Consider the following 56,885-nt stretch of genomic DNA (forward strand, 5'->3'; position numbering starts at 1 on the left):
AAGCGCGGCTCGTCACCTGGCTGCTCTTGGTGCCACCAGCCCGCGAGTCCCGTGCGGACCTCGATCCGGCGGCCGACGCAGCCGACCGTCGCGTCGAGCTCGAGGGCGACTCGCTGATGCTCGTTCACGTTGCACCAGACCTCGTGCTTCACCTGGAGAGTCTGTCGGTCGCTGCCGATAGCGTTCTCTGTCATGGTCCTCGCCCTCCCAGGGGTGGGGATCTAGGGCCCGTCGTCGGTTGCACCCGGCGGCGGGCCCGCCTCGTCTCAGCCGAGCGGCGGAGACGTGTCTGTGGGGTCGGGCTCCTCGAGCGGGGGGAGGAGCAGCCGCATGCGGAAGGCGTTCACGAAGTGACGCATCGAGGGGCCGCGCTCGGGGGTCCAGGCGAGCCCAGCTTGCAAGAACGCCTCGGCCTCGCGGTCGGCGACGATCCGCCGCTCGAGCTCGTCGACAGACGGGCCACCCGGCGTGAAGGCGTCTTTGGCCGCCTGGCGAGGCGGCTTCTCATCCTGGGCTTTCACGCCGGCGGCCAGGATGCGTCCAACGTTCCGCAGCCTCGCGGCCTCATCGGCGCTGCGGTCCGGCTGGCGGGTCACCCATTCCGCCCACTCATCCCACCCGGCGACGATCTCGGCGTACTTGGAGTACTCCGGGTAGCCCTCGGGCGTCAGCACCTCTTGCGCTGGCGACCTCCGCTGGGGATGTGCCGCGGGGACACCCTCCTCGGCCCAGATGCTCAGCACCTCGTCGGCGTGGGGCTTGAGGAGGAGTGCCAGGGCTCGGAGTTCGCTCGCGTCCATCGGACGACGGTGCCGGACGTGGGCGGCTCCGCGGAAGACCCGGTGAGCCAGTCGGCGGTGGGCGCACGGTGGGCGCGAACTGGGCAGGAGTGGGGCGAACGGTCCGGTACGGGGAGGCACAGCCTCGCGCAGCTGACCTGCGGTTATGGCACGGGCGCTCACTCGGGATCACTCCCGGGCACGTCCTCGTTCTGACTCGTAATGAGAAGGTCGTCGGTTCGATTCCGACAGGCGGCTCTCCACGCGACGGGCCCGTCCACCAGGACGGGCCCGGCGTCGTTCCCGGCGCAGGGGGGTCAGTCCCCGCCCTGGCGGCGGCGCAGCGCGCGCCGTTCCGTCCGCAAGGACATCGCCGCACCCAGCGCGAGCAGGCCGGTCGTCGTGAACAGGAGCCACTGGCCGAGACCTGCGGCGACGACGGCGCTCAGCACCAGGAACCCGATCCACCACGGCGCGATGCGCAGCTGCCAGGGACGCCACGAGGACACGCGGAGAACCTAGCGGGAGCGGCGTCGCCCACCGGCGTCAGGGAACGACGGACGGCGGCACGTCGTCGAGACGTGCCGCCGTCGGTGCGATCGGCGTCCGGACCCGAGGGGCCGGGGGTCGATCAGTGGTGCGGGGATGCTTCCTTGGCGCGCTCGATCGAGGCCCTGATCTCGGCCTCGGCCTCTTCGCGGCCGACCCACTCGGCACCCTCGACCGACTTGCCCGGCTCGAGGTCCTTGTAGGTCTCGAAGAAGTGCTGGATCTCCAGACGGTCGAACTCCGACACGTCGTGGATCTCCTTGAGGTGGGCCACCCGCGGATCCGTCGCCGGGACGCAGAGGACCTTGTCGTCCCCACCGGCCTCGTCGGTCATGCGGAACATGCCGATGGCCCGGCAGGTCACCAGGCACCCCGGGAACGTCGGCTCCTCGAGGATCACCAGGGCGTCGAGCGGGTCGCCGTCCTGCCCCAGGGTGTTCTCGATGTAGCCGTAGTCCGCCGGATAGCGGGTGGAGGTGAACAGCATCCGGTCCAAGCGGATGCGTCCGGTCTCATGGTCCAGCTCGTACTTGTTCCGCTGGCCCTTCGGGATTTCTACCGTCACGTCGAACTGCACGACCGTAGTCTGGCCCATGGGGGACGACGAGGTCGGCTCAGGTCCCCTCATAGGGGGTGGAGAGCATTTCGTCGGGTGGATCGACGGTCATCACCGCGAACTACGGGCGGTTCCGCCGCCGCATGATCACGGCCGTCGTGACCCTCGTCCTGCTGCTCGTCGGCGGCGGCATCGCACTCGGTGTGACCCTCGGCCGCGACGACGCCTCCGGCACCGACGCCGCGCCGGTCCCCGACGCCCGGCTCCCCGAGCTCGGACCCGTCGACCCGGTCCTCGCGGGGCTGTCCGACGACGCGCCCGTCCCCGACGCCGACGTCCTGGCCACCCGGCTGACCCCGCTGGTCACCGGCTCGGCCCTCGGCTCGGGCGCGACCGCCCAGGTCGTCGACGTCGCCTCCGGCGAGGTGCTGTTCGACCAGCAGTCCGACGCCCCCGTGACACCGGCGTCCACCGCCAAGCTCCTCACCGCCGTCGCAGCGCTCACCACGCTCGACCCGGCTGACACCTTGGCGACCACCGTCGTCAGCGGTGCGGTCCCGGGCGAGGTCGTGCTCGTGGGCGGCGGGGACGTGACGCTCTCGCGCACCAGCCCGTCGCGGACCTACCCGGGCGCCCCCACCGTCGAGGACCTCGCCACCCAGGTCGTCGGGGCCCTGCCGGCCGGCACGGCGGTCACCCGGGTCGTCGTCGACAGCTCGCTCTACACCGGTCCGCTGACCGCCAGCGGCTGGGGTCCGGGCGATGCGCCCTCCAGCTACGCCGCCCCGATCACCGCCACCGCCGTCGACGGCGCCCGGGTGAGCCCCGGCGCGACGGCGCGCAGCGGCCAGCCCGGGCTGGACGCCGGTGCGGCGCTGGCCGACGCGCTCGGCGCCCCGGGCGCCACCGTCGTCCTCGGGCAGGCGCCGGCCGGTGCGAAGACGCTCGGCATCGTGCAGTCGGCCCCGGTCCTGAGGCAGGTGGAGCAGATGCTGTCCCTGTCGGACAACGTGCTCGCCGAGACCCTCGGCCGCCAGGTCGCCATCGCCCGCGACGAGCCGGCCACCTTCGACGGTGCGGCGCAGGCCATCACCGACGCGGTGGAGGAGGCCGGGATCCCCGTCGCCGACGTCACCCTCTCCGACAGCAGCGGGCTGTCCGCCACCAACAGCGTGACCGCGGAGGTGCTCACCGCGATCGTCACCGGTGCGGCCGACGGCAGCCTGGGGAACGCCTCGGGTCTGCTCGCCGGGCTGCCCATCGCCGGCTACGACGGCACCCTCGCCGACCGCGGCGACGACGACCCGGCCACCGCACCCGGCACGGTCCGCGCCAAGACCGGCACCCTGCTCGGGGTGCACGCGCTCGCCGGCACCGCGGTCACCGCCGACGGCAGGCTGCTGGCCTTCGCCGTCGTCGCCGACGACGCCACCGGCGGCGAGGTCGCGGCCGAAGGTGCGCTGGACGAGTTCGCCGCTCAGCTCGCCGCCTGCGGCTGTTAGAAGGACCGCCCTTCCCCCCAGGCCTCGCTCGCTCGGCCCGGGCCCCTGAAGGGCGGCCGTTCCAGTCCGTCACCACGTACGGTGAAGCGATGAGCAGCGCCTCCTCGATGGTCGACTGGGACCTCGCCGGACGCACCGCCCGGCGGTTGGTCAGCCCGGGTCCGCGCACGACGCGGGAGGAGGCCGCCGCTGTCGTCCGCGAGCTGCACGAGGCCGCGGCCACCGCGGTCGCGCACGTGGAGGCCCTCACCGGCCTGAGCCCGGTCCCCGGCGGCGCCGTTCCCGAGGTCGTCGTCGTCGACCGCCCGGCGTGGGCCGACGCCAACGCCCGCGGCATGGCCACCCTGCTCGACCCGCTGGTCGAGAAGCTCGCCGAGCAGCAGGAGAGCCGCCCCGGCGCCCTCGCCACCGCCATCGGCTCCCGGGCCACCGGGCTGCAGGCCGGCGGGCTGCTGGCCTTCCTCGCCAGCCGGGTCCTGGGGCAGTACGAGATCTTCGGCACCGGCGGCCGGCTCCTGCTGGTGGCGCCCAACATCGTGGCCACCGAGCGCAAACTGGGCGTCGACCCGTCGGACTTCCGGCTGTGGGTCTGCCTGCACGAGGTCACCCACCAGCTGCAGTTCACCGGCGTCCCGTGGCTGCACGGCTACCTGGAGACCCAGATCGCGGAGTTCGTCTCCGCCACCGACCTCGCCCCCGACGTGCTCCGCGAGCGCGTGCAGGACGTGTTCCGCAGCATCCTCGACGCCGTCCGCGGCACCGAGCCCGGGCGCGAGCCCGAGGGCCTGATGGCGCTCATCCAGGACCCCCGCCAGCGCGAGGTGCTGGACCGGGTCACCGCGGTGATGAGCCTGGTCGAGGGGCACGCCGAGTACGTGATGGACGGCGTCGGGCCCGACGTGGTGCCGTCGGTGCGCACCCTGCGCAAGCGGTTCGCCCAGCGCCGCAAGGGCCGGGGACCGCTGGACCGCGTGCTGCGCCGGCTGCTCGGACTCGAGCAGAAGATGAAGCAGTACGCCGACGGCCGGGTCTTCGTCGGCGGCGTCGTCGACCTCGCCGGCATGGAGGGCTTCAACCGCGTCTGGGACGGCCCGGAGAACCTGCCGCGCATCGACGAGCTCACCGCCCCGGAGCGGTGGGTGGAGCGGGTGCTCGGCCGCCCGGCCATCCCGGCCTGACCGCCGGGTGAGCGGGCCACCTCCCGCCGTCGCGGTCCTGCGGCACGCCGTCCGGTCCGGGCTGCGCGGCTCGTCGCGCCCGGTGCTCGCCGCCTGCAGCGGGGGAGCGGACTCCGTGGCGCTGGCCGCCGCGCTGGCCTTCGAGGCGCGGCACGCCGGCGTCCGGGTCGGCGCGGTCACCGTGGACCACCGGCTGCAGCCGGGGTCCGGCGACCGGGCGCGGGCGACCGCGGAGCTGCTCGCCGGGCTGGGTCTGGACCCCGTGCTGGTGCTGCCGGTGGACGTCGCCACCGCGGGCGGACCGGAGGGCGCCGCCCGGGAGGCGCGCTACGCGGCGCTGACCCGCGCGGCCGACGAGCACGGCGCCCGCGTCGCGCTCGGCCACACCCTCGACGACCAGGCCGAGACCGTGCTGCTCGGCCTCGGAAGGGGCTCGGGGCCGCGCTCGGTCGCCGGCATGGTCGAGGACCGGCCGCCGTTCTGGCGCCCGCTTCTCGGCGTGCGACGAGCCACCACCCGGCAGGCCTGCGCCGACCAGGGGCTGCCGGTGTGGGACGACCCCTGGAACGACGACCCCGCCTACACGCGGGCCCGGCTGCGGGCCGAGGCGCTGCCGCTGCTGGAGGACGTGCTGGGCGGCGGGGTGGCCCCGGCCCTGGCGCGGACGGCGGAGCTGCTCCGCGAGGACCTCGACGCCCTGGACGGCCTGGCCGCGGCGGAGCTGGCCCGCCTGGGGTCCGGGGACGGGAGCCTGCCGGCCCGCCCGCTGGAGCCGCTGCCGGCGGCGCTGCGCCGGCGGGTGCTGCGCGGCTGGCTGCTCGCCGCCGGGGTCCCCGACCTGCAGGCGGTGCACCTCCGCGCGGTCGAGGCGCTCGTCACACGGTGGCGGGGGCAGGGCCGGATCGACCTACCCGGCGGCGCAGGGGTGCTCCGCACGTCTGGCACTCTGGTGGTCCAGGCGCCGGATCTCCTCGGCGCCGATCCAGGACCCGCAGCCCTCGAGGAGCCCCTTCCGTGACGACGGAGCCCGCCAGCACCCCCGGGGCCCTCGGTCCCGACCACGGCTACGGTCCGGACATCGACCACGTGCTGCTCAGCGAGGAGCAGATCCAGGCGAAGATCGGCGAGCTCGCCGCCCGGATCGCGGCGGACTACGCCGGGCGCGAGGTCCTGCTCGTCGGCGTGCTCAAGGGCGCCGTGCTGTTCATGAGCGACTTCGCCCGGGCTCTGCAGCTGCCCACGCAGATGGAGTTCATGGCCGTCTCCTCCTACGGCTCCTCCACCAGCTCCTCCGGCGTCGTGCGGATCCTCAAGGACCTCGACCGCGACATCACCGACAAGCACGTGCTGGTGCTCGAGGACATCATCGACTCGGGCCTGACCCTGTCCTGGCTGCTGAAGAACCTGGGCGGCCGGTCGCCGGCCTCGCTCGAGGTGTGCGCGCTGCTGCGCAAGCCCGACGCGGTCAAGGTCGAGGTGCCGGTGAAGTACATCGGCTTCGACATCCCGAACGAGTTCGTCGTCGGCTACGGCCTGGACTACGCCGAGCGGTACCGCGACCTGCCCTACATCGGCACGCTCAAGCCCGAGGTCTACTCCAGCTGACCCCGGAGGGTCTCTCCTCCGGGCGGGGGATGCGCGGACCTTCCCAGGTCGCACGCAGGGGATGCCCAGGCTGCCCGGTGTACCGTCGATCGCGACGACGCTGCACCGAGCGCCGGGGTCCCCACCCGGGCCGCCGGCTGCGTCCCGGGCACGTACAGGAGGGTCGACGGGCAGGCCGGTTCCGCCGGCGCCCGGCATCGGTGTATGGAACGTAAGAAGATCTTCCGCTCCGTCTGGTTCTGGATCGTCCTGGTCATCCTCCTGGCCCTGACGGTCTCGACCTTCTTCAGCGGGAACGGCAACCGCCAGGAGATCTCGACCTCGACCGCGCTCGAGCAGATCGAGAGCGGCAACGTCGAGTCCGCGACGCTGAACACCCGCGAGCAGACCCTCGACCTCGACCTCGAGGACGAGGTGCAGGGCAGCACCGAGGTGACCGCCTCGTACCCCAGCGCCTTCGAGGACACGATCGTCGAGCTGCTCCGCGAGGAGCAGGGCGACTCCGAGGGGTTCGACACCAACGTCACCCAGGACAGCCTGCTGGTCAGCCTCCTGGTGAGCTTCCTGCCGTTCCTGATCCTGCTGCTGCTGCTCTTCTGGCTGTTCAACTCCATGCAGGGCGGCGGCCGCGGCGTCATGCAGTTCGGCAAGTCCAAGGCCAAGCAGGTCACCAAGGACACCCCGAAGACGACGTTCGCCGACGTCGCGGGCGCCGACGAGGCCGTCGAGGAACTGCACGAGATCAAGGACTTCCTGCAGAACCCGGTCAAGTTCCAGGCCGTCGGCGCCAAGATCCCCAAGGGCGTGCTGCTCTTCGGCCCGCCCGGGACCGGTAAGACGCTGCTGGCGCGGGCCGTGGCCGGCGAGGCCGGCGTGCCGTTCTACTCGATCTCCGGCTCGGACTTCGTCGAGATGTTCGTCGGTGTCGGCGCCAGCCGTGTCCGCGACCTGTTCTCCCAGGCCAAGGAGAACGCGCCGGCGATCATCTTCATCGACGAGATCGACGCCGTCGGCCGTCACCGCGGCGCCGGCATGGGCGGCGGGCACGACGAGCGCGAGCAGACCCTCAACCAGATGCTGGTCGAGATGGACGGCTTCGACGTCAAGGGCGGCGTCATCCTCATCGCCGCCAGCAACCGGCCCGACATCCTCGACCCGGCGCTGCTGCGCCCGGGCCGTTTCGACCGGCAGATCGCCGTCGACCGTCCCGACCTGCTCGGCCGCAAGGCGATCCTGAGCGTGCACGCCAAGGGCAAGCCGCTCGCCCCCGACGTCGACATCGAGACCGTCGCCCGGCGCACCCCCGGGTTCACCGGCGCCGACCTGGCCAACGTGCTCAACGAGGCCGCGCTGCTCACCGCGCGCGGCAACGGGTCGCTCATCACCGACGAGACCCTCGAGGAGGCGATCGACCGGGTCATCGCCGGCCCCGAGCGCAAGACGCGGGCGATGAGCGAGAAGGAGAAGAAGGTCACCGCCTACCACGAGGGCGGGCACGCCCTGGTGGCGCACGCGCTGCCCAACCTGGACCCGGTGCACAAGGTCACGATCCTGCCGCGCGGCCGCTCGCTCGGGCACACCCTCGTGCTGCCGACCGAGGACAAGTACACCCAGACGCGGTCGGAGATGATCGACACCCTCGCCTACGCCCTCGGTGGCCGGGCGGCGGAGGAGCTCGTCTTCCACGAGCCCACCACGGGTGCCGGCAACGACATCGAGAAGGCCACCGGCATGGCCCGGGCGATGGTCACCCAGTACGGCATGAGCGCCAAGCTGGGTGCGGTCAAGTACGGCAGCACCGAGGGCGAGCCGTTCCTGGGCCGCGACATGGGCAGCCGTCCGGACTACTCCGAGGCGGTCGCCGCCGACATCGACGCCGAGATCCGGGCGCTGATCGAGGCCGCCCACGACGAGGCCTGGGAGATCCTGGTGGAGCACCGCGAGGTCCTCGACCAGCTGGTGCTCGAGCTGATGGAGAAGGAGACCCTCTCCAAGGACGACATGGCCCGCATCTGCGCGCCGGTCACCAAGCGCCCGTCGCTGGCCCCCTACAACGGCTTCGGCAAGCGCACGCCGTCGACGCAGCCGCCGGTGCTCACGCCGTCGGAGCGGGCCGGCCAGAACGGCAGCACGCCGCTGGCGATCGCGCCGGTCGGCGACGACGTCGGGTCCCCCGCGAAGCGATGAGCGAGCTCGCGAGCTCATCCATGGGCAGGGCAGCCTCGCGAGCACGTCCGACGAGCGCCAGCGAGGAGGTCGCGTGAGCGAGATCCCGGCGGAGCCCGAGGACCTGCTGCTCGAGCCGGTCGCCGGCGTCGACCAGGAGCGGGCGGCCGCTGCCGTCCGCGAGCTGCTCATCGCGGTGGGGGAGGACCCCGACCGCCCGGGGCTGCGCGACACCCCGGCGCGGGTCGCCCGCGCCTACGCGGAGACCTTCGCCGGGCTCCAGCAGGACCCCTACGAGGTGCTCGCGACGACGTTCGACGAGGACCACCAGGAGCTCGTGCTGGTCAAGGACATCCCGATGTACTCGACCTGCGAGCACCACCTCGTCCCCTTCCACGGGGTCGCGCACGTGGCCTACATCCCCGGCCACGACGGGCGGGTCACCGGCCTGTCCAAGCTGGCCCGGCTGGTCGAGGTCTACGCCCGCCGCCCGCAGGTGCAGGAGCGGATGACGCGGCAGATCGCCGACGCGCTCGCCGACGCGCTCAAGCCCCGTGGCGTGCTCGTCGTGATCCAGGCCGAGCACCTCTGCATGGCGATGCGCGGCATCCGCAAGCCCGGGTCGTCCACCGTCACCTCCGCCGTCCGCGGCATCTTCCGGGAGAACGCGGCGACCCGCAGCGAGGCGATGAGCCTCGTGCTCGGCCGGTGAGCGGGGCGCACCGATGACCCCGGTCGCGTTGCCGCGGCCGGGTCACTGCGTGGTCATGGGCGTCCTGAACGTCACGCCGGACTCGTTCTCCGACGGCGGTTGCTTCGCCGACACCGCGACCGCCGTCGCGCACGGCCTGGCGATGCACGCCGCCGGCGCGGACTACGTCGACGTGGGCGGGGAGTCCACCCGCCCGGGAGCCGACCGGGTGGGCGCCGACGAGGAGTGCGGCCGGGTCGTGCCGGTCATCCGCGAGCTCGCCGCGGCTGGGGTGCGCACCAGCGTCGACACCACGCGCGCCGAGGTCGCCGAGGCGGCGCTGCACGCGGGCGCGGTGCTGGTCAACGACGTCAGCGGCGGGCTGGCGGACAAGAACATGGCCGACCTCGTGGCCGACGCCGGGGTGCCGTGGGTGCTGATGCACTGGCGCGGGCACAGCCGCGAGATGTACGCGGCGGCGCAGTACGGCGACGTCGTCACCGAGGTCTGCGCCGAGCTGACCGCCCGCGTCGAGGATGTCGTCGCCGCCGGTGTGGCACCCGCGCAGCTCGTGCTCGACCCGGGCCTGGGGTTCGCCAAGCGCGCCGAGCACAACTGGGCGCTCCTGGCCGGCCTCGACCGGCTGATCGGCCTCGGGCTGCCGGTGCTCGTCGGGGCGTCCCGCAAGACCTTCCTGGGGCGGTTGCTGCCGCTGCCCGACGGCTCCCCGCGGCCGGCCGAGCAGCGGGACGCCGCGACCCTGGCGACCACCGTGCTGGCCGCCGAGGCCGGCGCGTGGGGGGTCCGGGTGCACGACGCCGCGGCATCGGTGGACGCCGTCCGTACCGTGGCCGCAGTCCGCGCAGCGAGAGGAGCAGGCCGTGGGTGACCGGACCCCTGACCGGATCGCCGTCCGCGGCATCCGCGCCCACGCCAACCACGGCGTCTACGCGTTCGAGCGCGAGCGCGGCCAGCTGTTCCTCGTCGACGCCGTCCTCGAGCTCGACACCTCCGCCGCCGCGGCCGGCGACGACCTGGCGCGGACGGTCAACTACGCCGAGCTGGCCCAGAAGCTGCAGCGCGTCCTGACCGGCGAGCCGGTGAACCTGCTCGAGACCCTGGCCCAGCAGCTCGCCGACGCCTGCCTGGCCGACGAGCTCGTCGACGCCGTGGAGATCACCGTGCACAAGCCGGAGGCCGAGCTGGGCGTGCCGTTCGCCGACGTGACCGTCAGCATCCGGCGAGAGCGTCGATGACGAGAGCTGTCCTGTCGCTGGGGGCCAACCTCGGCGACCGAGCCGCCGCGCTCCGGGCCGCGCTCACCGCGCTCAAGGACGACGGGGTGCTCGTGGCCCGCTCGACGCTGTACGAGACGCCGCCGTGGGGGCCGGTCGAGCAGCCGCCGTACCTGAACGCCATCGCCGTCGTCCGGGGCGACCGCGACGCCCGGGGCTGGCTGGCCCGGGCGCACGAGCTGGAGCAGGCCGCCGGCCGCACCCGCGAGGTCCGCTGGGGCGCCCGCACCCTCGACGTCGACGTCGTGGCCGTGACCGGGGACGACGGCGCCCCGGTGCTCTCCGACGACCCCGAGCTGACCCTGCCGCACCCCCGGGCGCACGAGCGCGCGTTCGTGCTCGTGCCGTGGGACGTCGTCGAGCCCACCGCCGTCCTCCCGGGGCGGGGTCCGGTCTCCGAGCTGGTCGCCGCGCTCGACCCGGCGGAGGTCGCCGCGGTCCAGCGCTGGGACCACCTGCACTGAGCCGCCCGTGACCCCCGTCCGCCGTCGCGACCTGGTCGCCCTCGCCGCCGGCCTGGCCGTGGCCTCGTGGCTGCTCGTCCGCGCCTGGTACGGGGACCTGCCCGCGCTGCGCTGGTGGCAGCCCACGCCGCTGGCCCTGCTCGCCCTCGCCGAGGCGCTCGGCGCCAGGACGCTCCGGTACCGGCTGACCGCCGAGCGGGAGGCCCGCGCCGGGCGCGGGCCCACGACGGTGGACGGCCGCGCGGCCCTGCTGCGTCCCGTCGAGCCGATGCTCGTGGCCCGGCTGGCCGTCCTGGCCCAGGCCAGCGCGTACCTGGGTGCGGTCCTCGCCGGGATCTGGGGCGGTGTGCTGCTGCACGTCGCGCCGGCCGCCGGGCGGCTCGCGGCGGCCGGTGACGACACGGTGGTCGCGGGGATCGGGCTGGCCTGCTCGGCGGCCCTGGTCGCGGCCGCGCTGCTGCTGGAGGCCGCGTGCCGCGTTCCTCCCACCCCCTCCGACGGCGAGGACCGGCCCGCCCGCTGAGCGGGGCAAGAACGGTCAAGCACTCCGCGGCCGGGGCGCACCAGACTGACCGCATGACCGGACGAGACCGCCTGCGCGAGCTGCTCGACGCGGTGCTCGACGAGGACAACCGCACCCTCTCCGACATGGCCGGCGACGCCTACGCCTCGCCGTTCCACCTCACCCGGGTGCTCACCCGCGACGCGGGCGAGCCGCCGGTGGCCATGCGGCGGCGGGTGATGCTCGAGCGCGCCGCCTGGGAGCTGCGCCGGGGCAGCAGCGTCACCGACGTCGCCTGGACGGCGGGCTACGAGTCCGTCGAGGGGTTCAGCCGCGCGTTCACCCGCGCCTTCGGCCGGGCGCCCAGCACGGTCGACGAGACGACCGGGCACTGGCTCCCGGCGCCCAACGGGATCCACTTCCACCCGCCCACCTCGCTGTGGGTGCAGAGCACGGAGCACGCCATGAACCCGCTCACCGAGCAGCTGGTGGCGCACGGTCTGGACGACGCGCGGCACCTGATCGAGGTCGCGAAGGGGTTGAGCGACGAGGAGTTCCGCGCGACCCGGCTGCCCGGGGCGGTCGTGCTGCCCTGGGACGGGCCCGAGGAGTCGGTGCAGGCGGTGCTCGACCACCTGGTGTCCACCGTCGAGGTCTGGCTCGCCTCGATCGAGGGCCACGACCTCCCGCGGCGCGACGACGACCCCTCACCGGCCCGGCTGCTCGAACGGCACGACGCCGCGGCGCCGCGCTGGCTGGCGGTGGTGCGCGACGTCGACCGGCGCGGCGGCTGGGACGACCGGCTGATCGACGCGCTGTGCGAGCCGCCGGAGAGCTTTGTGCTCAGCAGCGTCGTGGCGCACGTGCTGACGTACTCGGCGCACCGGCGGCAGCTCGTGCGGCACCTGCTCCGCGCCGCCGGTCGCGAGATCGACACCGGCGACCCCATCGACTGGGTCCGCGCCCGCCGCGGCGAGACCACGGGAGGACCACCGTGCTGACCTACTACACCGCCACCACCCTCGACGGGTTCATCGCCGATCCTGACGACTCCCTCGACTGGCTGCTCCGGCAGCCGAACGAGGCGAGCGGGCCGTTCGGTTTCGACGACTTCATGTCCGGCGTCGGGGCGGTCGTGATGGGCTCGACCACCTACGAGTGGGTGCTCGCGCACGAGGACGGGAAATGGCCGTACACCCTGCCGTCGTGGGTGATGACCTCCCGGGAGCTGCCCTCGGCGACGGGCGCGGACGTCCGGTTCGCCTCCGGGGACGTGCGCACGGTGCACGCCGAGATGACCGCCGCCGCCGGCGGCAGGGGCCTGTGGGTGGTCGGCGGGGGAGACCTCGCCGGCCAGTTCGCGGAAGCCGGACTGCTCGACGAGGTGGTCGTCTCGGTCGCCCCGGTCACCCTCGGCGCGGGACGGCCGCTGCTGCCCCGGCGGCTGGACCTGGAGCTGGTCGAGTCGGCCGTGAACGGCGCGTTCGTCTGCGCCCGCTACCGGGTGGCCGGGCCGTTGCTGGAGGACCGCTCCTAGGTGTGCGCGGCGCCGGCGGTCTCGGGCACCGAGCCCTCGACCGACCGGCGCAGGGCGGCGTGCAGCGACTCGGGGGTCAGCACCCCGAGGAACCGGTCCCCGTCCAGGACGGCGACCCAGCCGGCCTCGAGCTGGAGCATGGTCGAGAACGCCGTCTTCAGCGACGCGCCGACCGGCACCCAGGCCTCCATCCGCCGGCAGGCGTCGCGCACCGTGCCGCTGCCCGAGGCGCGCTCCACCGACAGCCACCCGTGCAGGTCCTGCCGGTCGTCGAGGACGACGGCCCAGCGGGCCCCGGCCCGCACCAGGGCGGCCCGTGCCTCGGCCAGCCCGTCGTCCACCCGGACCACCGGCGGGTGCTCGAGGTCGGCGACGTCGATGCCGGTGACGGCGAGCCGCTTGAGGCCCCGGTCGACGCCGACGAAGTCGGCCACGAAGTCGTTGGCCGGCCGGCCCAGCAGCTCGGCGGGGGGCGCGAACTGCTCCACGTGGCCGCCGCTGCTCATCACCGCGATCCGGTCGCCGATGCGCACGGCCTCCTCGATGTCGTGGGTGACGAACACGATGGTCTTGCGCACCGTCTCCTGCAGCCGCAGGAACTCCGTCTGCAGCCGCTCCCGCACGACCGGGTCGACGGCGGAGAACGGCTCGTCCATGAGCAGCACGGGCGGGTCCGCCGCGAGCGCCCGGGCGACGCCGGCCCGCTGGCGCTGGCCGCCGGAGAGCTGGTGCGGGTAGCGGTCGGCGTGGACGTCGGGGTCGAGGCCCACGAGGGCGAGCAGCTCCTGCACGCGGTCGCGGGTGCGCGCCCGGTCCCAGCCGAGCAGTCGCGGCACCGTGCCGATGTTGGCCCGGATCGTCTGGTGCGGGAAGAGGCCGACGTTCTGGATCACGTAGCCGATCCGGCGGCGCAGCTGCACCGGGTCGACCCCGGTGACGTCCTCGCCGCCGAGCAGGATCCGGCCGGTCGTCGGCTCGATGATGCGGTTGACCATCTTCATCGTGGTCGTCTTGCCGCAGCCGGACGGCCCGACCAGCACGGTCAGCTCACCCGCGGTGAAGGTCAGGTCCAGCTCGGCGACGCCCACCGTGCCGTCGGCGTAGACCTTGCTGACGCCCTCCAGCCGGATCTCCTCGGCGGAGGCTGCGGACCGGCCAGGAGAAGCAGTAGCGTCCACGAGGTGGCCTTCCTGGTACGCGCCCCGTGCTGAGCGCGGCGAGCGGCGAGCTGCTCGCGGTCGATGCGGCGCCGAACCCGTGGTTCGACCCGTCCTACGTGACGTCCAACTGGGACACCATCATGGGCTACCTCGGCGAGCACGTCAGGCTGACGGTCGGCGCCGTCGTCCTCGGTGCCCTGCTGGCGCTGCCGCTGGCGGTGCTGGCCCGGCGGAGCCGCTGGCTCGCGGGGCCCGTGCTGGGGCTGTCCACCCTCGTCTACACGATCCCGTCGCTGGCGATGTTCGCCTTCGTCGCGCCGATCACCGGGCTCACCACCACGACGGTCCTCATCGGCCTGGTGCTCTACTCCCTGGTCATCCTGGTGCGCAACTTCCTCGCCGGCCTGCAGGCCGTCCCCGCCGAGGTGCGCGAGGCCGCCCGCGGCATGGGGTACGGGGCCGGCCGGCTCTTCTGGCAGGTCGAGCTGCCCCTGGCGGTGCCGGCGATCATGGCCGGGCTGCGGATCGCCACCGTCTCCACGGTCGCGCTGGCCACCGTGGGTGTGATCGTCGGGCACGGCGGTCTGGGGCAGCTCATCACCGGCGGGTTCAACGCCAACTTCTACCGGGCCCCGATCGTCGTCGGGACGCTGGGCTGCGTGCTGCTGGCACTCCTGGCCGACCTCCTGCTGGCGGGGGCCGAGCGGCTGCTCACGCCGTGGACGCGACGGGCCGCGGCATGAGCCGGGGGGTGGGGGCGTGAACCGCTGGGAGGAGGCGTTCCGCTACCTCAACGACCCGTTCAACTGGTCCCGCCCGGGCGGGATCCTCGACCTGCTCACCGAGCACCTCCGGATCTCCGGGGTCGCGGTGCTCGTGGCGATGCTGATCGCGCTGCCGGTGGGAGCGGTGCTGGGCCACACCGGCCGGGGTGGTGCGTTCACCGTGGCCCTGTCCAACGTCTCGCGGGCAGTGCCCACCCTCGCGCTGCTGACCCTCTTCGCGGTCACCCCGATCGGCTTCGGCCCGACGGCCACCACCATCGCGCTCGCGGTGTTCGCCGTCCCGCCGATCCTGACCAACACCTACGTGGGCTTCCGGTCGGTCGACCCCGACGTCGTCGAGGCGTCCCGGGCGATGGGCATGGGAGGCCGCCAGGTGCTGCTCCGCGCCGAGCTGCCGCTCGCCGCGCCGCTGGTGATGACCGGCGTCCGCACCGCGGCGGTGCAGGTGGTGGCGACGGCCACCCTGGCCGCCCTGGTCGCCGGCGGCGGGCTGGGCCGGATCATCACCCTGGGGTTCGCGCAGCAGAACTACGGGACGGTGCTCGCCGGCGCCGTCCTGGTCGCCGCGCTCGCCGTGCTGACCGAGCTGCTGCTGGTGGCCCTCACCTGGGCGGTCGTCCCCGGGGACAAGCGGCTTCCGTTCCTGCGCGCCCGGCGCGCCACCCCGGTGCCCGAGCCCACGGCCAGCGGCGTCCCGCTCTGAGGTCACGGATCGCTAACGGCCTCCCCGACCGATTGCGCACCACCGATCCGCGGAGTTGCATGGTCGTCGCGGGGTCCACCCGCCAGACACGCGTGGCCGGGATGCGGCCACGGGACACAGAAGGCGGGGTCATGCGCGCGCGCACCCGGTACATCGTTCCTCTCGCCCTGGCCGCCCTGGTCACCACCGCCTGCGGTGAGTCGGGGTCCTCCGGCACCGGCGGGGGTGCCGACACCACCCAGGCCTCCGGCGACGCCTGCGCGCCGGTCCCCGGCGACCAGCTCGTCGTCCTCGCCGACGACGAAGGCCTGCAGAACGCCGACAACCTCATCCCGGCGGTCAACGCCGCCGCCGCCGAGGCCAACCCGGCTCTCGTGCCGGCGCTGGACGCGGTGTCGCAGGCGCTCTCCCTCGAGGAGCTGGGCGCTCTCAACGTCGCCGTCGACGTCGAGCGGCAGAGCCCCGAGGACGCCGCCGCGGCCTGGGTCGAGGAGAACATCGACACCGCGGCCCTGGAGAAGGGCAGCGGCACGATCGTGATCGGCGGCGGCAACTTCTCCGAGCCGACGATCCTGGCCAACATCTACGCCGACGTGCTGGAGGCGGCCGGGTTCACCGCGACCGTGCAGCCCACCGGCAACCGCGAGCTCTACCTCCCCGCCGTGCAGCGCGGTGAGATCCAGGTGCACCCGGACTACCTCGCGACGGTCACCGAGTTCCTCGAGGGTGACGACGCCAACCAGGTGGCGTCCAGCGACGTCGACGAGACGGTGGCGGCCCTGACGCCGCTCGCCGAGGAGGCCGGGCTGGTCTTCGGCGAGCCCTCCGAGGCGGCCAACCAGAACGCCTTCGCCGTCACCCAGGAGTTCGCCGACGAGCTCGGCGTCAGCACCCTGTCGGAGCTGGCCGACGCGTGCGGCGACGGATCGCTCGTGCTCGGCGGTCCGGGTGAGTGCCCGACGCGGCCGTTCTGCCAGCTGGGCCTCGAGGAGACCTACGGTCTGAGCTTCGCGGGCTTCCAGGAGTTCGACGCCGGTGGCCCGCTGACCAAGGCGGCCATCCAGCAGGGCGAGGTCTCCCTCGGTCTGGTCTTCACCACCGACGGATCGGTCCAGCAGGCCGACTGAGCCCGGTCAGTACCAGCCGCCGGGGGGCAGCTGCTCCCCGGCGGCGACCGGCGTCCCCACCCGGTTGCCCTCCGGGGCCAGGGGGCAGGACCACCGCGGGTCGTAGGCGCACGACGGGTGGTAGGCGAAGTTGAGGTCGACGACGAGCCTGCCGTCGTCCCCGCCGAGGTCGGCACCCTTGACGGTGTCGAGCAGGTAGCGCCCGCCGCCGTAGGTCGTCCCGCCGGCGGTGCCGTCGCGCAGCGGCAGGAAGACGCCCCCGCCGTAGAGGGCCACCCACCACACGTCCAGCCGGCCCACGCCGGGCAGCTCCACGGCCCCGATCCGTTCGAGGGGCACGACGCCGTCGGCGGCGGTGGGCACCTCCAGGCGCAGCGGCTCCGCGGCCTCGAGCAGCGCGTCGAAGCGCAGCGCCGGGTCGTAGGGCGCCATCGGCAACCCGGTGAACCCGGCGCGCGCCTGCTCGTCCAGCGGTGACGCCGGATGGGCGGCGAACAGCTCGTCGCGGCCCGCCCGCCACCGCTGCCACCCCTGCTCGGGATCGGCGCAGCTCCGGACGTCGGCGTGCAGCGCGGCGACGCGGCGCCGCCAGTCCAGCAGCGAGAGGTTCACCGGCCCACTGTCGCACCCGGACCGCGACGGCGACTGTGGGCACGGGCGCGGATGCTCCCCGTGAGCGCCGCTCGTCGCTACGCTGGACCCCATGCCCCGCCGCGAGGACGACGACGTCGCCCGCGGACCCGTCCTCCCTGACAGCCGCGTGCTGATGCAGGCCGGTGGCTTCGTGCTCGCCGGCGTGGCCACGCTGGTCGTCTTCCTGACCAGCAACCCGCAGCTGCTGCGGCTCGCCTTCGTGGCCGTGGCCTGGGCGTTCGTCCTCGCCACCTTCGCCGCCGGCCGCCGCGGCGCCGACCGCGTCCGCGCCGCGGCACGCGAGGCGGACCTGCGCCGGGCCTACGAGCTGGAGCTCGACCGCGAGGTCGCCGCCCGCCGTGAGTACGAGCTGGAGCTGGAGAACGAGCTGCGCCGCGAGGCCGAGGACTCGATGCGCGAGGAGCTCGACGCGCTGCGCGGGGAGATCGCCTCGCTGTCCGGGCTGCGCGACGAGGTGGCCCGCGTCTCCGCGCTGCGCGGCGAGCTCGCCTCGCTGTCGGGGCTGCGCGAGGAGATCGCGCGGGTGGCGGCGCTCCGGGACGACGTCGCCGGGCTGGCCTCGCTGCGCGGGGACCTCGGGCAGATCGGGGCGCTGCGCGAGGACATGGGACGGCTGCGCGCCGAGCTCGCCGAGCAGCTGTCCAGCGAGATGCTGGTCGAGCGGATCGTCATGCGCACCCAGGCCAGCAGGCTCCCGGGTGAGGCGCCGCGGATCGACGGCCCGTCGCGCACCCTGGACGGCGCGGCCGGCTGGAGCGACGACACCCCGCCGCGCGAGCTCACCGGGGGATGGCCGGCGATCCGGCTGGACGAGCCGCCGCGCACCCAGCAGTTCGAGCAGGTGCTCGGCGGGCAGTCGTGGGCGTCGTCGTACGAGCCGGTGCCGCCCACCACGTCGTTCCCCGCCGTCCAGCCGACGGCCGCCCCGGCGCCGCCTCCGCCGGTGCCGGCACCTCCGACCGTCGTGCCCTCGCCGCCGCCGGCCCCCGCCCGCCAGCAGCCCCCGGCCTACGAGCCGCTGCCGAGCTACCTGTCCGACGTGCGCTACTCCGCAGAGCCGGCCCGCCCGGCCGAGCCGGTGCGGGACGTCCCCCCGGCGTTCGACCGGCACGCCCGGGCGGCCGCCCACGAGTCCGACCCGTACCTGGGTGCCTGGTCGCCGCGCCCGGTCGAGGACCGGGCGCCGCACACGGTGGCCTCGCCCGTCGTCACGCCGTCACCGGTGATGCCGCACGTCCCGGAGCGGCCGCAGACCCCGGTGGACTGGCTGTCCTCCCGCTCGCTGCTGGACCCGCCGCCGGCTCCGCCCGCGGACGACGTGCTCCGACGGCGGCGCACCGACGAGCCGCCGTCCTGGACGCCCGCCCCGGAGGCCGCGCCCACCACCGAGCGCCCGGCCGCCACGCCGTCCTGGACGCCCACGTCGGCCGGGCCCGACACCTCCGAGGACCTGGCGCGGATCCTGGCCGAGAACGGCGTCACCCCGTCGTCGGGCGGACGTCGCCGTCGCCGCTACCGCGAGGACGGCGAGTCCGACGACGTGCTCGCCCGGGTGCTCGGCCGCGAGTAGTCACCTGGGGCCGCGCGAGAGCCCTCCGCCGTCGATGACCAGGGTCTGGCCGGTGACCCAGCCGGCACCCTCGCCCAGCAGGTAGGCCGCGGCCTCGCCGATGTCCTCCGGCGTCCCCAGCCGTGCCATCGGGTACGCCTGCGCCACCTCGGCCTCGCGGCCCTCGAACAGCGCGCCGGCGAAGCGGGTCTTGACCACCGCCGGGGCGACCGCGTTCACGCGGACCTTCGGGGCCAGCTCCACGGCCAGCTGGGTGGTCAGGTTGATCAGCGCCGCCTTGCTCACGCCGTAGGCGCCGATCTCCTGCGAGGAGCGCAGCCCGGCCACCGAGGCCACGAACAGCACCGAGCCGCCGTGCTCGGCCATCCACGCCCGCCAGGCCTCCTGCACCAGGCCGAGCGCGGAGACCACGTTGGTGTCCAGGATCTTGCGGAAGGCGTCGAGCTCCAGGTCCATGAGCGGCCCGTACGCCGGGTTGATGCCGACGTTGCCCACGAGGACGTCGAGGCTGCCGAAGGTCTCCACCGCGGTGCGCACGGCCTCGGCGCGGTGCTCCGGGTCGCCGGCGTTGCCGGGGACGGCGACCGCGACCTCCGGGCCGCCGAGCTCGGCGACCGCCTCGGCCAGCGCGTCGGGCTTCCGGGCGGTCAGGACCACCCGGGCCCCGCGGTCGACCAGGCTCCTCGCGATACCGAGCCCGATGCCCCGGCTGCCGCCGGTGACCAGGGCGGTGCGTCCCTCGAACGTGCGCACGGTGCCTCCTCAGTCGGTGTCCGGTGGTCACGGTAGGGCGGGCCCCGCGCGGCGGGTGCACCCGGGTGAGCTAAGGCACAGGGCCCAGGCGTTGCGGACGCCGCGGAGCGGTTCCACACTCGCCATCGGCACGCCGCCCGCGTGACACACCGGTTGCAGTGGGCGCCGTTCCGGAGCTCGACCCGCACGACCACCCCGCGGCCACCCGTGGCCGCGACCGACGTCCGGTACCCGAACGGGACTGGAACGAGAGGTGCACCGATGCCTGCTGCCCGCAGGACCCGAGCCCCCGGTCTCGCACCGGCCTCCGACGCACCCGCGCGGCTGCGCGTGGGGATCATCGGCGCCGGCCGCGTCGGCGCCGTCCTCGGTGCCGCTCTCACCGCCGCCGGCCACGACGTCGTCGCTGCCTCCGGCCTCTCCGCCGCCTCCGCGGAGCGCGCCGCCCGGCTCCTGCCCGGCGTCCCCCTCGTGCCCGCCGACGCCGTCGTCGCGGCGTCGGACCTGGTCGTGCTGGCCGTTCCGGACGACACGCTGCCCGGTCTGGTCGCCGGCCTCGCCGAGACCGGTGCCTGGCGCGCCGGCCAGCTGACCTTCCACACCTCCGGGGCGCACGGCCTGGCCGTGCTCGCCCCCGCCGCCGAGGCCGGGGTGCTCACGCTGGCCCTGCACCCAGCCATGACCTTCTCCGGCGCCCCCGAGGACGCCGACCGGCTCGAGGGCGTCCCCTTCGGCGTCACCAGCCGCCCGGAGCACCGGCCGGTCGCCGAGACCCTGGTGCTGGAGATGGGCGGCGAGCCGTTCTTCGTCGACGAGGCCGACCGCGGGCTGTACCACGCGGCACTCGTCACCGGCGCGAACCACCTGGTCACGCTCGTGGCCGAGGCCGCGGACCTGCTCCGCACCGCCGGCGTCGGCGACCCCGCGCGGGTCCTGGCGCCGTTGCTCACCGCCGCCCTCGACAACGGGCTGCGCCGGGGCGACCGCGGGCTCACCGGCCCGGTCAGCCGCGGCGACGTCGGCACCGTCGGCGCCCACCTGGACACCCTGGCCGAGCGGGCGCCCGGAGCGGTCGCGGCCTACGTCGCGATGGCCCGGCGCACCACGGAGCGGGCGCTCGCCTCCGGCAGGCTCAAGCGGCACGAGGGTGCTCCGCTGCTCGACCTGCTCGACGGCTCGCGGACCTCCCCGGCGGACTCGCGGTGAGCACGATGACCCGTCCCGCGGTCGCCGAGTCCGTCGCCGAGCTGCGCCGGCTGGTCGCCGCGCTGCCCGGGCCGGTCGCGCTGGTCCCCACGATGGGGGCGCTGCACGAGGGGCACCGGACGCTGGTCCGGGCCGCCCGCGAGCGCGCCGGCAGCGTCGTCGTGTCGGTCTTCGTCAACCCCACGCAGTTCGGCCCGGGCGAGGACTTCGACCGCTACCCCCGCACCTGGGACGCCGATCTCGCCGCGCTCGCCGAGGAGGGTGCCGACGTCGTCTTCCACCCGCCGGTGGAGGAGGTCTACCCCGACGGCGCGCTGGGCGTCACGGTCGACCCCGGGCCGCTGGGCGCGGTGCTCGAAGGCGCGGTGCGGCCCGGCCACTTCGCCGGCGTGCTCACCGTCGTCGCCAAGCTGTTCGGCCTGGCCCGGCCCGACCTCGCCCTCTTCGGCGAGAAGGACTACCAGCAGCTGACCCTGATCCAGGGCATGGCCCGCGAGCTGGCGCTGGGCGTCGAGGTCGTCGGCGTGCCGACGGTCCGCGAGGACGACGGCATGGCGCTGTCCAGCCGCAACCGCTACCTCTCGCCGGAGCAGCGGGCCACCGCCGCCGCGGTCTCCGCCGCGCTGCGGGCCGGGGCCGCCGCCGGCCCGCACGGGCCCGGCGCCGTCCTCGCGGCGGCGGGTGCGGTGCTCGCCGAGCACCCCGACCTGGTCCAGGACTACCTGGAACTCACCGATACCGACCTGGGGCCGGCGCCCACCGCCGGTCCCGCCCGCCTGCTCGTCGCCGTGCGCGCCGGCAGCACCCGACTCCTCGACAACATCGCGATCCAGCTGGGAGCAGACCGATGATGCGCACGATGCTCAAGTCCAAGATCCACCGCGCCACGGTGACCCAGGCCGACCTGCACTACGTCGGCTCGGTGACCGTCGACGAGGACCTGCTCGACGCCGCCGACCTGATCCCCGGCGAGCAGGTCGCCATCGTCGACATCACCAACGGCGCGCGCCTGGAGACCTACGTGATCCCCGGCGAGCGCGGCAGCGGCGTCATCGGGATCAACGGCGCCGCCGCGCACCTGGTGCACCCCGGCGACATGGTCATCCTCATCAGCTACGGCCTGATGGACGAGACCGAGGCCAAGAGCTACATCCCGAAGGTCGTGCACGTCGACGGCGACAACCGCGTCGTGGAGCTCGGCGGGGACCCGTCGGCCCCGGTGCCCGGCGCTCCCGACCAGCAGCGCAGCGACCTCGGCGTCCCGATCCGGTGACCACCCGGGCCAAAATGGCCATTTTGGCCCGGAGACGGCGGGGTGAGCCGTGCTGCTGACCGTCGACGTCGGCAACAGCCAGACCGTCCTCGCCACCTTCGACGGCGAGCGGCGGGTCGGGTCCTGGCGGGTCACCACCGCGGCCCGCGCCACGGCCGACGAGCTCCGCATGGTCTGGCGCGGCCTGCTGCGCGACACCGAGGTCACCGGCGTCGCGGCCTGCTCGACGGTGCCCGCGCTGCTGCCGTCGCTGCGTCTGCTGCTGGACTCCCTCGACGTCCCGGTGGTGCTCATCGGGCCGGGCGTGCGCACCGGGGTGCCGCTGCACGTGGACAACCCGCGCGAGGTCGGCGCCGACCGCGTCGTCACCGCGCTGGCCGCGCACGAGCTGCACGGCCGCGGCCCCGACGGTCGCGCCCGTCCGGTGGTCGTCGTCGACTTTGGGACCTCCACCAACGTCGACGCCGTCGGGCCCGACGGGCAGTTCCTCGGCGGTGCGCTGGCCCCCGGCGTGGAGGTCAGCCTCGACGCGCTGGCCAGCCGGGCCGCCCAGCTGCGCTCGGTCGAGCTGACCTGCCCGCCGCACGCGATCGGCAAGAACACCGTCGCCGCGCTGCAGTCCGGTCTGGTGCTCGGCTTCGCCGGTCTCGTCGACGGCCTGGTCGCCCGGATCGCCGCCGAGCTGGTCGCCCAGTTCGGATCCGCGCCGGTCGTCGTGGCCACCGGCGGGCTGGCCCCGGTGGTCGTCGACAGCTGCGCGTCGATCGGCGAGCAGGAGCCCGACCTGACCGTGCACGGGCTGCGGCTGGCCTTCCAGCGGCATCGGGCGCAAGCCCCGCGCTGACCCGCCCGTACGCTTTCCCCCCGTGAGCGAAGGACCGAACGGCCCCGTCGACGGCGACGACCTCAGCGAGGAGCTGCCCGAGCAGATGCGCGTCCGCCGCGCGAAGCTCGACCGGCTGCGCGGGTCCGGCACCGACCCGTACCCGGTCTCGGTGCCGCGGACGACGACGCTGGCCGAGGTCCGCGCCGAGCACCCCGACCTCGAGCCGGACACGATGACCGGCCGGCGGGTCGGCGTCACCGGCCGGGTCATCTTCTCCCGCAACACCGGCAAGCTGGCCTTCGCGACGCTGCGCGAGGGCGACGCCGAGCTGCAGGTGATGCTGTCGCGCGACCGCGTCGGCGAGGACGCCCTGGCGGCGTGGAAGGCCGACGTCGACCTCGGTGACCACGTGTTCGTGGAGGGCGAGGTCGGGACGTCGCGCCGCGGCGAGCTCTCGGTCTTCGCCGACTCCTGGCAGCTCGCCGCCAAGTCGCTGCGCCCGCTGCCGGTGGCGCACAAGCCGATGAGCGAGGAGCTGCGGGTCCGGCGGCGCTACGTCGACCTGATCGTCCGCGACGAGGCGCGGAGGACCGTGCGCCAGCGGGCCGCGGTCATGTCGACGCTGCGGGCCGGTCTGGGCCGGCGGGACTTCATCGAGGTCGAGACGCCGATGCTGCAGACGGTGCACGGCGGCGCCGCCGCGCGACCGTTCCGCACGCACATGAATGCGTTCGATCTCGACCTCTACCTGCGCATCGCCCCGGAGTTGTTCCTCAAGCGCTGCATCGTCGGTGGCCTGGACCGGGTGTTCGAGATCAACCGCAACTTCCGCAACGAGGGTGCCGACAGCACGCACTCACCGGAGTTCGCGATGCTGGAGTTCTACGTGGCCTACGCCGATTACTCCGACGTCGCCGTCATCACCCGGGAACTGGTCCAGGAGAGCTGCGCGGCGCTGTTCGGCGACCACGTCGCGCGGCACCACGACGGCACCGAGGTGGACCTTTCCGGCGAATGGCGTCAGGTGAAGCTCTTCGACCTGGTCAGCGAGGCGGTGGGGGAGACCGTGACGCCGCAGACGCCGATCGAGCAGCTGCGCGCGTTCGCCGAGCGGCACGACATCGGCGTCGACCCGGCCTGGATCCACGGCAAGGTGGTCGAGGAGATCTTCGAGGCCCTCGTGCAGCCGTCCCTGCAGGAGCCCACGTTCGTCATGGATTACCCCGTGGACACGTCCCCGCTGACGCGGGCGCACCGCTCCGAGCCCGGTGTGGCGGAGAAGTGGGACCTGTACATCGGCGGGATCGAGCGGGGGACCGGCTACTCCGAGCTCGTCGACCCGGTGGTCCAGCGGGAGCGCTTCACCCAGCAGGCGCTGCTCGCGGCGGCCGGCGACCCCGAGGCGATGGCGCTGGACGAGGACTTCCTCGAGGCGCTGGAGTACGGGATGCCGCCCACCGGTGGCGTCGGTATGGGCATGGACCGGTTGATGATGACGCTGACCGGACTGGGAATCCGCGAGACCATCCTGTTCCCGCTGGTGAGACCAATTAGTTCCTGATCGCTCATCACAAAAGAGCAGAACACCCGGGATGCAATGTCTCGAATGCAACTGACTCGTGCTTTAATCGATTCACACCCGTCGGGTGCGATTGTTCGATCGGCCTCCGGGTCGCTGCGAAAAGCGAGGAACGAATGGCGCGCAAGGTCCAGGTCATCCTGAGCGACGACCTCGACGAGAATCTCCCGGCCGACGAGACCGTCAGCTTCTCGCTGGACGGGACCTCGTACGAGATCGACCTGGCGGAGAAGAACGCCACGGAGATGCGTGACGCCTTCGCCCGTTACGTCTCGGCGGCGCGCAAGGTCGGCCGCGGCAGCGGCAACCGCGCCTCCGGCGGCGGGCGCTCGCGTGCGACCGGCGGTCGCATGGACCGCGAGCAGGCCGGCGCCATCCGCGACTGGGCCCGCAAGAACGGCCACGCGGTGAGCGACCGCGGCCGCATCCCGGCCGGCGTCGTCGAGGCCTACGAGGCCGCGCACTGACGGCCTCGTCCGGAGGCTCGGCCCGAGCTTGCGAGGGCTGAGAGGGACGAGGTCCTTCTGCTCGCCCCCCGGCACTCGCTCCGCTCGCGCCGGGACCCTGCGAGGGGGCCGTTCCAGCACGTTCCGGTGGCCCGGTTCCCTGATGGGAGCCGGGCCTCCGGCGTTCCCGGGGCGGCGCGCCGCGTCCGCTGACGGCGTAACGGGGGTGGAACACCGCTCGGCAGGCGCGAGTTGGAACGAGCAGCCACCCACCGGACCCGCCGCGCAGCGACGGGACGGCGTGGTCCGCGACTACAGTGGAAAGACCGGTGCCCCCGCGCGCCGACGGACGTCGGGTGCCTCTCCCCATCTCCGGGGAGAGCAGTGCCGGACCAGCCGGTCAGAGGAGAAGCAGCAGATGTTCGAACGGTTCACCGACCGAGCCCGTCGAGTCGTCGTCCTGGCCCAAGAAGAGGCCCGGATGCTCAACCACAACTACATCGGCACCGAGCACATCCTCCTGGGCCTGATCCACGAGGGTGAGGGCGTCGCTGCCAAGGCACTGGAGTCCCTCGGCATCTCGCTCGAGGGCGTCCGCCAGCAGGTCGAGGAGATCATCGGGCAGGGCCAGCAGGCGCCGTCCGGTCACATCCCCTTCACCCCGCGGGCGAAGAAGGTCCTCGAGCTGTCGCTGCGCGAGGCGCTGCAGCTCGGCCACAACTACATCGGCACCGAGCACATCCTGCTCGGCCTGATCCGCGAGGGCGAGGGCGTCGCCGCCCAGGTCCTCGTGAAGCTGGGCGCCGACCTCAACCGCGTCCGCCAGCAGGTCATCCAGCTGCTGAGCGGCTACCAGGGCAAGGAGCCGGCCGCTGCCGGCGGCCCGGCCGAGGGCACCCCCTCGACCTCGCTGGTCCTCGACCAGTTCGGCCGCAACCTGACCCAGGCCGCGCGTGACCAGAAGCTCGACCCGGTCATCGGGCGGGCCAAGGAGATCGAGCGGGTCATGCAGGTGCTCTCGCGCCGCACCAAGAACAACCCGGTCCTCATCGGCGAGCCCGGCGTCGGCAAGACCGCCGCCGTCGAGGGGCTGGCGCAGGCCATCGTCAAGGGTGAGGTGCCCGAGACGCTGAAGGACAAGCAGCTCTACACCCTCGACCTGGGCGCCCTCGTCGCCGGTTCCCGCTACCGCGGTGACTTCGAGGAGCGGCTGAAGAAGGTCCTCAAGGAGATCCGCACCCGCGGCGACATCATCCTGTTCATCGACGAGATCCACACCCTCGTCGGGGCGGGTGCCGCCGAGGGCGCGATCGACGCGGCCAGCATCCTCAAGCCGATGCTCGCCCGCGGCGAGCTGCAGACCATCGGCGCCACCACGCTGGACGAGTACCGCAAGCACCTGGAGAAGGACGCCGCGCTCGAGCGCCGCTTCCAGCCCATCCAGGTCAGCGAGCCGACCCTCGCCCACACCGTGGAGATCCTGAAGGGCCTGCGCGACCGCTACGAGGCGCACCACCGGATCAGCATCACCGACGGCGCCCTCGTCGCCGCCGCGACGCTGGCCGACCGGTACATCTCCGACCGCTTCCTGCCGGACAAGGCGATCGACCTGATCGACGAGGCCGGCGCCCGGATGCGGATCAAGCGGATGACCGCGCCGCCGGACCTGCGCGAGTTCGACGACAAGATCGCCGGCGTCCGCCGCGAGAAGGAGTCGGCGATCGACGCCCAGGACTTCGAGAAGGCCGCTGCGCTGCGCGACACCGAGAAGCAGCTGCTGGGCGAGAAGGCCGAGCGCGAGAAGCAGTGGAAGGCCGGCGACATGGACGTCGTCGCCGAGGTGGACGAGGAGCAGATCGCCGAGGTCCTCGCCAACTGGACCGGCATCCCCGTCTTCAAGCTCACCGAGGAGGAGACCTCCCGGCTGCTCCGCATGGAGGACGAGCTCCACAAGCGGATCATCGGCCAGGAAGAGGCCATCAAGAGCGTCAGCCAGGCGATCCGGCGCACGCGGGCGGGCCTCAAGGACCCGCGCCGTCCCGGTGGCTCGTTCATCTTCGCCGGCCCCTCGGGTGTCGGTAAGACCGAGCTGGCCAAGGCGCTCGCGCAGTTCCTCTTCGGTGAGGACGACGCGCTGATCCAGATCGACATGGGCGAGTTCCACGACAAGTTCACCGTGTCGCGCCTGGTCGGTGCCCCTCCCGGCTACGTCGGTTACGACGAGGGTGGCCAGCTCACCGAGAAGGTGCGGCGCAAGCCGTTCTCGGTGGTCCTCTTCGACGAGATCGAGAAGGCGCACGCGGACGTGTTCAACACGCTCCTGCAGGTGCTGGAGGACGGCCGGCTCACCGACGGTCAGGGCCGGATCGTGGACTTCAAGAACACGATCCTGATCCTCACGACCAACCTCGGTACGCGGGACATCTCGAAGGCCGTGGGGCTCGGGTTCCAGGCCGGAAACGACAACACGAGCAACTACGAGCGGATGAAGCTCAAGGTCAACGAGGAGCTGAAGCAGCACTTCCGGCCGGAGTTCCTCAACCGCATCGACGACATCGTCGTGTTCCACCAGCTGACCGAGAACGAGATCATCCACATCGTGGATCTCATGCTGGGTCGCCTCGAGACGCAGCTGAAGAACAAGGACATGGCGATCGAGGTGACCCCGGCGGCGAAGAAGCTGCTGGCGGCCCGCGGCTTCGACCCCGTCCTGGGTGCCCGGCCTCTGCGCCGGACCATCCAGCGCGAGATCGAGGACGCGTTGAGCGAGAAGATCCTCTACGGCGAGCTGACCGGCGGTCAGATCGTTGTCGTGGACGTCGACGACGCCGAGGGTCCCGCGCAGAAGTTCACCTTCCGCGGCGAGGCCAAGCCCCTCGACCTGCCCGACACCCCGCCGGTGGCGCTCTCGGGCGCCGACGGCGAGGAGGGCGAGGGTCCCTCGTTCACCAAGAAGTAAGGGCTCCCAGGCCCTGCGGAGGCCGCTCCACCCGGTTCGGGTGGGGCGGCCTCCGTCGTCTCAGGACGGCAGCCGGAAGCGCCCGTCGGCCGTCTGCTCGACCAGGCCGTCGGTGAGCAGCGAGTCCAGGCAGCGGGAGCGCTGGACGGCGTCGTCCCACGCCGCGTCCAGCGCGGCGGCGTCCACCGGCTCGTGCGCAGCGCGGAGCACGTCGAGCAGCCGGCCGCGCACCTGGCGGTCGGTGCCGGCGAACTTCTGCACCCGGCGCGGCGGGCCGTCGTGCGCGGGGGAGCCGGCCTGCCGCCACGCGCAGCGGTCCCGCACCGGGCAGGCGCCGCACCGGGGCGTCCGGGCGACGCAGACCAGGGCGCCGAGCTCCATCACGGCCACGGAGAACCGCACCGCCCGCTCGTCGTCCTCCGGGGCGAGCGCAGCGATGTCGGAGAGGTCGGAGGCGCGGGCGTTCCCGGCCTCCGCGCGCCCGTGCACCAGCCGCGCCACGACCCGCCGCACGTTGGTGTCGACGACCGGCTGGCGTTGCCCGTAGCCGAAGCAGGCCACCGCGCGGGCGGTGTAGGTCCCGATCCCCGGCAGGGCCTCCAGGGCGGCCACGTCGGCCGGGACGACGCCGTCGTGCCGTTCGGTCACGGCCACGGCCGCCTCCCGCAGCCGCAGCGCCCGTCGCGGGTAGCCGAGCTTGCCCCAGGCGCGGATCACCTCGCCCGGCGGCGTGGCCGCGAGATCGGCCGGGCGGGGCCAGCGGGCCATCCACTCGCGCCAGACCGGCTCGACCCGGGCGACCGGCGTCTGCTGCAGCATCACCTCGCTGACCAGCACGGCCCAGGCGTCCACCCCGGGCGTGCGCCACGGCAGGTCGCGGGCGGCGGTCGCGTACCAGTCGACGATCGCCTCACCGGCGGGTTCGGCAGGGGGCGCGGGCGTCACGGCCACCCAGTCTGCCGTCGGTCCGGTGCGGCGTGCCGAGGGGGACGACGGCGACGCCGCCGATTACCGTTCCGGGCGTGTTGCACCCGGTGGGCCCGCTGCCCGCAGCCGTCTACTGGCGACGGCGGCTGGTCGTGCTGGTGCTCCTGCTCGCGGTCGTCGGCGGGCTGACGTGGGGCACCGTGTGGCTGCTCGACCGGCAGGCCGGCGGCGGCGAGGCGACGGCGACACCCGCCGGCCCCACGGAGCTGCCCGCCCTGGACCGCGTGGTCCCGTCCGTGGCCGCCGTGCGCACCCCGGAGGCGCCCAGCTCGCCCGCAGCGGCCCCCAGCACTCCCGCCGCGGCCGCTCCGCAGGCTCCCCAGGCCGGTGGGCCGTGCGGTGACGACGTCCTGGTGCTCGAGGTGCGCACCCCCGGTCAGGTGGCCGTGGGCAGCAAGCCGACCTTCCAGCTGGCCGTCGGCAACGCAGGCAGCGTCCCGTGCGTCCGGGCCCTGGACAAGGAGCTGCAGGAACTGGTGCTGGTCGGCGCCGGGGGCACCCGGGTGTGGGGGAGCAACGACTGCTTCCCCGAGAGCAGCGACGAGCCGCGCACGCTCGCGCCGGGCGAGGTCGTGGTGATCGACGTCGTCTGGGGTGGCCTGACCAGCGAGCCCACCTGCACCGCACCCCGGGCCGCGCCCGCCCCGGGGAACTACCTGCTGCGCGGCCGGCTGGACACGAAGGTGTCGGCGGACGCCCCGCTCACCCTGCAGCAGGGCTAGCTGTAGCGGTCGAGGATCGAGGTCTCGGCGAGGCGGGACAGGCCCTCGCGGATGCCGCGGGCACGGGCCTCGCCGACGCCCTCGACGGCCAGCAGGTCCTCGATGGTCGCGGCCAGCAGCTTCTGCAGCCCGCCGAAGTGCTCGACGAGGCGGTCGATGATGCCGGCGGGCAGCCGGGGCACCCGGGCCAGCAGGCGGTAGCCACGCGGGCTCACGGGGGAGTCCAGGGCGTCCGGCGACGTCGGCAGCCCGTAGCAGCGGGCGACGGCGGACAGGTCGAGCAGCTCGGTGGCGCTCAGCGCCCGCAGATCGGTGAGGACCTGGTCGATGGTGCGCGGACGGCGGCCGCCGGAGGGCATGTAGTCCTGGACCAGCAGGCCGCGGTCCTCCTCGACGCCGGCCAGCATCTCGTCCAGCTGCAGCGCGAGCAGCCGGCCGTCGGTGCCGAGCTCCACCACGAAGCCCTCGATCTCGTCGGCGATGCGGCGGACCATCTCGAGGCGCTGGCTGACGCTCATGGCGTCGCGGACGGTGACCAGGTCCTCGATCTCCAGGGCGGAGAGCGTGCTGGCCACCTCGTCCAGGCGGAGCTTGTAGCGCTCGAGCGCCGCGAGCGCCTGGTTCGCCCGCGCCAGGATCGTCGTCGGGTGCTCGAGGGTGTACCGGCGGCCGGCCACGTAGACGCTGATGATGTGCATCGACTGGCTGACCGAGATGACCGGGAAGCCGGACTGGATCGCCACCCGCTCGGCGGTGCGGTGCCGGGTGCCGGACTCCTCGGTGGGGACCGTCGGGTCGGGCATCAGGTGGACACCGGCCCGGACGATGCGGGTGCCGTCGTAGGAGACGATCACCGCGCCGTCCATCTTGGCCAGCTCGCGCAGCCGGGTGGCCGAGAGCGCCACGTCCAGGGCGAAGCCGCCGGTGCAGATGGACTCGACCACGCGGTCGTAGCCGAGCACGATCAGCGCGCCGGTCCGACCGGCGAGGATCCGCTCCAGGCCGTCGCGCAGCGCCGTGCCGGGGGCGATGCGCCCCAGGAGTTCGCGCAGGGCGATCTCGGGGTCCACGGCGGCGGGCACGAGCGCTCCTGACGGTCGAGTGGTGCGGCGGCCGAGTCTACGTGCCCGGACCGACGCGAGGATCGCCTCGGGGTGCGACGAGGCGTTGCGAGACCCTACGGGCTCAGAACAGGCGGTGGAAAGCGGCGCCGAGGTCGGGGACCTCGATGAGCCGCATCCCGGCCGGAGCGGAGCCGGCGTCGGGCGGGACCAGCGCGGTGCGGTAGCCCTGGCGGGCGGCCTCGGCCAGCCGGCGGCCGGTTCCGCCGACCCGGCGGATCTCCCCGGACAGGCCCACCTCGCCGAGCGCGACCATGCCGGCCGGGAGCGGGGTGTCCTTGGCCGCCGAGGCGATCGCGAGGGCGAGGGCGAGGTCGGCGGCCGGTTCGGCGATCCGCACCCCGCCCACGGAGGCGGCGAAGACGTCGGCGTCGGCGAGCTTCACCCGGCCGCGGCGCTCCACCACGGCGTTGACCATGGCGACCCGCTGGCCGTCCAGGCCGCTGACCGCCCGGCGCGGCGAACCGCCGCCGCCGGAGCTCGCCACCAGCGCCTGCACCTCGGCCAGCAGCGGGCGGCTGCCTTCGAGGGTGACCGTGACGCAGCTGCCCGGGACGGGGTCGGCGCGGCGGGAGACGAAGAGGGCGGACGGGTCCGGTACCCCGACCACGCCGCGGTCACCGATCTCGAAGCAGCCGATCTCGTCGGCGGGTCCGAAGCGGTTCTTGGTGGCCCGCACCATCCGCAGGGTCGAGTGGCGCTCGCCGTCGAAGGAGATGACGACGTCGACGAGGTGCTCGAGGGTGCGCGGGCCGGCGATGGCGCCGTCCTTCGTCACGTGCCCGACGAGGATGGTGGTCATGCCGCGGCTCTTGGCCACGCCGGTGAGCGCCGACGCCACCGCCCGCACCTGGGTGGACCCGCCGTCGGTGCCCTCGGCGGCGGGGGAGCGCACGGTCTGGACGCTGTCGAGGACCAGGAGGGAGGGCTTGACCGCCTCGACGTGCGCGAGCACGGCCGACAGCTCGGTCTCGGCCGCGAGGTACAGCTGGTCGTGCAGCGCACCGATCCGCTCGGCCCGCAGCCGCACCTGGCCGGCCGACTCCTCGCCGGAGACGACGAGCGCCGGGCCGTTGCTCGCCGCCACCCGCTGGGCCACCTCGAGCAGCAGGGTGGACTTGCCCACGCCGGGCTCGCCGGCGACCAGCAGCACCGCGCCCGGCACGAGCCCACCGCCGAGGACGCGGTCGAACTCCGCGATGCCGGTGGGGACGGCGCGGGCGCCCGCGAGCTCGACCTGGGCGATCGGCAGCGCCGGGGAGGTGACCTGCCCGGCCGACACGGCGCGCAGGCCCGTCGTGGGGGCGCCGGTCTCCTGCAGGGTGCCCCAGGCCTGGCACTCCGGGCAGCGCCCGACCCACTTGGCCGAGGCGTAGCCGCACTCGGTGCAGCGGTGGGCGGGGCGGGCGGACTTCACTCCTGCGGGCGGCACGCCACCGACGCTAACCGGGGCCACCGACAAATCCGGCGGGAACGCGCGAGGGCGGCCCCGTGGCGGGGCCGCCCTCGCGGCGGTGCTCAGGTGGAGCGGCTCAGCGGGAGATCACTCCCCGCCCTCGTGGTGCTCGTCCTCTGCGCCCTCTTCGCTGGTGGCCTCGCCGTGCTCCTCGTGGAAGTCGAAGGCCTCGCCCCGCTCGAGCTCGCGGTCCGGGTTGCCGACGGGCACCAGCATGGTGACCTCGCCGGCGTTCTCGAAGGTGAGCACCAGCTCGACGTACTGGCCCGTGGTCAGGGGCTCGTCGAGGTCGGTCAGCGTGATGGTGGCCGCGCCGTCACCGCCGACGAAGACCGAGGAACGGGCCGGGATCTCGAGCTCGTCCGATGCCGACGCCGTGCTCCCGGTCGAGGGCGCCGTCGTCGGTGCGCTGCTGGTGGAGGGGCTGGCGGCGCCGGTGCTGATCTCCGCCTCGCCGAAGCCCTCGCCCGTGATGCCGGTCAGGGTGTCGGCCTCGGCGCCGCTGTTGGCGATGGCCAGCATCAGGGTGGCGTCGTCACCGGCCTCGTAGCGACCGCCCTCGGGGTACTCGAGGTTCGCCATCCGGAGCGTGATGTCGCCGACGGCGGCCATGGCCCCGACCTTGTCGCGCTCCTGCGTGGCGGTCTGCGTGACCCGCCCGGCGCTGCACGCGGAGAGCGCGATCGGGGAGAGGAGCAGAACGCCCATGGTGGCGGCGCGCAGAGCGCGGTTCACAGCTGTCGACCTCCAGCAGGACCGTGCCGGCCACCGGGGATCGGTGGCGCGGAGACGACCCGAGCGTATCGGTCGCCCGCTCGGCCCGCCCGCAGGGAGCGGCGGCAGGTCGCGCGCCCGGCCCGGTCAGGCCAGCCCCGAGCCCCCGGCGAGCAGCAGCACGACGTCCAGGACGGTCAGCAGCATGACCGCGGGGAAGGCCAGCCGGCGGAAGGCGGGCCGGCCCGCGAGGCCGGCCACGACCGCGGCCGGCACGGCCAGGACCAGCGCCGCGTACCCGGCGGCCGTCGGCGGGCCGTCCGGGCCGAGGACCAGGACCAGCGAGGCGGCGGCCAGCAGGACCGCGCCGGACGCCGCCGAGATCGAGGCGCCGAGCCGGTGGGGGAGGCCCCGGACGCCGGTCGCGAGGTCGTCCTCCAGGTCGGGGGCGACGTTGGCGAGGTGGGCTGCGCCACCGAGCGCCGCTCCGGCCGCGACCAGCCACCAGGGAGCCGTCGCGGCGCCGGGGGCGGCGGCCACCACGCCGGCCGGGAGGGCGCCGAAACCGACCACGTAGCCCGCGAAGGACCAAATCGTGCGCTTGAGCCCGGCGTTGTAGGCCCACCCGCTGGCGACGAGGAGCAGGAGGAGCAGCCCGGGCACCGCGCCGAGCAGCAGCGAGAGGAGGACCGCCAGAGCGGCGGAGACGAGCGCCGCACGGCGCAGCAGCGCCGGGCTCACGGCGCCCTGGACCACCGGCTTGTCGGCGCGGGCGACGGCGCGGTCGCGGTCGGCGTCGAGCCAGTCGTTGCTCCAGCCGATGGACGCCTGACCTGCGAGGACGGCCGCGAGGACCAGTGCGGTGCGGCCGGCCGGGGTGCCCGACGCCACGGCGAGGAGGGTGGCGACGGTGGTCACCGCGACGGCCGGTCCCGGGTGCGTCGCGAGGGCCAGCGAGCGCACCAGCGACGGCGGCCGCGCTGCCTCCGGAGGCACATCAATCACGCTCTGTCAACCCCCTGAGGCCAATGCATCAAGGCTCTGACCTGCAGATTTACTGCCCGGGCCCGATCCGTTGGTCAGTCTCCCGTGCTAACCTAGAGGGAGCGAAAGGGGTCACATTCACATGGGCTTCACTGTCGGCGAGACCGTCGTCTATCCGCATCACGGTGCCGCTCTGATCGAGGCGATCGAGCAGCGCACCGTCAAGGGCGAGCAGAAGGCCTACCTCGTGCTGAAGGTCGCCCAGGGCGACCTCACCGTCCGGGTTCCGGCTGACAACGCAGAGATCGTCGGCGTCCGCGACGTCGTCGGCCAGGAAGGCCTGGACAAGGTCTTCGAGGTGCTGCGCGCACCGCACACCGAGGAGCCGACCAACTGGTCGCGCCGCTACAAGGCCAACCTCGAGAAGCTGGCCTCCGGTGACGTGAACAAGGTCGCCGAGGTCGTCCGCGACCTCTGGCGCCGCGACAAGGACCGGGGCCTCTCGGCCGGCGAGAAGCGGATGCTCTCCAAGGCCCGCCAGATCCTGGTCAGCGAGCTCGCGCTCGCCGAGGGCACCAACGAGGACAAGGCCGAGATCCTGCTCGACGAGGTCCTCGCCAGCTGAGCACTCAGCACTCCTCCAGAACCAACCGGACCACTCCCGTGCACGCTGTCGCGATCGTCGCAGCGGCCGGGAGTGGTTCGCGTCTGGGGGCCGACCGCCCGAAGGCGCTCGTCCCGCTCGCCGGTCGGCCGCTCGTGTGCTGGGCCGTCGACGGGCTGCTCGACGGAGGTGTCGCCGAGGTCGTGGTGACCGTCCCCGCCGCCGAGCGCGAGGCCTTCGCCGCCGTCCTGCCCGCCGCGGTCCGGATCGTGGACGGCGGGGCGACGCGCACCGCCTCGGTCCGCGCCGGCCTCGCCGCGCTGTCCGACCCCGCCCACCCCGCCGCCGACGTCGTCCTCGTGCACGACGCGGCGCGCCCGCTCACCCCGCCCGACGTCGTCGCCCGGGTGCTCGCCGCGATCGCCGCCGGCGCCCCGGCGGTCGTGCCCGTGCTCCCGGTCGTCGACACGACCGTGCTCGTCGACGACGACGGCGCCGTCGTCGACGCGGTCCCGCGTGCCCCGCTCCGCCGGGTGCAGACCCCGCAGGGCTTCGCCCGGGACGTGCTCGAGCGGGCCTACGCGGCGCTGCCGGAGGGTGCCGAGCTGACCGACGACGCCGCCGTGGTGCGCGCCTCGGGCGTGCGGGTGGACACCGTCGCCGGGGACGAGCGCTCGGCCAAGGTCACCGTGCCGCACGACCTCACCCTGGCCGGGCTCGCGGTGACCGTCGATGGCACGGTGACCCGGTGACCACCCCCGAGCTGCCGCGGGTCGGCGTCGGCACCGACGTGCACCCGATCGAGGCCGGCCGCCCGTGCTGGCTGGCCGGGCTGGAGTGGCCGGGCGTCGACGGCTGCGCCGGGCACTCCGACGGCGACATCGTCGCCCACGCGATCACCGACGCGGTCCTCTCCGCCGCGGGCCTCGGCGACATCGGCGGGCTGCTGGGCACCGACGACCCGCGCTGGGCCGGCGCCCGCGGTGCCGACGTCCTGGTGCACGTGCGCGAGGTGCTCGACGCCGCCGGCTGGCGGGTGGGCAACGCCTCCGTGCAGCTGGTCGCCTCGACCCCCAAGCTGGGCCCCCGCCGGGGCGAGGCCGAGGCGGCGCTGTCGGCGGCGCTCGGGGCGCCCGTCAGCGTGACCGCCACCACGACCGACGGCCTCGGGCTCACCGGCCGGGGAGAGGGTCGGGCCGCCGTGGCCACCGCGCTGGTGGTCCGGACGGGGGAGACCGCCGCGGAGGCGGTACGAGAGGGGCCCGGGGCTCCGTAGACTCCCCCCAGTGAGCCTCCGCCTGTACGACACGGCCGCCCGCGCGGTCCGCGACTTCACGCCCCTGCGTGCCGGTCAGGCGTCCGTCTACGTCTGCGGTCTGACGGTGCAGGGCCGGCCGCACGTCGGGCACATCCGGGCGGCGGTCTCCTTCGACGTGCTGCGCCGCTGGCTGGCCGCGGGCGGGCTCGACGTCACCTACGTCCGCAACGTCACCGACATCGACGACAAGATCCTCACCAAGGCCGCCGAGCACGGTGTCCCGTGGTGGGCCTGGGCGTACGAGAACGAGCGCGCCTGCACCCGCGCCTACGACGTCCTCGGCGTCCTGCCGCCCACCTACGAACCGCGAGCCACCGGGCACGTGCCGGAGATGATCACGCTCATGGAGCGGCTGATCGAGCGCGGCCACGCCTACGCCGTCGACGGCGACGTCTACTTCGACGTGCGCTCCTTCCCCGAGTACGGCGCCCTCACCGGCCAGCGGCTGGAGAACCTGGAGCCGGCGGCCGACACCGACACCGACGAGCGCAAGCGCGACCCCCGCGACTTCGCGCTGTGGAAGGGCTCCAAGCCCGGCGAGCCGGACACCGCCTCCTGGCCGACGCCGTGGGGCCGCGGCCGTCCCGGCTGGCACCTGGAGTGCTCGGCGATGGCCGGGCGCTACCTCGGCGACGCCTTCGACATCCACGGCGGCGGCCTGGACCTGCGCTTCCCGCACCACGAGAACGAGCAGGCCCAGTCGCGCGCCGCGGGCGAGGACTTCGCGCAGTACTGGATGCACAACGGCTGGGTCACCCTCGGCGGCGAGAAGATGAGCAAGTCGATGGGCAACACCGCGCTGGTCGACGAGGTCGTGCAGCAGGTACGCCCGATCGAGCTCCGCTACTACCTGGTCGCCCCGCACTACCGGTCGACGATCGAGTTCACCGACGCGGCGCTGGAGGAGGCCGGACAGGCCTTCCGCCGGATCGAGTCCTTCGTCAAGCGCGCCGTCGAGCGGGTCGGGTCCGACGGCGAGCAGGAGCTGCCCGGGGACTTCCGCGCGGCGCTGGACGACGACCTGGGCACGCCGGCGGCGATCGCCGTCGTCCACGAGGCGGTGCGGCAGGGCAACACGGCGCTCGCCGACGGCGACGACGCCGCGGTCTCGGCCGCGCTCGGCGCGGTACGGGCCATGCTCGGCGTGCTGGGTCTGGACCCCCTGGACCCGCAGTGGGCCACGGCCGGCGGCTCCGACGAGCGGCTGGCCCGGGCCACCGACGGGCTGGTGGCGCTGGCGCTCGAGCAGCGCCAGGCCGCCCGTGCGCGCAAGGACTTCGCGGCGGCGGACGCGATCCGCGACCAGCTCGCCGCCCTCGGCCTCTCGGTCGAGGACACCCCGCAAGGAACCCGATGGGAGCTGAGCCGCTGATGGCCGGCAACAGCCAGCGCCGAGGCCGTAGCGACGGTGCAGGCAAGAAGACCGCCACCGCAGGGACGGGCGGCAAGAACCGGCGCTCGCTCGCCGGGCGCGGGGCGACCCCGCCCGCCGAGGCGCGCACGGGGCACCCGGCGCAGCGCCGGGCCGCCGCCGAGGCCCGGCAGCGCGCCGACCGCGCGCGGGCCCGGCAGCGCTCGGAGGAGCAGCCGGAGCTGCTGCTCGGCCGCAACCCGGTGGTCGAGGCGCTGCGCGCCCGCATCCCCGCGACGGCGCTCTACGTCGTCACCGGTGACACGACCCGGCCCGGCGCCGACGAGCGCATCACCGAGGCGCTCGGCCTGGCCGCGGACCGCGGCCTGCCGCTGCTCGAGGTGGGCAAGGGCGAGTTCGACCGCATGTCCCAGGGTGCGCTGCACCAGGGCATCGGCCTGCAGGTCCCGCCCTACGACTACGCGCACCCCGACGACCTGCTGGCCATCGCCCAGGACTCTGGCCGGGCCCCGCTGATCGTCGCGATGGACGGGGTCACCGACCCGCGCAACCTGGGCGCCGTCGTGCGCTCGGCCGCCGCGTTCGACGCCCACGGCGTCGTGGTCCCGCAGCGCCGCGCGGTCGGCATGACCGCCTCGGCCTGGCGCACCAGCGCCGGTGCCGCGGCGCGGCTGCGGGTGGCCCGCGCGGTCAACCTGCCGCGCGCGCTCACCGCCTACCAGGACGCCGGCCTGCAGACCGTGGGCCTGGCCGGCGACGGCGACGTCGACCTGCACGAGTACGACGGCTTCGCCGACCCGGTGGCGCTCGTCGTGGGCGCCGAGGGCACGGGTCTGTCGCGACTGGTCCGGGAGAAGTGCGACGTCGTCGTGCGCATCCCGATCGGGCGCGACACCGAGTCGCTCAACGTCAGCGTCGCCGCGGGCATCGCGCTGTACCAGGTTGCGATGCTGCGCAGCGCACCGCGGCCATGAGCCGTCCCCGCGTGATCTGAGCCGTTCCGCCACCTTCTCGCGGACCCTTCGGGCCCACTCGGCGGCGGCCCTCGCAGGGCGCGCCATGTCGTTCGTCGGGGGGCCCTCCGGGCCCCCGCTCCTCACGACAGGATCTGCGCCACCGTGTAGATCACCAGGCCGGCGAGGCCGCCGACGACGGTGCCGTTGACCCGGATCCACTGCAGGTCCCGGCCCACCTGGAGCTCGATGCGCCGGCTGGTCTCCTCGGTGTCCCAGCGGGCGACGGTGCTGCTCACCAGGTCCGCGAGGTCCCCGGAGAACCGCTCGACGGCGTAGCCCACCGCGCGGCGGCTGTGCCGCTGCACCAGCTCGCGCACCGTGGGGTCGGTCTGCAGCAGCTTCGCGCCGTCGGTGATCAGCGCCGTCACCCGGCCCCGCAGCGGCGAGGTGGGGTCGGCCGCCGCGGCGAGCAGCGCGTTCTTCGCGGTGGTCCACAGCGAACCGGACCAGTCGCGGATGGCGGGGTGCTCGAGCACCTCCTTCTTGAACTCCTCGACCCGCTCCGCCGTCTCCGGGTCGGTGCGCAGCGCGTGCACGTAGGCCCGCAGGCGCGCGTCGTAGGAGCGGCGCAGCTCGTGCCGCGGGTCGTCGCCGACCTCGGCGATGAACCGGTGGATGCCGGCGAAGGCGCGGTCGAACACCCGGTCGTCCACCCAGTCGGGCACCCAGGCGGGGGAGGCGTCGCCCAGCTGGGCGCGGAACACCAGCCGGTTCTCGTCCAGGAAGCGGGCCATCAGCCGCAGCGCCGCCGACAGCACCTCCTGGTGCCGGTCGCCGTCGACCACCAGCTCCAGCACCCGGGCCAGGCCCGGAGCGGCGGGCGTGTCGTGCAGCTTGCGGTCGACCAGCGCGGCGACGGCGGGCTGCACGTCCTCGTCCCTGAGCAGCTCGGTCACGGCGGTGAGGATCTTCGAGGCGTCCCCGCCCAGGCGCTCGGCCCGCCCCGGTGCGGCCAGGAAACCGCCCAGCCGGCCCGGGACGTCGATCGTGGCGAGCTTCTCCTCGATGACGGCGCGGGTCAGGAAGTTCTCCTGGACGAACGCGCCCAGGCTCTCGCCGATCTGGTCCTTCTTGCGCGGGATGATCGCCGTGTGCGGGATCGGCAGCCGCAGCGGGTGCCGGAACAGCGCGGTGACGGCGAACCAGTCGGCCAGCGCACCGACCATCGAGGCCTCGGCCGTGGCCCGCACGTAGCCGACCCAGGCGCCTGCCTCCTCGCCCAGCAGGACGCAGCCGAGGAAGACGGCGGCGGCGAGACCGAAGAGCCCGGTCGCCAGTCGTTTCATGCGGGCGAGGTCGCGCGCGCGGGCCGGGTCGTCGAGGGACCCGGCCAGGGGCGCGGTCAGGCGGGGAGCGGCCACCCGGCCCAGCGTAGGGAGCCGGGCCGGGGCGGCTGCTCCGGGTCTCAGCTGGTCTCGCCCAGGGTGACGTCGACGGTGCGGCTGTCCGCCCCCCGGCGCACGGTGAGCTCGACGGTCTCGCCCGGTGCCAGGCTGCGGACGGCCGCGGTCAGCTCGGTCGAGGTGGTCACCGGGCGGTCGCCCACGGCGGTGACGACGTCGCCCCGCTGCAGGCCGGCCTCCTCGGCGGCGCTGCCAGGCTCCACCGTCTCGATCTGCGCCCCGGTGCCGACCTCGCGGTTCTCGTCGTCGGCCGCGGTGCGGGCGCTGACCCCGAGGAACGCGCGGGTGGCGCTGCCGGTCTCGATGATCTCCTGGGCCACGCGCTGGGCGGTGTTGCCGGGGATGGCGAACCCGACGCCGATGTTGCCGCTCTGCGACTGCCCGCCGGGCAACCCCGAGGCCACGGTCGCGATCGCGGTGTTGATGCCGATGACCTCGCCGGCGCCGTCGACGAGCGCCCCACCGGAGTTGCCGGGGTTGATGGCGGCGTCGGTCTGGATGGCGTCGAGGACCGTGGCGTCGTCCTGGGTCGAACCGGTGGCCACCGCGCGGTCGGTGGCGCTGATGATGCCGTCGGTGACGGTGTTCGACAGGCCGAGCGGGGCGCCGATGGCCACGGCGACGTCGCCGATCTCCACCTCGTCGGAGTCGGCGAAGGTCGCCGGGGTGAGGTCCTCGGCGTCCTCGAGCCGCAGCACCGCGAGGTCGAACGCCGGGTCGGTGCCGACGATCTCGGCGTCGTAGAGCGTGCCGTCCGCCGTCCGCACCTGGACGCTGCCGCCGTTCCCGCCCTCGGCGACCACGTGGTTGTTGGTGAGCACGTAGCCGTCGGCGGTGAGGACGACGCCGGAGCCGCTGCCGGCGCCCGAGCCGCTGGCCACGTAGACGGTGACCACGCTGGGGGCGGCCTTGGCGGCTGCCGCGGTCGCGGTGGTGGCCCGCTCCGGGTTCTCGATCGTCACGCTCTGCGCGGGGGCCGAGGAGCTGGACGACGCGCCCGACCCGTCGGCCAGGGTCGCCACGCCCGCCCCGGCGCCGCCGCCGATGAGCGCGCCGGCGACCAGGCCGACCAGCCCGATGCGCAGCCGCCCGCCACGGCCCGACGTCCGCTCCGGCTGGGACGACGGCGGAGTCGGGAAGCCGCCGTAGCCGGGGTAGGTCGGTGGCGGGGTGGGCTGACCGGTCGTCTGCACGGCCGGCTGCTGCGCCGTGTGCTGGACGGTCGGCTGGTGGCCGGCCGGCTGCGGGGGCTGCCAGCCGTACTGCTGCCCCGATCCGGGGTGCGGGTGCTCGCTCACGGGTCCGATCCTCTCCTGGCGCAGCCACCCGGCCGCGCCGTCGGTACCACTCTCCGCCGCGGCACTGGCCCGCCGCTGGAGGAAGGCTGTGAGTTCGCTGGACGGCGGTCCTAGCGCGGCACGGGGAGCAGCCGGCCGCGGGCCACGAGCTCCGTGACGGCCCAGACGGCGAGCACCTCGGCAGCCAGCAGGCCGATGAGCACGAGCAGCTGGGCGGCGCCGGCCTCCAGCGGCGTGCCGCCGCCGAGCAGCACGCCGACGAAGGCGCCGGGCAGGGTGACCAGCCCGACGGTGCGGGTCTGGTCCAGCGGCGCGATCAGGGCGGTGCCGGCCACGGGGCGGGCGACCAGGAGGACGGCGTCGCGGCGGAGCAGCCCCAGGGCGAGGGCGGCCTCCACCTCGCCCGAGCGGGTCTCCAGCTCGTCGCGCAGCCGATGGCCGGCCAGCGAGGTGGCGCTCATGGCGCCGCCGATCAGGATCCCGGCGATGGGGATGACGGCCTCGCCCCGCATCGGCACGGTCCCGGAGGCCAGGACGAGGGCGACGACGGGAGCCGCCCCGCCGACGACCGGGAGCGCGGTCGCGAGCAGCCGCCGGGCCGCTCCGGGAGAGCGCAGCGGCCGGCCGGTCGTCCGGCCGGCGGCGGTGGCCGTGGCGACGGAGACCATGAGCAGCACGAACGCCGCCGAGAGCCACAGCGACCGGACGACGACGAGCAGCACGGCGGACACCGCCGCCAGCTGGACGGTGGCGCGGACGGCGGCCACGAGGACGCCGCGGTCCTCCCCGAGGCCCGAGAGCCGGCCGGCGACGACGGCGAGCGCGGTCAGGACCACCAGGACGACGGCGAGCCGGACGTCGACGTCGACCACGGAGGACCCCACGGCGCCAGATCCTGCCTGCCGGCGGGGGCGCGGCCGATCACCCGGTGTCGTCGTGTGCAACACGGCCCACGACCGGGTAGTGCCCGTCCGGCGGAGCGGTCCGCCGGTCGCTCCGTCCGCCGTGGAGGCTGCTCGTGCCCGTCCGTGGTCCCTTGTCCCGGTTCCTGGCCGGTCTCGGTCTGGTCCTCGTCGCCGCCCTCTCGGTGGTCGGCGGCATCGCGCTGCGCGGCCCGGGGCTGGTCGCCGTGCTCGTCTCCGGGGTCATGGCCGGCTGCATCGCGGCCGGTGTGGCCCGCGAGTCGACGCAGCCGCGCGGCCGCTCGGTCGTCGAGTCGGCCTTCCTGGCGACGGCCGTCACCGTGCTGGCGCTGCTGGTGCTGAGCGGGACCGCGCTGCTCGCCGGCGGCGGGGCGGCGGTGCTGCTGGTCGGTGTGGCCGGCGCCTGCTGGGGAGCGAACCGCTGGCTGCGCGAGCGCCGCACCCGCGCGGTCCTGGCCGATCTGTCGGTCCAGCTCCCGGGTGCGGGCGTCCGCCCGCACCCGGTGCGGTCGGTGGACGCGCTGACCACCGGAGACCTGGCCGAGGAGTGGTTGCGGACCGGTTCCTCCCTGCAGGGCCGGCTCTCGCCCGCCGCGCGGCAGGCCCTCGTCACCCGCCGGGCGCACGTCCTGGACGAGCTGGAGCGGCGCGACCCCTCCGGCTTCGCCCGGTGGATGGCCGCCGGACCGCTGGCCAGCGCCGACCCGGCGGGCTTCGTGCGGATCGAGCCGCCGAGGGCGACCCCCGGTGCGGAGACCGAAGCCGCCTGACCTCCCCGGAGGACACGCGGGAAAGTGGTCGACGGCGCCCCGCGGCTCGGTGACACTTCGGCGTGCTCCTCACCCTGTCCACCACGCACGTGCCCGCCACGGACCTCGGCTTCCTGCTGCACAAGAACCCGGCGCGGGCGCAGCAGACCTCGGTCTCGACCGGCACCGCGCACGTCTTCTACCCGGAGGCGGACGAGCACCGGTGCACCGTCGCGCTGCTGCTCGAGGTCGACCCCATCGGCCTGGTGCGCACCGCACGTGCCGGCGGCACCGAGGGGGCGGCGCTCGCCCAGTACGTCAACGACCGTCCGTACGCGGCGTCGAGCCTGCTCTCCGTTGCGCTGGGCAAGGTGTTCTCCAGCGCCCGCCGGGGGGTGAGCAAGGAGCGTCCGGAGCTGGTCGACGTCGCCCTGCCGCTGGAGGTGCACATCCCCGCCCTGTCCTGCAGCGGCGGCCCGGAGATGGTGCACCGGTTCTTCGCGCCGCTGGGGTGGAGGGTCGAGGCGACCGCTGTACCGCTGGACGACACCAGGCCGGAGTGGGGCGACTCGCGGTACGTGGAGCTGCGGCTGAGCGGTGAGCTGCGGGTCGCCGACGCGCTCAACCACCTCTACGTCGCGCTCCCGGTGCTCGACGACGCCAAGCACTACTGGGTCGACGCCGACGAGATCGAGAAGCTCCTGCGCGCGGGCAGCGGCTGGCTGGCCGCGCACCCGGAACGCGACCTCATCACGCGCCGGTACCTGCGGCACCGTGCGTCGCTGACCCGCCGGGCGATCGAGCGGCTCGCCGAGGTCGACGACGCCGAGGCGCTCGACGACGCGCTCGCCCCGCCGGTCGCCGCCGTCGGCGGGCCCGCGGACGGGGACGTCGAGGAGGCCGCCGACCGGCCGGTACCCCTGGCGCTGCAGCGGCACGGTGCGGTGCTGGCGGCCCTGCGCTCCGCGGGCGCGCAGCGGGTCATCGACCTCGGCTGCGGAGCCGGTGCCCTGCTCCCCGCTCTGCTGGCCGACCGCACCTTCACCGAGATCCTGGGCGTCGACGTCAGTGCCCGGGCGCTGGAGGTGGCCGCCCGCCGGCTCCGGCTGGACCGGCTGCCGGAGCGGCAGCAGGCACGGATCCGGCTGCTGCAGAGCGGGCTGACCTACACCGACGCCCGGCTGCGGGGGTACGACGCCGCGGTGCTCATGGAGGTCATCGAGCACCTCGACCTCGACCGGCTGCCCGCGCTCGAGCACGCCGTCTTCGGTGCCGCCGTCCCGACGACGGTCGTCGTCACGACGCCCAACGTGGAGTTCAACGTGCGGTACGAGAGCCTGCCCGCCGGCGCCTTCCGGCACCGGGACCACCGGTTCGAGTGGACCCGGCAGCAGTTCGCCGACTGGGCCGGGACCGTCGGGGAGCGGTACGGCTACGCGGTGCGGCTGCTCGGTGTCGGCGACGAGGACCCGGTCGTCGGCACCCCGTCGCAGATGGCCGTGTTCACCCGCGGCGCCACGACGGAGGTGGCGGCATGAGCACCGAGGAACGCGCCGTCGTCGTCCCGGACCTGTGCCTGGTCGTGCTGATCGGGGTCAGCGGCTCGGGCAAGAGCACCTTCGCGCGCCGGCACTTCGCCGCCACGCAGGTGCTCAGCAGCGACGTCTGCCGCGGTCTGGTCGCCGACGACGAGAACGACCAGTCGGCGACCCCGGAGGCCTTCGCGCTGCTGCACCACATCGCCGGCGTCCGCCTCCGCGGCGGCCGGCTCACCGTCGTCGACGCCACCAACGTGAAGGCCGAGGACCGCGCCTCCCTCGTGCGGCTGGCGCGCGAGCACGACGTGCTGCCCGTCGCGATCGTCCTCGACGTGCCGGAGGGCGAGTGCTTGGCCCGCAACGCGGAGCGCCCGGACCGCGACATCGCCGCCGGGGTCATCCGCCGGCAGCGGGCCGACCTCCGGCGCGGGCTGCGCGGGCTGGCCCGCGAGGGCTTCCGCAAGGTGCACGTGCTCGACGGCACCGAGGAGATCGACCGCGCCGTCATCACCTACGAGAAGCAGTACAACGACCGGCGCGAGGACACCGGGCCCTTCGACGTGATCGGCGACGTGCACGGCTGCCGCGCGGAGCTGGAGGAGCTGCTCGGCGAGCTCGGGTACGAGCTGCGCCGCGACGAGCGGGGGCGGCCCGTGGACGCCGAGCACCCGGCCGGGCGGCGAGCGGTCTTCGTCGGCGACCTCGTGGACCGGGGGCCGGACGCCCCGGGCGTGCTCCGCCTGGTCATGGGCATGGTCGGCGCGGGGCACGCGCTGTGCGTGCCGGGCAACCACGAGAACAAGCTGGTGCGCGCCCTGCGCGGGCGGAACGTGCAGATCACCCACGGTCTCGAGCGGACCCTGGCCCAGCTGGAGACGGAGGACGCCGACTTCCGCCGGGAGGTCGAGGAGTTCTGCCACGGGCTGGTCAGCCACTACGTGCTCGACGGCGGGGCGCTGGTCGTGGCGCACGCCGGGCTCAAGGAGTCGCTGCAGGGCCGCTCCAGCGCCCGCGTGCGGAGCTTCGCGCTCTACGGGGAGACGACCGGTGAGACCGACGAGTTCGGGCTGCCGGTGCGCTACCCGTGGGCCACGGAGTACCGCGGCCGCGCGATGGTTCTCTACGGGCACACGCCGGTGCCGACGCCGGAGTGGGTCAACAACACCCTGTGCCTGGACACCGGCTGCGTGTTCGGCGGCCGGCTCACCGCGCTGCGCTATCCCGAGCGCGAGCTGGTGAGCGTCCCGGCGGCGCAGACGTACTACGAGCCGGCCCGCCCGTTCCTCCCGGAGGGCGACGCGGCGCCGGCCGCCGTGCCCGGGCGGCGCGACGACGTGCTCGACGTCGACGACGTGCTCGGCAAGCGGGTCGTGGAGACGTCGCTGGCCGGCCGGGTCACCGTGCGCGAGGAGAACGCCGCCGCGGCGATCGAGGTGATGAGCCGGTTCGCCGTCGCGCCCGAGCAGCTGGTGTACCTGCCGCCGACCATGAGTCCCTCGGCCACGTCCACGCGACCGGGTCTGCTCGAGCACCCGGCGGAGGCGTTCGCCTACTACCGGGGTGAGGGGGTGGCCGAGGTCGTCTGCCAGGAGAAGCACATGGGGTCCCGGGCGGTCGCGCTCGTCCGCCGGGACGGCTCCGGTGTGCTGCACACCCGCACCGGCCGCTCCTTCTTCGGCGCCGACCTCACCGCCGCCTTCCTGACCCGGCTCTCCACGGCCGCCGAGAAGGCCGGGCTGTTCGAGGAGCTGGGCACCGACCGGCTGCTGCTCGACGCCGAGCTGCTCCCGTGGTCGGCCAAGGCAGGCGACCTGATCCGCAACCAGTACGCCGCCGTCGGTGCCGCCGCCCGGACGGCGCTGCCGGCCGCCGTCGACGCCCTGCGGCAGGCGGCCGACCGGGGCCTGGACGTGAGGGAGCTGCTCGACCGCCAGGAGCGCCGGGTCGCCGACGCCGGTGCCTTCACGGAGGTCTACCGGAGGTACTGCTGGCCCACGGAGGGGCTCGACGGCGTGTCCTTCGCGCCCTTCCAGCTCCTCGCGACCGCCGGGGCGACCCACTCCGACCGGCCGCACGCCTGGCACCTGGCCCTCGCCGACCGGCTGGCCGCGGCCGACCCCGAGCTGGTCCGGGGCACCCGCTCTCTCTCGGTCGACGTCACCGACCCGACGAGCGAGGCGGCGGCGACGGCGTGGTGGGAGGAGATGACCGCCCAGGGCGGGGAGGGCATGGTGGTGAAGCCCGCCGCGAACCTGACCCGCGGCCGGCGCGGGGTGGTCCAGCCCGGGCTGAAGGTGCGCGGGCGGGAGTACCTGCGGCTCATCTACGGCCTGGACTACACCGAGCCGCAGCACCTGGAGCGGCTGCGCGAGCGATCGCTCGGCCGCAAGCGCGGGCTCGCCCTCCGGGAGTACGCGCTCGGCATCGAGGCGCTCGAGCGGCTGGCGCGCGGTGAGCCGGCGTGGCGGGTCCACGAGTGCGTCTTCGCCGTCCTGGCGCTGGAGTCCGAGCCCGTCGATCCCCGGCTCTGACGCGGAGAGGCGGGGGCCGGGGCGGTGATCACCGCCGGCTCGACCTCCGCCTGCGCTTCGACTCCACCAGCGCGAACGTCGTCGCCAGGACGACGCCGAAGCCGACGGCGAACAGCACCTGGACCACGACGGGCGACTCGGAACCCCGGGCGAGCTGGATGACCAGGAGCACCACGACGCCGATCGCGGACAACGTCGCGATGGCCCGTGGCGTGAGCTTCTGCCGCTGCATGACGCCCGAATCAGGGCGGGTGAGGTGGAAGTACAGGCCGGCAGCTCCGACCAGCACCACCGCGATGACGACCAGCACGACGACGACAGCGTCCACGGGAGCTCCTCAGGGTCTCGGCGGCGCCGATCTTCCTGGGCGCTGCGCCCGCGCACCCGCCCGCGGCGGCGACTGCGCCCGATGAGGTGACGACGCACCGCGGCCGGGTGAGGAGGCGGGTTCGCGGAGCGGCCCCCGCGCTGTCCCTAGACTCGTCCCGGGACTTCTCCCTGTGTCCCGCCGGCGTGGCGCAATTGGTAGCGCACCCGACTTGTAATCGGGCGGTTAGGGGTTCGAGTCCCCTCGTCGGCTCAGTCGAAGCTGCCGGCGCCGTCGCGCCGGTAGGGCGAGAGCCGTTCCAGGCGCCGGCGCTCGACCCGCTCCGCGCGGATCCGCGCCGCCGTGCCCGGCTCGTAGCCGGCCTTCGCCACGCGGTGCTCGATCGTCTCGACCATGTAGGCCATCGAGAACAGCAGACCGAGCAGCAGCCCGCCGAGGGCGGCCGACGCCCGGTAGGCCAGCGGCACGGGCACCACGAGCAGGCAGACCAGCACCAGCGGGCTCAGCTGGACGACGGCGCGGGCGAGGTGCCGCCACACCCAGGAACGGCGGGTGGTGTCCTCGAGCACCCACGGGGAGAAGCGGTGGGGGAGACCTCCACCGAGGGCGTACCAGATCCACCGGAGGGGACCGGGCCGCACGCTGCTCACGCTCCGACGGTAGGCCGATCCGGTTGCGTGCGGCGGCGCGGGCGGCCCGGCGTACGGTGCGGCAGTGGACGAGCGTCGCCTGGGGGTGTTCTCCGGGCTCGGCGCCTACGCGCTGTGGGGACTGTTCCCCCTCTACTTCCCGCTGCTGGAGCCGGCCGGCGGGCTGGAGATCGTCGCCCACCGGGTGCTCTGGTCGCTGCTCTTCGTCGGCATCCTGCTCACCGTGGTGCGCCGCTGGGGGCACGTCCGCGCGGCCGCCCGGAACCCCCGCTCGCTGCTGGTGCTGGCCGGCGCGGCGGTGCTCATCGCGGCGAACTGGCTGATCTTCGTCTACGGCGTGAACTCGGGGCAGGTCGTGGAGACCTCGCTCGGGTACTTCATCAACCCGCTGGTCAGCGTGCTGCTCGGCGTCGTCGTCTTCTCCGAGCGGCTGCGGCCGCTGCAGTGGGTGGCCGTCGGGGTCGCCGCCGTCGCCGTGCTCGTCCTGACGCTGGACTACGGGCGGCCGCCCTGGATCGCGCTGAGCCTGGCCGCGACCTTCGGCCTCTACGGGGTCATGAAGAAGCTGGTGGCGGTCGAGGCGGCGCCGGGGCTGTTCCTGGAGACGGCGCTGGTCGCCGTTCCGGCCGCGGTGACGCTGGGCGTGCTGCACGGCGGCGGGGAGGGGACCTTCGCCAACGCCGGCGCCGGGCACGCGCTGCTGCTCATGAGCTCCGGCGTCGCGACGGCGGTGCCGCTGCTGCTCTTCGCCACCGCGGCCCGCCGCATCCCGCTGTCGACGGTGGGCCTGCTGCAGTACCTGACGCCGCTGATGCAGCTGGCGATCGGTGTCTTCGTCTACGACGAGCCGATGCCGCCCGCCCGCCTGGCCGGTTTCGTGATCGTGTGGGTGGCGCTGGCCGTGTTCACCGCCGACATGCTGCGACACGCCCGGGCCGGTGCGCGACGGACGTCACGGGATCCCGTCGTCGTGACCCCCTGACGGCGCCTCGGAGGACCCGCCGGGGCGCTGGTCCGGAACTGTCGGTGGGCGGGGCTACGGTCGGCGACGAGCCGTCCGGAACACCCCGGCGGCGGGCACGGCAGAGACGGATTCGACGATGAGCAGCGACCCAGCCCCCGTGGTCTCCCCGCCCCGGGCCGACGGGTCAGGGGAGACGTCCGCGCAGGTGGGCGCGGTGGAACTGACCCGCCGGGAGCACGAGATGCTCGGCTTCGAGCGGCAGTGGTGGCGGCGGGCAGGAGCCAAGGAGACGGCGATCCGCGACCTCTTCGACACCACGCCCACCCGGTACTACCAGGCGCTCAACGCCCTGGTCGAGCGCCCCGAGGCGCTGGCCGCCGATCCGCTCCTCGTGGCGCGGCTCCGACGCCTCCGCACGGCGCGGCAGAGAACCCGTTCGTCTCAGGTCCTGGGCAAGGCGAATTACATGGATTAGATTTGCTCACCGTGGGCAGGCACGCCGCGTCAGGCAGTGACGGACTGGACCAGGGGAACGCTCCTGCAGCCGCTGGGCGGCGCAGGACCGATGCCCCGGAGAGCGCGCGTCCTCCGGTGGGGATGAGCGATCACCCGACCACCCGGGACCGTGATCGATCCGGTCGCCGCGACGTCCTGCTCGGCGCTCCGCCGGCCGAGCGCGCGCCGCAGGGCTCGCGCTCCCGCCTGCCGCTGCCCCCGGTCCCCGTCGGCGCCCGCCCCGGTGGCGCGCCGGCCCCGCGGCCGCCGGTGGCCCCCGCCCGTCCCGTCCCGGCCGCCGAGCCGCGGATCGAGCTGGGCGCGTCCGCGCGACCGGTCGACGTCATGGGACCGGTGTCCGCGGGTGAGCCGCTGCTGCCGAAGCCCGTCCACTCCGCCGCCAAGGCCGCCGCGCCGTCGCTGACGCGCTCCGGTTCCTGGGTGGAGGACGAGTCGCTGGCCAGCACCGGGCCCGGCCGCGGCCTCCGTCCGGCGCCCCTGGTGCCCCGCGTCCCGCGCCAGACCACGCCGGCCGGCGCCCCGGCGTCGTCCTACGGCGACTGGACCAAGCCCTCCCGCTCCGAGGCCCCCGCGCGCCCCGCCTTCGACCTCGGCACCGACCTGGACCTGCCGCAGGCCCTGGTGCCGCCGATGACGACCGCGATCCCCGAGCGGAACGTCGTCGCGAAGCGCTTCGCCGACGTCGACGAGTACGACGACTACGACGAGGCCTACGAGGACGAGTACGCCGACGACCTCGAGCTCGACTCCGACGGGGCTCCGGCCGCCGTCCGCGGGCCGGTCAGCGGCCCGGTCCGGACCGGTCGCGCCGCCTACCGCGCCGAGCGCCAGGCCGCCGACTCCGCCCGCCGGCGGGCCGCCAAGAAGAACGGCACCCCCGAGGTCGTCTTCGAGGACGAGGAGGAGCGCAAGCCCCGTCTGGTCCTCAAGAGCCTGATCGCCATGGCGGTCGTCGCGCTCGCCGTCCTCGGCGTCTACACCGTGACGCAGCCCCCGGCCCAGGATGCCGGCGCGCAGACGCCGGCCGCCCCGACGACCGTCGCCGCGCCCGCGATCCCGACGACCGAGCTCCCGCCGCTGGCCAACGAGCCGATCTCCCTGGAGCCCGAGGTCGCCACGGACGCCAAGGCCCCGGTCACCGTCCTCAACGCCACGTCGGTGACCGGCCTCGCCGGGAAGATCTCCTCCGCCGTCGTCGCCGGCGGCTGGGAGTCCCCGGGCGTCGGCGCCTACGAGGGCACCCCGGTGGCCACCACCACGGTGTTCTACACCGAGGGCGACGAGGCCCAGCGCCAGGCGGCCGAGGCCCTCAAGGCCCAGTTCCCCGAGCTGGCCGGCCCCGCCGCCCGGTTCTTCGAGGTCAGCGACGTGCCGGCCCCGGGCCTGGTCATCGTCGCCACCGGTAACTGGACGCCCTGACGACGACGTCGGGAGCCGCGCGGAACACGCGCGGCGTCCCGGCCGTTGGCCGGTTCGTGCGTTCCCTCCGTGGGCCCGTGCGTGCGGGTGGACGCGCTGCGCTCGCCGCCCTGCTCGCCGTCCTCCTGTCCTCAGCCACCCTCGCGCTCGCGACCCCGGCGGCCGCCGCCGACGTCCGGACCGAGGAGGCGCGCGTCCCCTCCGGGACGGGCGCGGACGCGGTGGAGCTCGACACCACCCTGTACCTGCCGGACAGCGACGAGCCGGCTCCGGCCGTCGTGCTGGCCCACGGGTTCGGCGGCAGCAAGCGGTCGGTGGCCGCCGACGCCACCGCGCTCGCCGAGCGCGGGTACGTGGTCCTCACCTTCTCCGCCCGCGGGTTCGGGGAGAGCACCGGCCAGATCGGGCTGAACGACCCGCGCTACGAGATCGCCGACCTCTCCACGCTGCTGGACCTGCTGGCCGAGCGGGACGACGTGCAGCTCGACGGCGACGGTGACCCCCGGGTGGGTGTGGCGGGCGGCTCCTACGGTGGCGGGCTGGCGCTGCTGGGCGCGGCCTACGACGACCGCGTCGACGCCATCGCGCCGCAGATCACCTGGAACTCGCTCACCACCGCGCTCTTCCCGTCGCAGACCGGCGCCCCGGACGCCGAGACCGTCGCCGTCACCCCGCAGACGACCGACGCCGGCGTCTACAAGCGGCTGTGGGCCGGGATCTTCTTCGGCATCGGCGCCTCGCCGGCCGGTGGCCTGCTCGGCGCCTTCGGCGCGCCGGCGGGGGACGAAGACGAGGGCGGCGACGTCGCGGAGACCGGCGCCGACGCCGCGCCGTCCGGTGGACGGGCCATGGGCTCCATCCCGCCGGAGCTCCTCGAGCGCGCCGCGCAGAACCCGGAGGCGGTGGAGCAGCTGCTCACCTGCGGCCGGTTCCGCGCCGACATCTGCGCCGCCTACCAGGCCGCCGCCGAGGCGGGCACGCTCACGCCCGAGGTCGCCGCGGTGCTCGACCGCAGCAGCCCGGCCGGCGTGCTCGACCGCATCGAGGCGCCGACGCTGCTGATCCAGGGCACCCGGGACTCGCTGTTCGGGCTCGGTCAGGCCGACGCCAACGCCCGCGGCATCGCCGCGAACGGGACGCCGGTCAAGGTGGTCTGGTACGAGGGCGGCCACGACTCGCAGGCGTCGGACGACCAGACCGAGGCGCTGCGCGAGCAGGTGGCGGCCTGGTTCGACTGGCACCTCCGTGGCGAGGGCGAGGACCCCGGCACCGGCTTCGAGTACCCGGCGCCCACCGGCATCGGCAGCACGCTCGGCCGCGTGCAGGGCGGCAGCCGCACGATCGTCGCCGACGGCTACCCGGGCCTGGACGGCGAGCAGCCGGCCACCCGCCGCGAGGTGCGCATCGAAGGCCCTCTGCAACCGGTGGTCAACCCCGCCGGTGGCACGCCCGCCGCGCTGACCACCGTGCCCGGTCTCGGTGCGCTCACCGCGGCCCTGGGCGGGACGACGCTGGAGATCCCCGGCCAGTTCGCGGCCTTCGACAGCGCGCCGCTGGACGCCCCGGTCGAGGTGGTCGGCGCCTCGACCGTCGACCTGCAGGTGGCCGCCCCCACCGGCTCGGCGACGCTGTTCGCCAAGCTCTACGACGTCGGTCCGGACGGGGGCATGACGCTGCCCAGCGGGCTGGTCGCGCCGATCGCCCTGACCGGCGTCTCCGCCGACCCGGCCGCTCCGACCGAGGTCACCGTCACCCTGCCGGCGATCGTGCACCGGTTCGAGACCGGCCACACCATGCGGGTCGTCGTCTCCTCGACCGACCAGGGCTACGCGCTGCCCACCGAGGCCGGCGCCTACTCGGTCGGGCTCGCCTCCGCCGAGGGTGTCGACCTCGCCGTCCCCGAGGTCGGCGGGGAGTCGGAGGGCTCCGGCGGCTCGGTGCGCTGGTGGGTGCTGCTCGGCGTGCTCGCCGCCCTGGGGCTGCTCGGCTGGCTGGCCGCGAAGGCGTGGGGCGCACGCCGGCGGCGGCAGCTGTCGGCCGCCGACCCCGATGGCGAGGACGTGCCGCTGCGCTTCGAGGGCGTGACCAAGGCCTACAAGGACGGCTTCGTCGCCGTCCGGGACCTCTCCTTCGAGGTCCGTCGGGGTCAGGTGCTCGGGCTGCTGGGGCCGAACGGCGCCGGCAAGACGACGTCGCTGCGGATGCTCATGGGCCTGATCAAGCCGACCGAGGGGCGGATCAGCATCTTCGGGCACGCGGCCGGACCCGGCGCCCCGGTGCTCTCGCGGCTCGGTTCGTTCGTCGAGGGCACGGGCCTGCAGCCGCACCTGTCCGGCCGCGACAACCTCACGCTGTACTGGGCCGCCACGGGCCGTCCGCCCGAGGACGCGCACATGGAGGAGGCGATCGCCGTCGCCGGGCTCGGCTCGGCGCTCGACCGCCCGGTGCGCCGCTACAGCCAGGGCATGCGCCAGCGGGTCGCCATCGCCCAGGCGATGCTCGGCCTGCCCGACCTGCTGGTGCTCGACGAGCCGACCAACGGGCTGGACCCGCCGCAGATCCACGCCATGCGCGAGGTGCTGCGCGACTACGCCGCCACCGGTCGCACGGTCATCGTCTCCAGCCACCTGCTCAGCGAGATCGAGCAGACCTGCAGCCACGTCGTGGTCATGGCGAAGGGCCAGAAGATCGTGCAGGGCACGGTGGAGGAGATCGTCGGCACCGGCGGATCGGTGCTGGTCGGCCTGGCCGACGACGCCGACACCGACCGGGCGATCGCCGTGCTCGACGCGGTGCCCGGGGTGACCGCGGCCCGCACCGACGAGGGGCTGGTCGCGGAGCTGGAGGGCGCGCGCCGGTCCGATGCGCTGCAGGCCCTGGTCGCCGCGGGCATCGCCGTCGACCAGTTCACGCCACGACGACGGCTCGAGGACGCGTTCCTCGCCCTGGTGGGGGAGTCATGAGCTTCGCGAGAACGACGGGCGAGGGAGCATCGCAGGGAGCGCCAGCGACCGAGGAGCGGATCGAGTCCGGAGTCGAGCCGATGACCAGCACCGACCACGTCCAGCCGACCGGGGCGGTCTCGGGCTACCGGCCCGAGCGCACCCTGCGGCTGTCGGTGGAGCTCCGCCGGCAGTTCAAGCGCCGCCGGACCCTCGGCGTCTTCGTGCTGATGACCGCCCTGCCGCTGGTCCTCATCGGCGCCCTCAAGCTGGGCGCGAGCGAGGAGGCGGCGGAGAACAACCGGATCAACCTGGTCGACGTCGCGACCTCCAGCGGGCTGAACTTCACGCTGTTCGTGCTGTTCGCGACCACCGGGTTCTTCCTGGTCGTCGTGTACGCGCTGTTCTTCGGCGACACGGTGGCGACCGAGGCCCAGTGGGGATCCCTGCGCTACGCGCTGGCCACGCCGGTGCCCCGCATGCGGCTGCTCCGGCAGAAGTGGTTCGCCGCGCTCGTCCAGTCCGTGGCGGCGCTGCTGACGCTCGCGACGGTGGCGGTGGTCGCCGGTGGTCTGGCCTTCGGGTTCGACGACATCCGGACACCGGTCGGGGTGACCCTCGACCAGGGCGACGGCATGCTGCGACTGGCCGGGATGCTCGGCTACCTCGCCGTCCACCTGCTCGTCGTCGGTGCGCTGGCCTTCTGGTTCTCCACGATCACCGACGCGCCGCTGGCCGCGGTCGGAGGCGCGGTGTTCACGATGGTGGTCTTCGCGATCCTCGACCAGGTGGAGCAGCTGGGCTCGATCCGCGACTGGTTCCCGACGGCGGAGGAGTTCGCCTGGACCGATCTGCTGCTGACGCCGATCGACTCCGGCGACATGTTCCGCGGCGTGATCCAGTCGCTGGTCTACGTCGCGATCTTCACCGCGCTCGGCTTCCGCCACTTCGCCCGCCGCGACGTCACGTCGTGACGGCGTCACGCCCGGCCCGCCGGCCGGACGTGACGACGGTCGACATGGTGGGTGGCCTCGAGAAGCGCGCCCTCGTCCTGGTGGAGCACGACCCGCGGTGGCGCCAGGCGTACGCCGGGCAGGAACGGAGCATCCGTGAGGCGCTCGGTCCAGCCGCTGTCCGGATCGAGCACATCGGCTCGACCTCGGTGCCCGGGCTCGCGGCGAAGCCGATCATCGATGTCCTCGTCACGGTCGAGGACATCACGGCCGAGGAGGACTACCTCGACCAGCTCTTGGCGGCCGGCTACGAACTCCGCGTCCGGGAGCCCGGTCACCGCTTGGTGAGGACGGCTGCCTGCGACGTCCACGTGCATGTGCTGGAGGTCGGTGACGGGCGCGTGGACGACTACCTGCTGTTCCGCGACCGCCTGCGCGCCGACGCCGAGGACCGCGTCCTCTACGAGCGCACCAAGCGGGCCCTGGTCGCCCAGGACTGGGCGGACATGAACGACTACGCCGAGGCCAAGACCGAGGTCATCGCCTCGATCAAGGAACGTGGCCGGGGGGCGCGTCCCTGATCGGACGCCTGGCCGCGGTGCGGTCCGGAGGACCGCGATGTCAGAGCGAGGCGCGGACGGCCTGCGCCCAGCCCTCGCCCATCGCGCCCTCGGTCGCGATGGCGTTGGGGACGGCGTCCACCAACCCGGTCATGCCGTCGACGGCGGCCCCGTTCGCGGTGATGAACAGCCGGCCGACCGCAGGTGCCATGTCCAGGTCGCTGACGCTGTCGCCGATCGCGATGGCGTCGTCGGGGGCGAGGCCGCGGCGCTCCAGGTCCCAGGCGATCGCCGCGCCCTTGGAGATGCCGCGCGGCATCAGGTGGTAGACCCGCGGCGGTGCGGCGTCGTCGTCCAGCCCCATCCACGACGCCGCCGGCATCGCACCGTTGTCCTTGAGCGTCAGCCAGCCGGCGCCCTGCTCGGCCAGCCAGGCGTCGACCGACAGCGGGTCGACCCGGCCGCGCAGCAGGGCGTCGGTCTCGTGCGTGGTGTGCCAGGGGGCGTGCCACTCCAGCCGGCCGGGGTGCGCGGCGATCAGCTCCTCGACGACGTCGATCTCCGCCATCACGTCCATCGGCGTCCTTTCGCCGTACTCCTCCGGCAGCTCGCCGCGCAGCCGGTGCGGCGTGCGCCCGGCACCCCAGCCGATGGTGGCGCCCAGCTCGGCGATCGCGCCGTCGGCGGCGAAGATGCGCGCCGCCTCGATCACCTGCTCGTAGGTGCGGCCGCTCACGAGCACCAGCGCGACGCCCGCGCGGTGCAGGTCGAGGAGGGCGCCGGCCGGTCCGTCGGTGAGCTCCCGCCCCGCCGTGTGCCAGAAAGAGCCCCGCGGGCCCACCATCGTCCCGTCGAGGTCGGTGTAGACGACGCGCGTGCTCACCAGGCCATCCTGTCCGGCCGCCGCCGGTCGTCCGCGACTGGGTAGAGTGCGGGCGTTCACTCATCCAGAGGGGCAGAGGGACACGGCCCGATGAAGCCCCGGCAACCGCCGACTGCGCTCGCGCAGCGGGAGGTGCCAATTCCGTCCTGCGCGGCTCGACGGCCCGACGCGGGGAAGATGAGGAGGTAGTCGTCGCATGACTCTGACCGCTCCCGGATCCGTCCAGGCCGACTCCAGCGCCGGCGGGCCCGTTCCGCCGTGTCCGGCCCGCGGGCTCGTCTGCCGAAACTGCGGCGCAACCTTCGGCCTGATCGCCGAGCACGCCTGCGCCGAGTGCTTCGGGCCGCTGGAGGTCGATTACGACCCCGAGGTGATGAAGGCCGTCACCCGCGAGCAGATCGAGTCCGGCCCGCAGAACATCTGGCGCTACGTCGCCCTGCTCCCGGTGGGCCAGGACCCGGCGTCCCGCGTCTCCCTCGACCCGGGCATGACGCCGCTGGTGCGCGCCGACCGGCTGGCCGAGGAGCTCGGGCTCACCGGCGGGCTGTGGGTCAAGGACGACTCGGCGAACCCGACCCACTCCTTCAAGGACCGCGTGGTGAGCCTCGCGGCCACCGCCGCCAAGGGGCTGGGCTACACGAAGATCGCCGCCGCCTCCACCGGCAACCTGGCCAACTCGGTGGCCGCGCACGCCGCCCGCGTCGGCCTGCCCTCCTACGTCTTCATCCCGAGCGATCTCGAGCCGGGCAAGGTCGTGCAGTCGGCGGTCTACGGCCAGACGCTCGTCGCCGTCGACGGCTCCTACGACGACGTCAACCGGCTGACCAGCGAGCTCGCCGAGACCGACGAGTTCGAGGACACCGCCTTCGTCAACCAGAACGTGCGGCCCTACTACGCCGAGGGCTCCAAGACGATGGGCTACGAGATCGCCGAGCAGCTCGGCTGGCGCATCCCGGCCCAGGTCGTCATCCCGATGGCGTCGGGCTCGCTGCTCACCAAGGTGGACAAGGCGTTCCGCGAGCTGACCGCCGCGGGCATCGTCGAGGCGACCGAGTGGACGATCTTCGGC

Annotated in this window: 57 protein-coding genes, 1 tRNA gene and 1 riboswitch (2 of these 59 running past the window's edge); of the genes, 40 read left to right on the forward strand and 18 right to left on the reverse strand. The window is 74.2% G+C overall.

All coding sequences use genetic code 11. From position 1 onward, the window contains the following. From DQ244_RS01655 to DQ244_RS01670, 4 genes are all read right to left on the reverse strand, one after another. A protein-coding gene (locus tag DQ244_RS01655; RefSeq protein WP_147251448.1) for a hypothetical protein crosses the window boundary here: on the reverse strand, nt 1–152 show its beginning. Its footprint begins 169 nt before the window's first position; the window shows 152 of its 321 coding nt (coding positions 1–152); its start codon is at nt 150–152; its stop codon lies beyond the left edge, outside the window. 114 nt (nt 153–266) lie between these two features. Continuing rightward, complete coding sequence (locus tag DQ244_RS01660) at nt 267–800, reverse strand: hypothetical protein (protein ID WP_113809739.1); 534 nt, start codon at nt 798–800, stop codon at nt 267–269. A gap of 296 nt (nt 801–1,096) precedes the next feature. Continuing rightward, nucleotides 1,097–1,288 (reverse strand): hypothetical protein, encoded by a 192-nt coding sequence (locus DQ244_RS01665; protein ID WP_113809740.1) that lies wholly within the window; start codon nt 1,286–1,288, stop codon nt 1,097–1,099. A gap of 122 nt (nt 1,289–1,410) precedes the next feature. After that, nucleotides 1,411–1,905 (reverse strand): inorganic diphosphatase, encoded by a 495-nt coding sequence (locus DQ244_RS01670; RefSeq protein WP_113809741.1) that lies wholly within the window; start codon nt 1,903–1,905, stop codon nt 1,411–1,413. A 56-nt stretch (nt 1,906–1,961) separates the two neighbouring features. Between DQ244_RS01670 and dacB the strand changes: the two genes are divergently transcribed. From dacB to DQ244_RS01730, 12 genes are all read left to right on the forward strand, one after another. Beyond that, nucleotides 1,962–3,386, forward strand: a complete 1,425-nt coding sequence (gene dacB, locus DQ244_RS01675; RefSeq protein WP_113809742.1) for a D-alanyl-D-alanine carboxypeptidase/D-alanyl-D-alanine-endopeptidase — start codon at nt 1,962–1,964, stop codon at nt 3,384–3,386. Between the two features lie 89 nt (nt 3,387–3,475). Next, nucleotides 3,476–4,564, forward strand: coding sequence for a zinc-dependent metalloprotease (locus tag DQ244_RS01680; RefSeq protein ID WP_113809743.1), 1,089 nt, complete (start codon nt 3,476–3,478; stop codon nt 4,562–4,564). A 7-nt stretch (nt 4,565–4,571) separates the two neighbouring features. Next, complete coding sequence (gene tilS / locus DQ244_RS01685) at nt 4,572–5,582, forward strand: tRNA lysidine(34) synthetase TilS (protein WP_113809744.1); 1,011 nt, start codon at nt 4,572–4,574, stop codon at nt 5,580–5,582. Continuing rightward, nucleotides 5,579–6,169: a hypoxanthine phosphoribosyltransferase gene (hpt, locus tag DQ244_RS01690; protein WP_113809745.1), complete on the forward strand. Its 591-nt coding sequence runs from the start codon at nt 5,579–5,581 to the stop codon at nt 6,167–6,169. Before tilS ends, hpt begins: the two co-directional genes overlap by 4 nt. Nucleotides 6,170–6,373: 204 nt before the next feature. Then, nucleotides 6,374–8,356 carry an ATP-dependent zinc metalloprotease FtsH gene (gene ftsH / locus DQ244_RS01695; RefSeq protein ID WP_113809746.1) on the forward strand — a complete coding sequence of 661 codons (1,983 nt, stop codon included), beginning with the start codon at nt 6,374–6,376 and terminating at the stop codon, nt 8,354–8,356. An 82-nt stretch (nt 8,357–8,438) separates the two neighbouring features. Next, the gene (gene folE / locus DQ244_RS01700) at nt 8,439–9,047 is read left to right on the forward strand and encodes a GTP cyclohydrolase I FolE (RefSeq protein ID WP_369832092.1); all 609 of its coding nucleotides are present in this window, start codon (nt 8,439–8,441) and stop codon (nt 9,045–9,047) included. Between the two features lie 55 nt (nt 9,048–9,102). Next, a complete protein-coding gene (gene folP / locus DQ244_RS01705; protein WP_233491105.1) occupies nt 9,103–9,915 on the forward strand; it encodes a dihydropteroate synthase in 813 nt (270 codons plus the stop codon). Further along, nucleotides 9,908–10,282, forward strand: a complete 375-nt coding sequence (gene folB, locus DQ244_RS01710) for a dihydroneopterin aldolase (RefSeq protein WP_113809749.1) — start codon at nt 9,908–9,910, stop codon at nt 10,280–10,282. The genes folP and folB overlap by 8 nt, the downstream gene beginning before the upstream one ends. After that, nucleotides 10,279–10,785, forward strand: coding sequence for a 2-amino-4-hydroxy-6-hydroxymethyldihydropteridine diphosphokinase (folK, locus tag DQ244_RS01715; protein WP_113809750.1), 507 nt, complete (start codon nt 10,279–10,281; stop codon nt 10,783–10,785). The genes folB and folK overlap by 4 nt, the downstream gene beginning before the upstream one ends. Before the next feature lie 7 nt (nt 10,786–10,792). Then, nucleotides 10,793–11,308 (forward strand): DUF3180 domain-containing protein, encoded by a 516-nt coding sequence (locus DQ244_RS01720; RefSeq protein ID WP_113809751.1) that lies wholly within the window; start codon nt 10,793–10,795, stop codon nt 11,306–11,308. A gap of 53 nt (nt 11,309–11,361) precedes the next feature. Next, nucleotides 11,362–12,288, forward strand: coding sequence for a helix-turn-helix domain-containing protein (locus DQ244_RS01725; protein WP_113809752.1), 927 nt, complete (start codon nt 11,362–11,364; stop codon nt 12,286–12,288). Further along, nucleotides 12,282–12,824: a dihydrofolate reductase family protein gene (locus DQ244_RS01730; RefSeq protein ID WP_113809753.1), complete on the forward strand. Its 543-nt coding sequence runs from the start codon at nt 12,282–12,284 to the stop codon at nt 12,822–12,824. The genes DQ244_RS01725 and DQ244_RS01730 overlap by 7 nt, the downstream gene beginning before the upstream one ends. On the opposite strand, the gene DQ244_RS01735 is transcribed toward DQ244_RS01730, so the two are convergent. Next, entirely contained in the window at nt 12,821–14,002 is a 1,182-nt protein-coding gene (locus DQ244_RS01735; RefSeq protein WP_113809754.1) for an ABC transporter ATP-binding protein, read from the reverse strand. The genes DQ244_RS01730 and DQ244_RS01735 overlap by 4 nt on opposite strands. 26 nt (nt 14,003–14,028) lie before the next feature. On the opposite strand from DQ244_RS01735, the gene DQ244_RS01740 reads away from it, so the two are divergent. The 3 genes from DQ244_RS01740 (at nt 14,029) to DQ244_RS01750 (ending at nt 16,599) form a co-directional block, all read left to right on the forward strand. Further along, nucleotides 14,029–14,727, forward strand: coding sequence for an ABC transporter permease (locus DQ244_RS01740; protein WP_113809755.1), 699 nt, complete (start codon nt 14,029–14,031; stop codon nt 14,725–14,727). A 16-nt stretch (nt 14,728–14,743) separates the two neighbouring features. Next, complete coding sequence (locus tag DQ244_RS01745) at nt 14,744–15,472, forward strand: ABC transporter permease (protein WP_113809756.1); 729 nt, start codon at nt 14,744–14,746, stop codon at nt 15,470–15,472. A 131-nt stretch (nt 15,473–15,603) separates the two neighbouring features. Beyond that, nucleotides 15,604–16,599, forward strand: a complete 996-nt coding sequence (locus DQ244_RS01750) for a glycine betaine ABC transporter substrate-binding protein (protein ID WP_113809757.1) — start codon at nt 15,604–15,606, stop codon at nt 16,597–16,599. 6 nt (nt 16,600–16,605) lie between these two features. On the opposite strand, the gene DQ244_RS01755 is transcribed toward DQ244_RS01750, so the two are convergent. Next, entirely contained in the window at nt 16,606–17,211 is a 606-nt protein-coding gene (locus DQ244_RS01755; protein ID WP_199580101.1) for a DUF1684 domain-containing protein, read from the reverse strand. A gap of 91 nt (nt 17,212–17,302) precedes the next feature. Between DQ244_RS01755 and DQ244_RS01760 the strand changes: the two genes are divergently transcribed. Further along, nucleotides 17,303–18,823: a DUF6779 domain-containing protein gene (locus DQ244_RS01760; RefSeq protein WP_113809759.1), complete on the forward strand. Its 1,521-nt coding sequence runs from the start codon at nt 17,303–17,305 to the stop codon at nt 18,821–18,823. Here DQ244_RS01760 and DQ244_RS01765 read toward each other — a convergent pair whose 3' ends face one another. Beyond that, entirely contained in the window at nt 18,824–19,576 is a 753-nt protein-coding gene (locus tag DQ244_RS01765) for an SDR family oxidoreductase (protein WP_113809760.1), read from the reverse strand. 261 nt (nt 19,577–19,837) lie between these two features. Here DQ244_RS01765 and DQ244_RS01770 point away from each other — a divergent pair, with 261 nt between their 5' ends. The 7 genes from DQ244_RS01770 to DQ244_RS01800 all read left to right on the forward strand — a co-directional run bounded on the left by DQ244_RS01770 (nt 19,838) and on the right by DQ244_RS01800 (nt 27,865). Continuing rightward, nucleotides 19,838–20,782, forward strand: a complete 945-nt coding sequence (locus DQ244_RS01770; RefSeq protein ID WP_113809761.1) for a Rossmann-like and DUF2520 domain-containing protein — start codon at nt 19,838–19,840, stop codon at nt 20,780–20,782. A gap of 5 nt (nt 20,783–20,787) precedes the next feature. Beyond that, nucleotides 20,788–21,633 (forward strand): pantoate--beta-alanine ligase, encoded by an 846-nt coding sequence (gene panC / locus DQ244_RS01775; protein WP_113810578.1) that lies wholly within the window; start codon nt 20,788–20,790, stop codon nt 21,631–21,633. Further along, nucleotides 21,630–22,055: an aspartate 1-decarboxylase gene (gene panD, locus DQ244_RS01780; protein WP_113809762.1), complete on the forward strand. Its 426-nt coding sequence runs from the start codon at nt 21,630–21,632 to the stop codon at nt 22,053–22,055. Before panC ends, panD begins: the two co-directional genes overlap by 4 nt. Before the next feature lie 49 nt (nt 22,056–22,104). Next, nucleotides 22,105–22,899, forward strand: coding sequence for a type III pantothenate kinase (locus DQ244_RS01785; protein WP_113809763.1), 795 nt, complete (start codon nt 22,105–22,107; stop codon nt 22,897–22,899). A gap of 85 nt (nt 22,900–22,984) precedes the next feature. After that, complete coding sequence (lysS, locus tag DQ244_RS01790; protein WP_113810579.1) at nt 22,985–24,442, forward strand: lysine--tRNA ligase; 1,458 nt, start codon at nt 22,985–22,987, stop codon at nt 24,440–24,442. Nucleotides 24,443–24,576: 134 nt separating this feature from the next. Continuing rightward, on the forward strand, nt 24,577–24,927 hold the full coding sequence (locus tag DQ244_RS01795; protein ID WP_113809764.1) for an Lsr2 family protein: 351 nt from the start codon (nt 24,577–24,579) through the stop codon (nt 24,925–24,927). A gap of 397 nt (nt 24,928–25,324) precedes the next feature. Further along, a complete protein-coding gene (locus tag DQ244_RS01800) occupies nt 25,325–27,865 on the forward strand; it encodes an ATP-dependent Clp protease ATP-binding subunit (protein ID WP_113809765.1) in 2,541 nt (846 codons plus the stop codon). Between the two features lie 60 nt (nt 27,866–27,925). Here DQ244_RS01800 and DQ244_RS01805 read toward each other — a convergent pair whose 3' ends face one another. Beyond that, nucleotides 27,926–28,810, reverse strand: a complete 885-nt coding sequence (locus DQ244_RS01805; RefSeq protein WP_233491107.1) for an A/G-specific adenine glycosylase — start codon at nt 28,808–28,810, stop codon at nt 27,926–27,928. 77 nt (nt 28,811–28,887) lie between these two features. Between DQ244_RS01805 and DQ244_RS01810 the strand changes: the two genes are divergently transcribed. Next, entirely contained in the window at nt 28,888–29,574 is a 687-nt protein-coding gene (locus tag DQ244_RS01810) for a MucR family transcriptional regulator (protein WP_113809767.1), read from the forward strand. Here DQ244_RS01810 and disA read toward each other — a convergent pair. The 4 genes from disA to DQ244_RS01830 form a co-directional block, all read right to left on the reverse strand. Continuing rightward, entirely contained in the window at nt 29,571–30,656 is a 1,086-nt protein-coding gene (disA, locus tag DQ244_RS01815; protein WP_113809768.1) for a DNA integrity scanning diadenylate cyclase DisA, read from the reverse strand. The genes DQ244_RS01810 and disA overlap by 4 nt on opposite strands. A gap of 103 nt (nt 30,657–30,759) precedes the next feature. Further along, complete coding sequence (gene radA, locus DQ244_RS01820) at nt 30,760–32,127, reverse strand: DNA repair protein RadA (RefSeq protein ID WP_113809769.1); 1,368 nt, start codon at nt 32,125–32,127, stop codon at nt 30,760–30,762. A 111-nt stretch (nt 32,128–32,238) separates the two neighbouring features. Further along, nucleotides 32,239–32,886 (reverse strand): copper chaperone PCu(A)C, encoded by a 648-nt coding sequence (locus DQ244_RS01825; RefSeq protein WP_113809770.1) that lies wholly within the window; start codon nt 32,884–32,886, stop codon nt 32,239–32,241. A 126-nt stretch (nt 32,887–33,012) separates the two neighbouring features. Further along, nucleotides 33,013–33,861 (reverse strand): UbiA family prenyltransferase, encoded by an 849-nt coding sequence (locus tag DQ244_RS01830; protein WP_113809771.1) that lies wholly within the window; start codon nt 33,859–33,861, stop codon nt 33,013–33,015. Between the two features lie 130 nt (nt 33,862–33,991). Between DQ244_RS01830 and DQ244_RS01835 the strand changes: the two genes are divergently transcribed. The 5 genes from DQ244_RS01835 to rlmB are packed head-to-tail and all read left to right on the forward strand — an operon-like array spanning nt 33,992 to nt 38,117. Then, the gene (locus DQ244_RS01835; protein WP_113809772.1) at nt 33,992–34,474 is read left to right on the forward strand and encodes a CarD family transcriptional regulator; all 483 of its coding nucleotides are present in this window, start codon (nt 33,992–33,994) and stop codon (nt 34,472–34,474) included. A 38-nt stretch (nt 34,475–34,512) separates the two neighbouring features. Beyond that, nucleotides 34,513–35,205 carry a 2-C-methyl-D-erythritol 4-phosphate cytidylyltransferase gene (gene ispD, locus DQ244_RS01840; RefSeq protein ID WP_113809773.1) on the forward strand — a complete coding sequence of 231 codons (693 nt, stop codon included), beginning with the start codon at nt 34,513–34,515 and terminating at the stop codon, nt 35,203–35,205. After that, nucleotides 35,202–35,729, forward strand: coding sequence for a 2-C-methyl-D-erythritol 2,4-cyclodiphosphate synthase (gene ispF / locus DQ244_RS01845; RefSeq protein ID WP_199580102.1), 528 nt, complete (start codon nt 35,202–35,204; stop codon nt 35,727–35,729). The genes ispD and ispF overlap by 4 nt, the downstream gene beginning before the upstream one ends. Nucleotides 35,730–35,739: 10 nt before the next feature. Continuing rightward, nucleotides 35,740–37,143, forward strand: a complete 1,404-nt coding sequence (cysS, locus tag DQ244_RS01850) for a cysteine--tRNA ligase (protein ID WP_113809774.1) — start codon at nt 35,740–35,742, stop codon at nt 37,141–37,143. Next, nucleotides 37,125–38,117 carry a 23S rRNA (guanosine(2251)-2'-O)-methyltransferase RlmB gene (rlmB, locus tag DQ244_RS01855; protein WP_233491108.1) on the forward strand — a complete coding sequence of 331 codons (993 nt, stop codon included), beginning with the start codon at nt 37,125–37,127 and terminating at the stop codon, nt 38,115–38,117. The genes cysS and rlmB overlap by 19 nt, the downstream gene beginning before the upstream one ends. Before the next feature lie 122 nt (nt 38,118–38,239). Here the strand turns inward: rlmB and DQ244_RS01860 are convergent, their stop codons facing one another. The 3 genes from DQ244_RS01860 to DQ244_RS01870 form a co-directional block, all read right to left on the reverse strand. Then, nucleotides 38,240–39,520, reverse strand: coding sequence for a DUF445 domain-containing protein (locus DQ244_RS01860; RefSeq protein ID WP_113809776.1), 1,281 nt, complete (start codon nt 39,518–39,520; stop codon nt 38,240–38,242). Between the two features lie 44 nt (nt 39,521–39,564). After that, complete coding sequence (locus DQ244_RS01865) at nt 39,565–40,860, reverse strand: S1C family serine protease (RefSeq protein ID WP_113809777.1); 1,296 nt, start codon at nt 40,858–40,860, stop codon at nt 39,565–39,567. Nucleotides 40,861–40,970: 110 nt separating this feature from the next. Beyond that, the gene (locus DQ244_RS01870; protein ID WP_113809778.1) at nt 40,971–41,744 is read right to left on the reverse strand and encodes an ABC transporter permease; all 774 of its coding nucleotides are present in this window, start codon (nt 41,742–41,744) and stop codon (nt 40,971–40,973) included. 134 nt (nt 41,745–41,878) lie between these two features. On the opposite strand from DQ244_RS01870, the gene DQ244_RS01875 reads away from it, so the two are divergent. From DQ244_RS01875 to DQ244_RS01885, 3 genes are all read left to right on the forward strand, one after another. Next, nucleotides 41,879–42,553, forward strand: coding sequence for a hypothetical protein (locus tag DQ244_RS01875; protein WP_147251449.1), 675 nt, complete (start codon nt 41,879–41,881; stop codon nt 42,551–42,553). Nucleotides 42,554–42,615: 62 nt separating this feature from the next. Next, nucleotides 42,616–44,070 carry a 3' terminal RNA ribose 2'-O-methyltransferase Hen1 gene (locus DQ244_RS01880; RefSeq protein ID WP_113809780.1) on the forward strand — a complete coding sequence of 485 codons (1,455 nt, stop codon included), beginning with the start codon at nt 42,616–42,618 and terminating at the stop codon, nt 44,068–44,070. Next, nucleotides 44,067–46,601 (forward strand): polynucleotide kinase-phosphatase, encoded by a 2,535-nt coding sequence (locus DQ244_RS01885; protein ID WP_113809781.1) that lies wholly within the window; start codon nt 44,067–44,069, stop codon nt 46,599–46,601. Before DQ244_RS01880 ends, DQ244_RS01885 begins: the two co-directional genes overlap by 4 nt. A gap of 28 nt (nt 46,602–46,629) precedes the next feature. Here the strand turns inward: DQ244_RS01885 and DQ244_RS01890 are convergent, their stop codons facing one another. Further along, nucleotides 46,630–46,929: a hypothetical protein gene (locus DQ244_RS01890; protein WP_113809782.1), complete on the reverse strand. Its 300-nt coding sequence runs from the start codon at nt 46,927–46,929 to the stop codon at nt 46,630–46,632. A gap of 179 nt (nt 46,930–47,108) precedes the next feature. Here DQ244_RS01890 and DQ244_RS01895 point away from each other — a divergent pair. Continuing rightward, nucleotides 47,109–47,181: transfer RNA gene (locus DQ244_RS01895), tRNA-Thr, on the forward strand. Here the strand turns inward: DQ244_RS01895 and DQ244_RS01900 are convergent. Next, complete coding sequence (locus DQ244_RS01900) at nt 47,181–47,579, reverse strand: DUF5313 family protein (RefSeq protein ID WP_113809783.1); 399 nt, start codon at nt 47,577–47,579, stop codon at nt 47,181–47,183. The genes DQ244_RS01895 and DQ244_RS01900 overlap by 1 nt on opposite strands. A gap of 64 nt (nt 47,580–47,643) precedes the next feature. Here DQ244_RS01900 and rarD point away from each other — a divergent pair, with 64 nt between their 5' ends. The 6 genes from rarD (at nt 47,644) to DQ244_RS01930 (ending at nt 54,954) form a co-directional block, all read left to right on the forward strand. Beyond that, on the forward strand, nt 47,644–48,561 hold the full coding sequence (rarD, locus tag DQ244_RS01905) for an EamA family transporter RarD (RefSeq protein ID WP_113809784.1): 918 nt from the start codon (nt 47,644–47,646) through the stop codon (nt 48,559–48,561). 118 nt (nt 48,562–48,679) lie between these two features. Then, a complete protein-coding gene (locus DQ244_RS01910; protein ID WP_113809785.1) occupies nt 48,680–49,018 on the forward strand; it encodes a DUF3263 domain-containing protein in 339 nt (112 codons plus the stop codon). A gap of 122 nt (nt 49,019–49,140) precedes the next feature. Continuing rightward, nucleotides 49,141–50,478 (forward strand): LytR C-terminal domain-containing protein, encoded by a 1,338-nt coding sequence (locus tag DQ244_RS01915; RefSeq protein ID WP_113809786.1) that lies wholly within the window; start codon nt 49,141–49,143, stop codon nt 50,476–50,478. Nucleotides 50,479–50,555: 77 nt separating this feature from the next. Further along, complete coding sequence (locus DQ244_RS01920; RefSeq protein ID WP_233491109.1) at nt 50,556–53,441, forward strand: alpha/beta fold hydrolase; 2,886 nt, start codon at nt 50,556–50,558, stop codon at nt 53,439–53,441. A gap of 80 nt (nt 53,442–53,521) precedes the next feature. Next, nucleotides 53,522–54,394 (forward strand): ABC transporter permease, encoded by an 873-nt coding sequence (locus DQ244_RS01925; RefSeq protein WP_113809788.1) that lies wholly within the window; start codon nt 53,522–53,524, stop codon nt 54,392–54,394. After that, nucleotides 54,391–54,954, forward strand: a complete 564-nt coding sequence (locus DQ244_RS01930) for a GrpB family protein (RefSeq protein WP_199580103.1) — start codon at nt 54,391–54,393, stop codon at nt 54,952–54,954. The genes DQ244_RS01925 and DQ244_RS01930 overlap by 4 nt, the downstream gene beginning before the upstream one ends. 40 nt (nt 54,955–54,994) lie before the next feature. Here the strand turns inward: DQ244_RS01930 and DQ244_RS01935 are convergent, their stop codons facing one another. Beyond that, nucleotides 54,995–55,816 carry an HAD family hydrolase gene (locus tag DQ244_RS01935; RefSeq protein ID WP_113809789.1) on the reverse strand — a complete coding sequence of 274 codons (822 nt, stop codon included), beginning with the start codon at nt 55,814–55,816 and terminating at the stop codon, nt 54,995–54,997. 57 nt (nt 55,817–55,873) lie between these two features. Then, nucleotides 55,874–56,000, forward strand: a riboswitch (SAM riboswitch). Nucleotides 56,001–56,012: 12 nt separating this feature from the next. Here DQ244_RS01935 and thrC point away from each other — a divergent pair. Next, nucleotides 56,013–56,885, forward strand: partial view of a threonine synthase gene (gene thrC / locus DQ244_RS01940; protein WP_199580104.1) — the 5' portion only. Its footprint extends 429 nt past the window's final position; only the first 873 of its 1,302 coding nucleotides appear in the window; its start codon is at nt 56,013–56,015; its stop codon lies off the right edge, out of view.

The sequence above is a fragment of the Blastococcus sp. TBT05-19 genome (assembly GCF_003319095.1).
Classification (GTDB): domain Bacteria; phylum Actinomycetota; class Actinomycetes; order Mycobacteriales; family Geodermatophilaceae; genus Blastococcus.

Coding starts and splice junctions, on each gene's coding strand:
- DQ244_RS01660 (WP_113809739.1), bottom strand. CDS start 800: ATGGACGCGAGCGAACTCCGAGCCCTGGCACTCCTCCTCAAGCCCCAC.
- DQ244_RS01680 (WP_113809743.1), top strand. CDS start 3,476: ATGAGCAGCGCCTCCTCGATGGTCGACTGGGACCTCGCCGGACGCACC.
- ftsH (WP_113809746.1), top strand. CDS start 6,374: ATGGAACGTAAGAAGATCTTCCGCTCCGTCTGGTTCTGGATCGTCCTG.
- folP (WP_233491105.1), top strand. CDS start 9,103: ATGGGCGTCCTGAACGTCACGCCGGACTCGTTCTCCGACGGCGGTTGC.
- folK (WP_113809750.1), top strand. CDS start 10,279: ATGACGAGAGCTGTCCTGTCGCTGGGGGCCAACCTCGGCGACCGAGCC.
- DQ244_RS01725 (WP_113809752.1), top strand. CDS start 11,362: ATGACCGGACGAGACCGCCTGCGCGAGCTGCTCGACGCGGTGCTCGAC.
- DQ244_RS01750 (WP_113809757.1), top strand. CDS start 15,604: ATGCGCGCGCGCACCCGGTACATCGTTCCTCTCGCCCTGGCCGCCCTG.
- DQ244_RS01760 (WP_113809759.1), top strand. CDS start 17,303: ATGCCCCGCCGCGAGGACGACGACGTCGCCCGCGGACCCGTCCTCCCT.
- DQ244_RS01770 (WP_113809761.1), top strand. CDS start 19,838: ATGCCTGCTGCCCGCAGGACCCGAGCCCCCGGTCTCGCACCGGCCTCC.
- panC (WP_113810578.1), top strand. CDS start 20,788: ATGACCCGTCCCGCGGTCGCCGAGTCCGTCGCCGAGCTGCGCCGGCTG.
- panD (WP_113809762.1), top strand. CDS start 21,630: ATGATGCGCACGATGCTCAAGTCCAAGATCCACCGCGCCACGGTGACC.
- lysS (WP_113810579.1), top strand. CDS start 22,985: ATGCGCGTCCGCCGCGCGAAGCTCGACCGGCTGCGCGGGTCCGGCACC.
- DQ244_RS01795 (WP_113809764.1), top strand. CDS start 24,577: ATGGCGCGCAAGGTCCAGGTCATCCTGAGCGACGACCTCGACGAGAAT.
- DQ244_RS01800 (WP_113809765.1), top strand. CDS start 25,325: ATGTTCGAACGGTTCACCGACCGAGCCCGTCGAGTCGTCGTCCTGGCC.
- DQ244_RS01835 (WP_113809772.1), top strand. CDS start 33,992: ATGGGCTTCACTGTCGGCGAGACCGTCGTCTATCCGCATCACGGTGCC.
- rlmB (WP_233491108.1), top strand. CDS start 37,125: ATGGGAGCTGAGCCGCTGATGGCCGGCAACAGCCAGCGCCGAGGCCGT.
- DQ244_RS01885 (WP_113809781.1), top strand. CDS start 44,067: ATGAGCACCGAGGAACGCGCCGTCGTCGTCCCGGACCTGTGCCTGGTC.
- DQ244_RS01910 (WP_113809785.1), top strand. CDS start 48,680: ATGAGCAGCGACCCAGCCCCCGTGGTCTCCCCGCCCCGGGCCGACGGG.
- DQ244_RS01915 (WP_113809786.1), top strand. CDS start 49,141: ATGAGCGATCACCCGACCACCCGGGACCGTGATCGATCCGGTCGCCGC.
- DQ244_RS01925 (WP_113809788.1), top strand. CDS start 53,522: ATGACCAGCACCGACCACGTCCAGCCGACCGGGGCGGTCTCGGGCTAC.